General features: G+C 60.5%; 43 protein-coding genes and 1 pseudogene. 27 read left to right on the plus strand and 17 right to left on the minus strand.

Annotated elements, in window-relative coordinates:
- Positions 1-734: 734 nt before the first annotated feature.
- The 3 genes from ACX80P_RS15220 to ACX80P_RS15230 form a co-directional block, all read right to left on the minus strand.
- Complete coding sequence (locus ACX80P_RS15220) at positions 735-2,096, minus strand: winged helix-turn-helix domain-containing protein (protein WP_459278958.1); 1,362 nt, start codon at positions 2,094-2,096, stop codon at positions 735-737.
- A 692-nt stretch (positions 2,097-2,788) separates the two neighbouring features.
- Positions 2,789-3,016 (minus strand): hypothetical protein, encoded by a 228-nt coding sequence (locus tag ACX80P_RS15225; RefSeq protein WP_400485030.1) that lies wholly within the window; start codon positions 3,014-3,016, stop codon positions 2,789-2,791.
- Between the two features lie 56 nt (positions 3,017-3,072).
- Positions 3,073-3,399: an ArsR/SmtB family transcription factor gene (locus ACX80P_RS15230; protein WP_459278959.1), complete on the minus strand. Its 327-nt coding sequence runs from the start codon at positions 3,397-3,399 to the stop codon at positions 3,073-3,075.
- A 570-nt stretch (positions 3,400-3,969) separates the two neighbouring features.
- On the opposite strand from ACX80P_RS15230, the gene ACX80P_RS15235 reads away from it, so the two are divergent.
- The 12 genes from ACX80P_RS15235 (at position 3,970) to ACX80P_RS15290 (ending at position 17,204) form a co-directional block, all read left to right on the plus strand.
- Positions 3,970-5,058 carry a M23 family metallopeptidase gene (locus tag ACX80P_RS15235; RefSeq protein ID WP_459278960.1) on the plus strand — a complete coding sequence of 363 codons (1,089 nt, stop codon included), beginning with the start codon at positions 3,970-3,972 and terminating at the stop codon, positions 5,056-5,058.
- The gene (locus ACX80P_RS15240) at positions 5,058-5,630 is read left to right on the plus strand and encodes a hypothetical protein (protein ID WP_459278961.1); all 573 of its coding nucleotides are present in this window, start codon (positions 5,058-5,060) and stop codon (positions 5,628-5,630) included. Before ACX80P_RS15235 ends, ACX80P_RS15240 begins: the two co-directional genes overlap by 1 nt.
- A gap of 57 nt (positions 5,631-5,687) precedes the next feature.
- A complete protein-coding gene (locus tag ACX80P_RS15245; RefSeq protein ID WP_459278962.1) occupies positions 5,688-7,181 on the plus strand; it encodes an AAA family ATPase in 1,494 nt (497 codons plus the stop codon).
- Between the two features lie 85 nt (positions 7,182-7,266).
- The gene (locus ACX80P_RS15250; protein WP_459278999.1) at positions 7,267-7,815 is read left to right on the plus strand and encodes a DUF6668 family protein; all 549 of its coding nucleotides are present in this window, start codon (positions 7,267-7,269) and stop codon (positions 7,813-7,815) included.
- A gap of 10 nt (positions 7,816-7,825) precedes the next feature.
- Positions 7,826-8,134, plus strand: coding sequence for a hypothetical protein (locus tag ACX80P_RS15255; RefSeq protein ID WP_459278963.1), 309 nt, complete (start codon positions 7,826-7,828; stop codon positions 8,132-8,134).
- Positions 8,131-8,850: a DUF8175 domain-containg protein gene (locus ACX80P_RS15260; protein ID WP_459278964.1), complete on the plus strand. Its 720-nt coding sequence runs from the start codon at positions 8,131-8,133 to the stop codon at positions 8,848-8,850. The genes ACX80P_RS15255 and ACX80P_RS15260 overlap by 4 nt, the downstream gene beginning before the upstream one ends.
- A 1-nt stretch (position 8,851) precedes the next feature.
- Positions 8,852-10,219, plus strand: coding sequence for a TrbL/VirB6 family protein (locus ACX80P_RS15265; protein ID WP_459278965.1), 1,368 nt, complete (start codon positions 8,852-8,854; stop codon positions 10,217-10,219).
- A 3-nt stretch (positions 10,220-10,222) separates the two neighbouring features.
- Entirely contained in the window at positions 10,223-11,728 is a 1,506-nt protein-coding gene (locus ACX80P_RS15270; RefSeq protein ID WP_459278966.1) for an SCO6880 family protein, read from the plus strand.
- Positions 11,729-11,880: 152 nt separating this feature from the next.
- Positions 11,881-13,392 (plus strand): putative type IV secretion/conjugal transfer ATPase, encoded by a 1,512-nt coding sequence (locus tag ACX80P_RS15275; protein ID WP_459278967.1) that lies wholly within the window; start codon positions 11,881-11,883, stop codon positions 13,390-13,392.
- Complete coding sequence (locus ACX80P_RS15280; RefSeq protein ID WP_459278968.1) at positions 13,379-15,319, plus strand: type IV secretory system conjugative DNA transfer family protein; 1,941 nt, start codon at positions 13,379-13,381, stop codon at positions 15,317-15,319. The genes ACX80P_RS15275 and ACX80P_RS15280 overlap by 14 nt, the downstream gene beginning before the upstream one ends.
- Positions 15,316-16,215, plus strand: coding sequence for a DUF4913 domain-containing protein (locus ACX80P_RS15285; RefSeq protein ID WP_459278969.1), 900 nt, complete (start codon positions 15,316-15,318; stop codon positions 16,213-16,215). Before ACX80P_RS15280 ends, ACX80P_RS15285 begins: the two co-directional genes overlap by 4 nt.
- 2 nt (positions 16,216-16,217) lie before the next feature.
- Positions 16,218-17,204 carry a hypothetical protein gene (locus ACX80P_RS15290; RefSeq protein WP_459278970.1) on the plus strand — a complete coding sequence of 329 codons (987 nt, stop codon included), beginning with the start codon at positions 16,218-16,220 and terminating at the stop codon, positions 17,202-17,204.
- A gap of 82 nt (positions 17,205-17,286) precedes the next feature.
- Here the strand turns inward: ACX80P_RS15290 and ACX80P_RS15295 are convergent, their stop codons facing one another.
- Genes ACX80P_RS15295 through ACX80P_RS15305 form a run of 3 tightly spaced genes read right to left on the minus strand, consistent with a single transcriptional unit; the run spans position 17,287 to position 20,336 of the window.
- Complete coding sequence (locus ACX80P_RS15295; protein ID WP_459278971.1) at positions 17,287-18,237, minus strand: hypothetical protein; 951 nt, start codon at positions 18,235-18,237, stop codon at positions 17,287-17,289.
- Between the two features lie 9 nt (positions 18,238-18,246).
- Entirely contained in the window at positions 18,247-19,947 is a 1,701-nt protein-coding gene (locus ACX80P_RS15300) for a relaxase/mobilization nuclease domain-containing protein (RefSeq protein ID WP_459278972.1), read from the minus strand.
- A complete protein-coding gene (locus ACX80P_RS15305) occupies positions 19,944-20,336 on the minus strand; it encodes a plasmid mobilization protein (RefSeq protein ID WP_459278973.1) in 393 nt (130 codons plus the stop codon). The genes ACX80P_RS15300 and ACX80P_RS15305 overlap by 4 nt, the downstream gene beginning before the upstream one ends.
- Positions 20,337-20,742: 406 nt before the next feature.
- Between ACX80P_RS15305 and ACX80P_RS15310 the strand changes: the two genes are divergently transcribed.
- Positions 20,743-21,099 (plus strand): hypothetical protein, encoded by a 357-nt coding sequence (locus ACX80P_RS15310; protein ID WP_459278974.1) that lies wholly within the window; start codon positions 20,743-20,745, stop codon positions 21,097-21,099.
- 87 nt (positions 21,100-21,186) lie between these two features.
- Here the strand turns inward: ACX80P_RS15310 and ACX80P_RS15315 are convergent, their stop codons facing one another.
- The 3 genes from ACX80P_RS15315 to ACX80P_RS15325 all read right to left on the minus strand — a co-directional run bounded on the left by ACX80P_RS15315 (position 21,187) and on the right by ACX80P_RS15325 (position 27,415).
- Positions 21,187-26,070: a helicase-like domain-containing protein gene (locus tag ACX80P_RS15315; protein WP_459278975.1), complete on the minus strand. Its 4,884-nt coding sequence runs from the start codon at positions 26,068-26,070 to the stop codon at positions 21,187-21,189.
- A gap of 194 nt (positions 26,071-26,264) precedes the next feature.
- A complete protein-coding gene (locus tag ACX80P_RS15320; protein ID WP_459278976.1) occupies positions 26,265-26,726 on the minus strand; it encodes a TnpV protein in 462 nt (153 codons plus the stop codon).
- Positions 26,726-27,415, minus strand: a complete 690-nt coding sequence (locus tag ACX80P_RS15325; RefSeq protein WP_459278977.1) for a recombinase family protein — start codon at positions 27,413-27,415, stop codon at positions 26,726-26,728. The genes ACX80P_RS15320 and ACX80P_RS15325 overlap by 1 nt, the downstream gene beginning before the upstream one ends.
- A gap of 588 nt (positions 27,416-28,003) precedes the next feature.
- Here ACX80P_RS15325 and ACX80P_RS15330 point away from each other — a divergent pair.
- Complete coding sequence (locus tag ACX80P_RS15330) at positions 28,004-28,999, plus strand: PIN domain-containing protein (protein ID WP_459278978.1); 996 nt, start codon at positions 28,004-28,006, stop codon at positions 28,997-28,999.
- A gap of 398 nt (positions 29,000-29,397) precedes the next feature.
- Here the strand turns inward: ACX80P_RS15330 and ACX80P_RS15335 are convergent.
- Positions 29,398-29,946 (minus strand): annotated as a pseudogene (locus ACX80P_RS15335) (recombinase family protein); the annotation flags it as partial.
- A 562-nt stretch (positions 29,947-30,508) separates the two neighbouring features.
- Between ACX80P_RS15335 and ACX80P_RS15340 the strand changes: the two are divergent.
- The 4 genes from ACX80P_RS15340 (at position 30,509) to ACX80P_RS15355 (ending at position 34,983) form a co-directional block, all read left to right on the plus strand.
- Positions 30,509-30,934 (plus strand): hypothetical protein, encoded by a 426-nt coding sequence (locus ACX80P_RS15340; protein ID WP_459278979.1) that lies wholly within the window; start codon positions 30,509-30,511, stop codon positions 30,932-30,934.
- A gap of 240 nt (positions 30,935-31,174) precedes the next feature.
- Positions 31,175-32,392, plus strand: coding sequence for an MFS transporter (locus ACX80P_RS15345; RefSeq protein WP_459278980.1), 1,218 nt, complete (start codon positions 31,175-31,177; stop codon positions 32,390-32,392).
- A 454-nt stretch (positions 32,393-32,846) separates the two neighbouring features.
- Entirely contained in the window at positions 32,847-33,965 is a 1,119-nt protein-coding gene (srmL, locus tag ACX80P_RS15350; RefSeq protein WP_459278981.1) for a PheS-related mystery ligase SrmL, read from the plus strand.
- 7 nt (positions 33,966-33,972) lie between these two features.
- Positions 33,973-34,983: an IS481 family transposase gene (locus tag ACX80P_RS15355; RefSeq protein ID WP_459278982.1), complete on the plus strand. Its 1,011-nt coding sequence runs from the start codon at positions 33,973-33,975 to the stop codon at positions 34,981-34,983.
- A gap of 49 nt (positions 34,984-35,032) precedes the next feature.
- Here ACX80P_RS15355 and ACX80P_RS15360 read toward each other — a convergent pair whose 3' ends face one another.
- A complete protein-coding gene (locus ACX80P_RS15360) occupies positions 35,033-35,800 on the minus strand; it encodes an Ea47 family protein (RefSeq protein ID WP_459278983.1) in 768 nt (255 codons plus the stop codon).
- 66 nt (positions 35,801-35,866) lie between these two features.
- On the minus strand, positions 35,867-36,736 hold the full coding sequence (locus ACX80P_RS15365) for a hypothetical protein (protein ID WP_459278984.1): 870 nt from the start codon (positions 36,734-36,736) through the stop codon (positions 35,867-35,869).
- A gap of 145 nt (positions 36,737-36,881) precedes the next feature.
- On the opposite strand from ACX80P_RS15365, the gene ACX80P_RS15370 reads away from it, so the two are divergent.
- The 3 genes from ACX80P_RS15370 to ACX80P_RS15380 all read left to right on the plus strand — a co-directional run bounded on the left by ACX80P_RS15370 (position 36,882) and on the right by ACX80P_RS15380 (position 40,318).
- The gene (locus tag ACX80P_RS15370) at positions 36,882-37,421 is read left to right on the plus strand and encodes a GNAT family N-acetyltransferase (protein WP_459278985.1); all 540 of its coding nucleotides are present in this window, start codon (positions 36,882-36,884) and stop codon (positions 37,419-37,421) included.
- Positions 37,422-37,641: 220 nt separating this feature from the next.
- A complete protein-coding gene (locus ACX80P_RS15375; protein WP_459278986.1) occupies positions 37,642-39,405 on the plus strand; it encodes an AIPR family protein in 1,764 nt (587 codons plus the stop codon).
- Positions 39,406-39,454: 49 nt separating this feature from the next.
- A complete protein-coding gene (locus ACX80P_RS15380; protein WP_459278987.1) occupies positions 39,455-40,318 on the plus strand; it encodes a hypothetical protein in 864 nt (287 codons plus the stop codon).
- A gap of 647 nt (positions 40,319-40,965) precedes the next feature.
- Here ACX80P_RS15380 and ACX80P_RS15385 read toward each other — a convergent pair.
- Positions 40,966-41,241, minus strand: coding sequence for a hypothetical protein (locus ACX80P_RS15385; protein ID WP_459278988.1), 276 nt, complete (start codon positions 41,239-41,241; stop codon positions 40,966-40,968).
- A gap of 109 nt (positions 41,242-41,350) precedes the next feature.
- Between ACX80P_RS15385 and ACX80P_RS15390 the strand changes: the two genes are divergently transcribed.
- From ACX80P_RS15390 to ACX80P_RS15400, 3 genes are all read left to right on the plus strand, one after another.
- Entirely contained in the window at positions 41,351-41,590 is a 240-nt protein-coding gene (locus ACX80P_RS15390) for a hypothetical protein (RefSeq protein ID WP_459278989.1), read from the plus strand.
- Positions 41,591-41,799: 209 nt separating this feature from the next.
- On the plus strand, positions 41,800-43,929 hold the full coding sequence (locus ACX80P_RS15395; protein ID WP_459278990.1) for a site-specific DNA-methyltransferase: 2,130 nt from the start codon (positions 41,800-41,802) through the stop codon (positions 43,927-43,929).
- A gap of 3 nt (positions 43,930-43,932) precedes the next feature.
- On the plus strand, positions 43,933-46,539 hold the full coding sequence (locus ACX80P_RS15400) for a DEAD/DEAH box helicase (protein ID WP_459278991.1): 2,607 nt from the start codon (positions 43,933-43,935) through the stop codon (positions 46,537-46,539).
- Between the two features lie 61 nt (positions 46,540-46,600).
- On the opposite strand, the gene ACX80P_RS15405 is transcribed toward ACX80P_RS15400, so the two are convergent.
- Positions 46,601-46,915, minus strand: coding sequence for a hypothetical protein (locus ACX80P_RS15405; protein ID WP_459278992.1), 315 nt, complete (start codon positions 46,913-46,915; stop codon positions 46,601-46,603).
- A 1,505-nt stretch (positions 46,916-48,420) separates the two neighbouring features.
- Here ACX80P_RS15405 and ACX80P_RS15410 point away from each other — a divergent pair.
- Together ACX80P_RS15410 and ACX80P_RS15415 are read left to right on the plus strand one after the other, a co-directional pair.
- Positions 48,421-48,771, plus strand: coding sequence for a histone-like nucleoid-structuring protein Lsr2 (locus ACX80P_RS15410; protein ID WP_459278993.1), 351 nt, complete (start codon positions 48,421-48,423; stop codon positions 48,769-48,771).
- Positions 48,772-48,802: 31 nt separating this feature from the next.
- Positions 48,803-49,285, plus strand: coding sequence for an Lsr2 family DNA-binding protein (locus ACX80P_RS15415; protein ID WP_459278994.1), 483 nt, complete (start codon positions 48,803-48,805; stop codon positions 49,283-49,285).
- Between the two features lie 498 nt (positions 49,286-49,783).
- Here ACX80P_RS15415 and ACX80P_RS15420 read toward each other — a convergent pair whose 3' ends face one another.
- The 3 genes from ACX80P_RS15420 to ACX80P_RS15430 form a co-directional block, all read right to left on the minus strand.
- Positions 49,784-50,161 (minus strand): ParB family protein, encoded by a 378-nt coding sequence (locus ACX80P_RS15420; protein WP_459278995.1) that lies wholly within the window; start codon positions 50,159-50,161, stop codon positions 49,784-49,786.
- A gap of 4 nt (positions 50,162-50,165) precedes the next feature.
- Positions 50,166-50,954: a ParA family protein gene (locus tag ACX80P_RS15425; RefSeq protein ID WP_459278996.1), complete on the minus strand. Its 789-nt coding sequence runs from the start codon at positions 50,952-50,954 to the stop codon at positions 50,166-50,168.
- Positions 50,955-51,110: 156 nt separating this feature from the next.
- Positions 51,111-51,734, minus strand: a complete 624-nt coding sequence (locus ACX80P_RS15430) for a DUF6349 family protein (protein ID WP_459278997.1) — start codon at positions 51,732-51,734, stop codon at positions 51,111-51,113.
- A gap of 331 nt (positions 51,735-52,065) precedes the next feature.
- On the opposite strand from ACX80P_RS15430, the gene ACX80P_RS15435 reads away from it, so the two are divergent.
- Entirely contained in the window at positions 52,066-52,218 is a 153-nt protein-coding gene (locus ACX80P_RS15435; RefSeq protein WP_459278998.1) for a hypothetical protein, read from the plus strand.
- Positions 52,219-52,304 lie beyond the last annotated feature (86 nt).

Here is a 52,304-nt window from a genome sequence, read left to right on the forward strand (position 1 = left end):
GGAGGCCCGCCCCGCACTGACCGCTTAACCCCGCGAGGGATCACGCAGCGCTACACCACTCCCAGGGGCTTGACCCGCTGAACCAGCTCCTGAACCGACGGCACCCGTTCCGGTACCGCGTCCTGGGTGGCATGGAATCCCGCCAAGTGCTGATCGGTTCGTCGCTCCGCTGCAACTAGCGGAACCCGTCGATGTCGTGACCGAGCCGGCAAAGGCACGCCCGATCTGGGTCGAACTTGAATACTCCGATGGAAGCCGGCAGACCGCCAAGGGATTTGCGATGGCGTGGACCTCATCCGCGGTGTACGCCCAGTGGGTGGAGTTCTCACGAGCTCGTGAGGCATGGATAAGACCCCATCAATGCACGCGCCGTGAACTTTCCGCTGAGAACCGTCGGGGCCGGTAGTCGCGACTCAGAGTCATCGCCGGTAGGCACCTTGTTCGGTTGATCGCGGCATTCGGTACTCCATGTCCCCCCATTCACGTACAACGCCGGCTATTTTCATCCCTAATGCTTCTAATAGTAGTAATTTCCCCTCCCACCAGATCGAGGCTGTGCACGGCCACTGCTCGCTCAAGGTGAGTGACCCGCGTCGGTGACGTGGTGGGTGTGTACAGGCGGTCAGGCTGGTTCCTGCTGTCCACGCGTGTGCGGCCAAGCAGCGTAGCGGGGAGGGCTTGGGCCGTGCCCACGTGGGCAGGAGGGCGCTCGGGGCCGTGCGGTCGTTGACTGGTCAGGCTGCTGTTCTGCTGGCGTTCCACAGGGCTAGGTGGTGCTCGTGGTCGTCGTCGGCTGGCGGGAGCCAGTACTCGTCGACGTCGGGGTTGTGCAGCTCGTGTTCGGTGAGCTGCGGGACGTGGTGACGGTCGAGCCAGGCGTGCCACGCGGCGCGTTCCTTGCGGTAGCGGCTGATTTGGGCGCCGTAGTCCGCTGTGGCTCCGAGGCGCTCTGCGAGCTGGCGGAGGTTGGTGGTGGCGATGATCTGCCAGGCGCCGTGGTGCCGGCGGATCATGCCGAGGTTTTCCATCGTGGCCAGATGGTCGCTGAGGGTGTTGCGGCTGACTCCTGTGGCGCGGGAGAGCTCGATGGTGGTGGGGGAGTGGCGTGCGCGTTCGATGCCTTCGTAGGCGAGGGCTGCAACGTCTCCGAGGGCACGGAACACTGGCCGGATGCCGTAGATCCTGCCTTTCCGCCAGGGCAGGACGCGTGCGTGCTGCTCAAGGTCGGCGGGGAGGTCGATGGCGTAGGTGTCGGCGTTCCGTCCGCGGCCCCGGTCGATGCGGGTCAGGATGCCGCGTGATTCGCGTTCGAGTGTTGCGAGGAGTCGAGCGACGGTGACGTGGTCTTTGCCCACTGCGACGGCGAGGGAGCGGCAGCCGACGGCGAGGATGTTGGTTTCGTTGGTCCTCATGAATCCTAGGACGGCACGCATGAGGAGCTTCAACGAGATCCCGATACGACCTAGCTGGTCGAAGTGTGAATCGAGGATGGCGTAGGTGATGACTTCCAGATCGTTCACGAGCTGGTGGATCGTTGGCCCGCTTGGTGTTGAAGGTTTGTGGGGGGAGGGGGGCGTGAGTTTTGTTGGGCTTGTGTTGCAGATAGGTGCATACCTTCTGCGTGTGCGTTCTGCAGGGGTTTTGGCTGTGATGCGGGAGTAGGCTTTGGCCCACTCCACGGGCAGCAGGCGGCTGACTCGGTGCGTGTCTCCGTAGAGCGCTGTGAGGCCGGCAAACTGGTCGGCCATGCCGGCGCGGACTTGGTCGACGGTCCAGCCGCAGCCTGCGAAGTGGTTGAGAACCGCCATACGGGCCTCGGAGTCGCTGGGGTAGGTGCTGGTGTCGTAGACGCCGGTGATGGCCACGGAACGCAGCGCAGAGCGTTCTCCTGCCCTCTTGGGGCTGGTGCTGCGCCCGGTAGCGTCGGATGCGCGTAGGGTGGCGATCGCGTCGGCCGCGGTGCGTTGCTGGCGGCGCTTGTCCTGCTCGAGGCGGTGCAACTCGGGTGCGAGGGCTTGCCTGAGCGCGATCAGCGCCGTGACGGGGTTACGGCGCTGAAGGATGCCGTATGCCTCGGTGAGAGGAGTGATGAGCATTTGGTGCCCGCCGAGCTTGTGAGCGGACCCTGGGACGCGAATACAGCCGTCGGTCACGTTCTGGTGTGGTGTCGGGTCAAGGCTTGGTGCGTGCAGTTGCAGCGCTTCTACGATTTGGCGTGCTTCGGCCGCAGTGAGGGGTTCCTGCAAAGGGACGTATAGGTGTCGGCCGCCGCTTGGGGATCGGTCTTCCACGAAGGCGAGACCTGCAGTGCGGAGCAACTGACCGAGGCGGGCGGCGTCAGCGTCGACCGCGGCCCGCCGGGCAGTCCGGGACGTATCAAGGTCAAGGCATAGGGTCCGCACGGACCCGTCGACGTCGTGAATCATCACGGCCGCCGGCGCTGACGGAAGACTCGCGGTGATGTGATGCGGCGTAGCAGAGCGCTGATACCGGACAGAGCCGTTGATACGTCGGCCGAGCCTGTACACGGGTTGCCCAGCAATTAGGGGAGCCAGAGACCACGCAGCATTTGCGTGGTGTGCGGAATCGTTGCGGCGCGGCGCGCGCGAAACGACTGGAGGAGCTTCCAGCACGTGTAGTAGAATCCTTGTCGTAGTAGTAACGCAGTAGCAACAGGCACAGCGAAAGCAGTGACTGGGGAGCTTCTCACCGATTCACCTTGGCCGGACGAGACGGTGTGAAGCTCGAAAACTTGATAAGAAGGTCCGCCTAGGCGGGCCTTCTTCTTTTAACTGGCCCGCTGCATGGGCAAGGCCTCCTGGTCTGAGGGAGTGAGTTCGTCGACTTGCTTGAGAAACTCGTGGATGTTCTCAGCAACCAGCGAGTTGACTGGTACTTTTCGCTCTTTCGCAAGCCTCACTAGCTTCCTGGCGTCCTCCGTGTTGACGCGAACGGTAAAAAGCTGGCGGTCCCCTTTGCTGGGACGACCGCGCTTCTTTGGCTCAGAAGGACTCATGGCTTCAACCTAATTTTTAGGCATCTTTTAAGTGGGATGCTGTCGGCGTGTCGCCGCTATTTCCCTTTCAGGTACTTCGCGGCTTCATCAACGGCTGTGTCGAGCCCTCGATGGTTCAGCTTGTAGATCACTCGTTGTCCTTGCCGGTCTGCGTTGACACCGTCCGAGTCCACCAAGCCGCCCTGTTCGAGGCGTCGAAGGTGCCAGTGAACCGTTTTGTACCCGGCGTCGAGCGCGCGCCCAATGTCACCACTGGTGCCTCCTTCAGGATTCTGAGCGAGGTATCGCAGGATGCCGGCGCGTAGCGGGTTCAGGCCAAGCACATCGATCACCGATACCGCTTCGGGATCGGTGGAACTGGCGGGTTGTACATAGCGGGGCATCCTCCCATTTTGGCCTACGCACCTTCACCTGCTTCTACTGTCCGATTTATTCGGATAGTGTTGGCGACTGACGTACTTATTTAGTCAGTCTAGACCGTACCAACAGTTCGCCTGCAAGCAAGGGCACTGATGGTCGTCACCGCGTGGTACAGGTGGATGGTGCCAGTTGGGGGCACTGGGTCCGCTGGGGGCCCAAGGAAAGGCAACAATGACGCAGGTCTCGCAAGGCTCAAAGCACAGGTGGCGCATTCATACAGCCGCCAGTGCGGGTATGCCCGCACCCAGAAAGGCCTCGCTCCGCTCGGGCAGTGAAAGCACTGTTTCGGTCTGCTGCCCTTCGGATCATGACGGACCGCGAGTCACTGTCAACCGGGCGCTACGCGCCGGAGCCCTCCGGAAAAACTTTGCCCGGCCTGCTGCGCAGGAAACCCCCGCCCAAACTTGTTTCCTCCACGCCCCGGTGAACCCGGTGGACAGTACCTCTCAATCGGTCCGTCAGAGCACTGCGTGCCAGCAGGCCAAAACAACGATGAGGGGAGCGGTTGGAGTGACTCAGCGGGGTGCTGTCCTGTGAATAAGGGGGCCGGGATCGTTGCACTGATCATCGGCGTTTTCGTGATGCCGATCGTTCTAGTGCTGGGTCTTGTCGTGTTTCTGGGTGACACTCCTGCTACTGCGGCCGGTCCGTGTGAGGCACCTGGTGTGAATCCGGACGTCGAAGCTGCGGGAGAAGTTGCTGGCTTCAAAGGCGTGCAGCTACAAAATGCAGCGGAAATCATGGGTGCCGCAACTGACCTGAACCTCCCGGTGGCCGCTCAGATCATCGGCGTACAAACGGCGATCGGTGAGTCCACCCTCGAGGTGAAAACCTACGGCGACGCGGCGGGCCCTGATTCCCGTGGACTGTTCCAGCAGCGCGACAACGGTGCGTGGGGCTCACTGGAAGACCGGATGAACCCACGTGTCAGCGCCACCAACTTCTTCAAGGCACTGCAGGACGTCAAGGGGTGGGAGGACCTCGAACCGAGCATCGCTATCCACCGGGTGCAGCGCAATGACAACCCAAACCACTACACGCAGTTCCGCGCAGCCGCGACGGAAGTAGTCGAGGCTCTCGCCGGCGGTGACATTGCCGGCGTCGACCCAAACGGCTCATGTCCCACGGGGAGCAACGTTGTCATTGGGGAATTGGCCGGTGAATGGGTTAACCCGCTGCCAGGGTCGACCGTTACCAGCGGCTACGGGCCCCGACAAGCGCCGGCCGGGACTGCAGGCGGCGCTCTCGCTGACTTCCACTATGGACTCGACCTGTCCACCACCACTGCATCTGTGGGCGGCGCTGTTGTCGCGGCAACGGATATGAAGATCACCATTGCCCGCGAGAGCGACGGTCAGTTCGGCACTCGTGTGAACGGCGCGACCCTCGACGGGAAGCTCACTCTTGGCTACTACCACCTGGCCGCGGGGACGTTGAAGGTCAAGGTCGGAGACACGGTGGCCGCTGGCACGGTGCTGGCCAACGAGGGAGGCACCGGCAACGTGTCTGGCACGCACCTGCACCTGGAGTTTTTCACAGGCACCCCGAACGAGCCTTCCATCCCAACCAATCCGACCGTCGATCCCGAACCGATCCTCCGCAGCAAGGGAGTAGTTCTCTGATGATTAGCCGAGCCAAGCGCACAAGCTTCCACACTCGAACGGCACGTATTACCGCGGCTGCCGGTTTAGGACTGACCGCTGTGTTACTTGCCGGGTGCGCCGTGTTCGCACCAACAGCGAGCACCGAAGACACCACGCAGGCATCCACCGCGCCAGAGCCCACGGCATCGGCGGAGGAGACGCATCACGCCGATGATGGCCACGGCCATGACGAGTTCTATGAGGGCATCCCTGATGTGAGTTGGGCCCCGGAGACAGACGAGGAAGTCGAGGGTATCGCTACCAAGGTGATGGGACTCTTCGCCCGACCCGACATGCCAGAACGTGAGTGGTACACGGACCTGTTCCCTTACCTTGCCGAGGATTACGCGGTCGACGCCCAATACATCGACCCCGCACGGATCAGGGTTTCATCCGTGGACTCCGAGCCGACGCTGGTCAGAGAGCAAGGCAACCCACTGACAGTCACAGCGGAATTCGCCACAGACGCCGGTCCCTGGGTCGTGCAGCTGCATCGCATCGGGCAGGAGGATCCATGGCTCGTCACCGCCATTGCGCCCAAGGACACCTGATTCACGCACAAGACGCTCTCCGCCCAACCACCCGCGACCGTAGAAAAGAGAACTGAGATGACCATCGATAAGAAACTGATTCGGGCGTTTCCACCCATCAGCGCCCGCGTGAATGAGGACAACACCGGAGTCTTCATGATCGGCACGAACGAAGAACTGGTGTCAGGCTCCACGCCGGACGACGTTCGCCGCCTCCTCATCAGCATGGCCCAAGACCAGGCGCAGCTCGCCGGCCGACCCATCCGAGTCACCACGCACGACGGCGAAGGCCTCGAAGTGCTCATCGTCTCACCCGAAGGGGAAGTGGAGCTTGAATCATCCGAGGTCGTGACCACCCCAGTAACCGTTCCGGCAGCGGCCGAAGCGGAACTCGTGACTAGTAGCGTCGAGGGTCCGTCTCGTTCGGTAGAACCTCATGGCGTGGGTGACGCACCCTGTCCTGTCGCTTCACCTGCGTCTCTGTCAGTGCCTGTTTTTGATGCACCGCAGACCCCTAAGCCCTCGTCAGATTTGGTGCCGGCCGAGGAAGCGAGCATCGGTGCTCCTGCCCCCACCGACGCTGTGATGACACGGCCGGAGCCACGGGTGCTCGGAAGGGAAAGCGCTGTTGAAGAACCGGCTCCGACCAGTCGTCGTGCGCTTCGGGAAGCGGGAAGCTTCCTGTCGACGAACATCACTGCAGAGCCCGCCACACAGGGATTCCGTGGACTGCTCAATAGCTTCGGCTTCTCGTTGGCTCCTTCCGATTTCGAGCTGAACGAGCGGGAAGACATCCGCCAGGTGTCCAAGCACTTTGCGGGCACCCGCACGGTAGCCGTCGTCAACCAGAAGGGCGGCGCGAATAAGACCCCGACCGTCGCCATGCTGGCCGCTGCCTTCGGACGTCAAGGCGCGAGCGTCCTCGCCTGGGACAACAACCCCTCCACCGGGTCATTGGCATGGCGCACACAGGAAGGCGACCACGTGCGCAGCGCTCTGGACGTCATCGCAAACGCTGAGGCGCTCCTGTCGCCAGCCGCACAGTCCGCGGATATCAACGCGTTCGTGCACCACCAGAGCATGGATAAGTACGACGTGCTGCGCTCCGATCAGGACATTCAGGGCACGCATGTCGTGACCGCCGAAGAAGTAAACCTCCTGCACAGGGTTGCTGCCAAGTACTACCGACTGATCCTTATGGACTCCGGCAACAACCACCGCACACCTGATTGGACTCGGACCATCGACCACGCGGAGCAGGTCGTGGTCGCAACCACGACAGAGGAAGACCGCGTCGAAGGGGCCTTGCTGACACTGAAGGGTTTGGACCTAAGAGACGAGCGGTCAGCGGCTCTCGCCAAGAATTCCGTCGTCATCGTGTCGGAAAGACTGCCCAAGGAAGCGATGCTGGCGCAGGAAATGGCCGAGAAATTCCGCCCCTATGTGCGGGAGGTCGTGACCGTTCCGTTCGATCGGGCTCTTACCAAGCGTGAACTGCGATTCGGCGCGCTGCAACCGGCTACACAGCGCGCCTGGATCCGAGCGGCAGCTGCCGTCGCGAGGGGGCTGTGAGTCGATGATGGCCACCAGTCAGGAATCGCGGTGGATTCAAGCCGTCAGCGGCTCGGCAGAACCTACCGACGTCGTACCCACAGTCATGACACGGGAACCCCACGGGCCCACCCGTCCGCAAAAAGGCGTCCGTCTCCGCTCAGGATCGGACGTCCTAGATCGTCTCAACGTCGACGGCGCACCGCCCGCACTATGGGTCCTTGGAACACACGGTGGGGCAGGGGAGTCCACCATCAGCTCATTGCTTCACGGTTCGGTGCCTGCCTCGCACGCATGGCCGGTGCGGAACGAATCGGCAGTGACCGCCGAGGCTGACCGAGTGCTACTCGTGTGCCGCTCCAACGCGAAGGGGCTGCGCTCCGCTCAGGCCGCTGCCATCGAGTGGTCTACCGGCGACCTGCCGCTAGCACTAGCGGGCCTGGTCATTACAGCCGATGCCCCCACGAAACTCCCAAAAGACCTCTCACGGTTGACCACCATCGTCTCCGGCGCAGTTCCTCATACCTGGCACATGCCATGGGTCGAAGAATGGCGTCGAGGTCTCACTCCCGACGTCGCGGACCTCCCTCAAAGGGTCCGTGCTGTCCTATCCGACATCCAACTGCACACCGCAGCGCAAACCCCAACACAGTAAGGAACACAACATGTCTATTCTCACCAGCATCCACCTCACCGCCGGCGCGATCGTCGCTGTCGTCCCAAACCCCACCCCGACTGCCCCTCCGGGGTCTCAGGGGCTTCTGACCATCCTGGGATGGGTGTCCTGGATCGTTTTCGGCCTCGCAGTTGCCGGCGTTCTCCTCGTCGCCGGCAAAATGGCCGTCGATCACAACCAGGGACGCGGCGGTAACGCCGCCTCAGGCCTGATCTGGGTGCTGGGCGGGTGCATCCTCGCCGCTGTCGCCTCAGGCCTCGTCGGAGCCATCGTGACCGCCTCGGGCGGTTCAGCATGAGCGAACGAAAGGACAGCGCCGCACAGCCCGAAAATCCCTTCACCCGTCCATGGTTCCTCGCATCAGCGGCCATGGTCGTAATCATCGTCATCCTGGCCTTGGTGTACGCGTTCCTGCCGCCTGTGGGCGCTACTCCTCCCTCGAGCGCGCCTACATCTGCCGCCTCATCGCCGGCGACACCCACGACCGATAGTGATGACACCGGAGACAGCGTGTGCGGTCTCCCTGAGGGCGATCAGACCATCCCCGGACCGGACCTCGAGACACAGTGGGAGCTCGTAGGCAAGACGGCCGCCCCTGCCGAGCCCGAGAGCTTCGGACCCGGTGAAGTGAACTCCGAGGGAGTCCGAACCTGCTTCGCTCACAACCCAACCGGAGCCCTCTATGCAACAGCAAATGTGTTGGTAACGGGTGCTAACGGCCGCCAAGCTGACACATACCAATACCTAGCTGCAGCCGGTCCCGAACGGGATTCCCGGCTCTCTTCTGCAGCGCCTGAACAGGTTACTGACCTCCAGGTAGCGGGATTTCAGTACATCTCCTACTCAGAGGACAACGCAGTGGTCACACTCGGGGTGGAATTCCCTGATCAGACCTACTTCACCTTCACAACCACCATGATCTGGGAGGACGGTGACTGGAAAGCAGTACTGCCACCAGCAGCGGGGCAGCAGGTTTCCGACCTCTCCTCGCTGATTCCCTGGGCAGGTGTCTGACATGGAAGGCGAAGAGCCATGCGACATTTTCCACCCAAAGAACTGCATCGGAAACGCGGTCCAGGATTTCACCGGGAGTGCATTGCAGCAGGCTGCTGATGGAACTGCCGAGGCGTTCGGGAAAATGGTCGCCTGGCTGAGCACGTTCTGGGTGCAGGTGGATACGCCTCCGTTGCTTGCGTCCAATGGGGCTGCGTCGGCTGAGGTTGAGTTCCTGCAGAGCGGGCTGTGGTTTTGGACTATGAGCTTGGCCGTTTTGGCGGTTCTGGTAGGTGCCGGCCGGATGATTTGGGAACAGCGTGGCGAGCCGATGCGGCAGGTTGCTATGGGCTTGGTTCGCTTCATCCTCGTGTCCGCGGCTGGGGTGACAGCGATTCAGCTCTTGATCACGGCCTCGGACGAGTTGGCGAAGTGGTTGATCGATAACGCGACGTCGGGGACGGGCTTTGGCGAGAACCTGCTGGCGATGATCAGCCTGAACGAGCAGATAGGTGTGATCCTCATCATCGTGATGGGCTTCATCGCTATCGGTGTCTCGTTCGCCCAGATGGTGCTCATGGTCTTCCGCTCGGGCCTCCTCGTTGTCCTGGCGGGCATCTTCCCGACTGCTGCGGCTTTCACGAACACGGAGATGGGCCGGCAATGGTTCCAGCGGTGTGTGGGCTGGATCATCGCGTTCATCTTGTACAAGCCTGCGGCAGCGCTGATCTATGCAACGGCGTTCAAGCTCACCGGCTCTAACGCGCTCGGCGTGGAAGACGACGGCACGGGCGGCGTGAAGATCGTGACCGGCTTGGGCCTGATGTTCGTATCCGTCATCGCGTTGCCGGCGCTGATGCGCTTTGTAACACCAATGGTTGGAGCCGTTGCTGGTGGCGGCGGCAGTGGTGCCGCGATGGGCGCTATGGCCGGGTCGTTGGCAACCGGAGCGATCAGTAAGGGAATGGCGTCTAGTGGCAGCCGTTCCGGCGGACACAAGTCCTCGAACACCTCATCACAGACGTCCCAAAACTCGTCCAACACCTCTAACTCTTCTAGCCAGTCGCAGAAGGGTCCCGGAGGTTCGTCGGATACCAGCTCGAAGTCCTCTGGTGGTGGCGGATCCGCGCAGCCGAAGAGCACTACCGCATCCGGTAGCGGGGGAGGCAGTGGCGCTCAGGCCGCGTCAACCGCGGGGGGAGCGGGTGCTACCACCGGCGGTGCAGCTGCGAGTGGTACTGCCGCAGCCGGTAGTGGTGCTGCAGCGGCGGCGGGTCCGGTCGGGATTGCTGCAGCGGCGGCCGCGACGGTCGCGAAGAAGGGCTCAGATGCTGCCAAGGGCGCGGCTGAATCATCGACGGGCGAGGGTCCGTCAGGAAGTAAGGGGTAGGTCATGAGTGAGCCAACGATGTATTCGGAGCCGACATACGGAAACTGGCGGAAGCCTCGTACGGGCGGTATCGGAAAGCTCGGCGCCCTGGAGACGGGCCTGTTGATCGGTGGCCTGCTGGTCACGATCATCCTTTTTCGCCTCATCGGCCCGATAGGCGGCGCTGTGGCGTTGGCGGTATTGGGCGGCACGTTCATGTTCCTGACCATCCGTGACAAGCACGGCCGGTCCGCTGGTCAGCGCCTGCTTGCACGCCGCCTGTTTAAGAAGGCTTCCCGGGCACGCCGGAATATTTACCGGTCGGGTCCGGTCGGACACGTTCCGGACGGTAAGTGCCGGCTTCCTGGCCTGCTGGCTACGTCGGAGCTCCACGAGTTCGAAGATAGCTTTCGGCGTCCCTTTGCTTTGCTCCACATGCCGACCGCGAACCACGTGAGTGTCGTCATTGAGGTCGAACCAACCGGCCTCGCCCTCAACGATCGAGAGAACATCGATGACTATGTAGCGAACTGGGGTGCCTGGTTGTCGGGTCTGTCTAAAACCTCGGACATCGTGGCCGCGTCCGTCACAGTCGAAACGGCTCCTGATTACGGGGTGCGGTTGCGGCACGAGATTGACGCGAATATGTCAGAGTCAGCGTCGCCTGCCGCGCGGCAGATGATGGAAGAGGTTAAGGAGACCTTCCCTCAGCAGTCCGCGGTGACACGGGCGTACATCGCTCTGACGTTCACGACGTGGCGTCCCGGGTCGGACCGTAACCGCAAGATCGAAGACATCGGGCTTGACCTTGGAACCCGTTTGGGTAAGTTCACCGAACACCTTGAGGTGTGCGGGGCCGGCGATGCTCACCCTGTTGATGCGCAGACTCTCTGCGAGGTTGTGATGAGCGCGTACGATCCGGTCCTCGCGGAACACTTTGATGCGGCTCGCAGCCAGGGCGTGACTCCGCAGGTGTCGTGGGACAACGTGGGCCCAGTCGCCGCTGAGGCCGGTTGGGAGTGGTACCGGCACGCGTCGGGCTTCTCCAAGTCGTGGGTGATGTCGGTGGCACCTCGCGGTGTGGTGTTCTCCAACGTTTTCGAGCACCTACTGACCCCGAGTGCGGATGTTGACCGTAAGCGCGTCACGATGCTGTACCGGCCTATCCCGGCAGGTACAGCGATGGACGTTGCAGAGCGGGACGTGAACGCCGCGTCGGTGAGGTCCGGTTCAACCAAGCGCCCGAGCTTCCGGGCGGCAGCGGAACTAGCATCAGCAGTCCAGACGGCGCAGGAAGTGGCGAAGGATGCATCCCTGATCAACTTCGGCATCGTCATCACGGCCACCGTGATGCGGTCTATCGACGCCCGCGCGGCGTCGTACGAGATTGAGGATCTGGCCGGTACCGCGCAACTGACCGTCCGTCCCGCCTACGGGTCGCAGGACGTCGCTTTCACCGCTGGCCTTCCGTTGGGCTTGGTCCTTCCCGACTACGTTGCCGTTCCCGCCCGCGTTCGAGAGGCCATCTAATGAAACTTCCCAGCCTGTTCACCAGGTCAGGATCGTCGGATACGACACCTGCCCTCGATGTCCGTACTGCCGGGTCAACAGCCGTTGATCCAACACGGTTGCGGAAAGCTGGCCGTCGAGCTTACGTCGCGCCCAGTAAGCGTGGTTACTCGATGGCCGGAGGCGGGCACGCCTCCTACATTGATCTGCCCGCCGAGTACCGAGGATCGTCCCGGCAGATCTGCGGCCTGTTCCCCTTTTCCTCTGGTGCGGGCTCACCGCTGGCGGGCGTTCCGCTGGGATCGAACTTGCTGACAGGCAACATTGTCGGCCTCGACCACTTCACCGCGTACCAGCGCGGCCTGATCCCCAACCCGAGCGTGTACTTCATGTCCAACCCGTCGTTGGGCAAATCAACTCTCGTCGGGAAGATCGTGATCGGCCTCGACGCTTTCGGCGTCTTGTCTATGACGCTGGGGGATGTGAAGGGCGAGCACGTGTTGCGGACCCGGATGATGGGCGGGCAGGTTATCCGTCTTGGCAACGACCGCGGCTACCTGAACCCACTCGATTCGGGGATCGCTACACGGGCAGCGGAGCGGCTCACCGGTGACCTGCGCAAAGAGGTTCTGGCGGAGGCGCATTACCACCGCAAGTCTTTGTTGACCGCTTTGCTGACGGTCGGGCGGGGAACCACGATCACCGAGGAAGAGACCATCGTCCTGGATAAGGCGCTGCGGATCCTCTTCGACAAGTTCGACGGTGTGCCGCTGGTCAAGGACCTCTCGCAGGTGATCGCGGACCGCCCGGAAGCTATCCGGAACGCGGTGCTCGACCGCGGCGATGACGGCCGGTATGCGGACTCCACTGACTCGCTGCGGAAGTCCCTGAACGGCATTGCTGACGGGAGCACGATCGGGGGGATGTTCTCCAAACACACCACGGCCCGCCTCGACATCAACCGCTCCTCCGTCTTTGACCTCTCGGCCATCGATGACACCCTGCCTGAGCAACAGGCGGCCGCGATGCTCGCTTCGTGGTCAACAGGCTTCGCCGCGGTGAAGGTGTCACAGGTTCTCGCGGATGCCGGCCTGGAACCACGGCGCAACTACAACATCGTTTTGGATGAGCTGTGGCGGGCGCTGCGCATCGGCCGGGGCATTGTCGATCGGGCGGACTCACTGACACGCCTGAACCGGCATCAAGGGGTGGGGCAGATGATGATTTCTCACACCCTGAAAGACTTCGATGCCGTTGCGGACGCGGCGGACCGGAAGAAGGCACAGGGCTTCGCTGAACGGTGCGCAATGATCGTCATGGGCGGCCTGAACCGCTCCGAGATGGCGGCCGTGCAGGACCTGCGCAACATGACGCGCGCCGAACGCCAACGCATCATCTCGTGGTCGGATGTGAAGAACACAACCTCTCGAGGCGGCGAGCAAGCGCCCTTCGGTCGTGGGAAGTTCCTCATCAAACTGGGTCAGGGCCCGGGCATCCCCGTGGAAACCCGGTTGACCTCAATCGAGGACAGGGTGGCCGACACCAACAAACGATGGGATCGGTTGCGCAAAGAAGGCCTCACTCCTGAGGAAATCGAGAACCAGCTCGGCATCACCGACGAGGACGTTAACGGCGATGGCGCCAATGATGGCCAGAACGAGGAGACTCGCGATGAAGCAGCGTAAACCCAACGCCCTCACCCCCGGGCAGGTCCTCGGCTTCGTTGCCATCGGGCTCGTCGTCCTCGCGATCGGTGTTCTCGACGCCGGTATCTACGGCGGGTCTCTGATCACCAAGGACGGGCAGGAACTGCCGGCCAACCCGTTCGCGGCACCCTTCGGACTGATCGGTGGTGGTATCGCCTGGTCCAGTGCATCAACGGTCATCAGCGCGTCTGTAGCTGCTCTGATCCTGCTGGTGGCTGTCCTGATTCTGGTGGGCGTTGTGAAGGGCCGGAAGGGCCTTTCACGCGTGGATCACAAGGCATCGCTGATGGGACGTGGCAAGGACATTTCGGACCTTACTGAGCGGACGGCCACGAGCGCCGCGAAGCGCTTTGGCGTCACGGGGAGCATCGGTGTGTTCCTCGGTGTCGCGTTGGCGGGCAAGCAACGTTTGTTCGCTGACTTCGAGTCAGTGGTCATGCAGATTTGGGGGCCTCGACAGGGTAAGTCCTCCACGCAGGTGATCCCCAGCGTTCTGGACGCACCGGGAGCGGTGGTCACAACCTCGAACAAACCGGACGTGATCGACGCGACCCGTCTCGCACGTTCCTTGAAAGGCAAGGTCTGGGCTTTCGATCCCCAGAACATCAGCGGAGACCCGGCGTCATGGTGGTGGAACCCGTTGTCCTACGTCACGGACGACGAGAAGGCGTTGAAGCTCGCGGAGACGTTCATGGTCGCCGGTCGCGGACCAGGTGTGAAAGGAGACGCGTACTTCGACAACGAGGGCAAGGACATGCTGACCGCGTTGTTCCTCGCTGCCGCAGTGGGAGACAAGCCAATCAGCATCGTCTACGACTGGATCAATCAGGGCAAGCCGTCCGAGCCATCCCGGCTGCTGCGCGAGACGAACGGCGGAAAGTACACCGCGTACGCCGCCGGCTTGGAAGCGCAGTTCAACTACGAGCCAGCCCAACGCGACGGTGTGGTCGGTACCGCCAAATCCATGGTGCAGACCCTGAAGTTTGTCGGGACCCTGCAATGGGTCAACCCCATCTCCGCAGCGGATACCCGCCCCCAGTTCAGCCCGCAGCAGTTCGTGCGAGACGCACGAGACACCCTCTACGTGCTGTCAAAGGAAGGCGGCGGCTCCGCGGCCGCCCTGACTACGGCGCTGACGATCGCGGTCGCTGAGGCGGCCGAGAACTACGCCATGACCTGCCCGGGCCGACGCATGCCGGTCCCGCTGATCATGCCCCTCGATGAGATCGCGAACGTGTGCCCCTGGAAGGACCTGCCGGACAAGTACAGCCACTACGGGTCCAAGGGCCTGATCCCGATCGCGTTCCTGCAGTCCTACTCGCAAGGTGAGGAACTGTGGGGCGAGAAGTCGATGAAAAAGATCTGGTCCGCAGCGTCGGTCAAGGTCGTCGGCTCCGGCATCGATGAGGAAGGATTCCTGCGCTCGTTCTCCTCACTGATCGGTGACTACACGTACGACACCATGTCGCAGAGCTCCTCCAAGACCGGGAACTCGCGCTCAATCAACCCTGATGGCGGCAAGGAGGCCATCATGACCGTGGCCGACCTGTCGTCCCTGCCTCGTGGCAGGGTCATCGTCAAGCGTTCCGGTGCGCCGGCCACACTGGCGCGCACGCTGACCTGGCAAAGCACCGCGCACGCTGACGCCGTGTGGCTGTCCCTAAACCTGTACGACCCTTCCCCTGCCAGTGCCGACAATGCAGCAACCATTGTTGGTAGGAAGGACGCGGCCGAGAACCCTCTCGTCGCGGCATACAAAGCAGTCCAGGGACCGGCAACCAGTGACAGCTCGACCCGTCCCCCCAATGCGCCGGCTGTGGCTGTTGGCCCTGCCGCTGATACGTCTGACACAACGGCAGCTGCCCCTGCAGCAGCCTCTCGATGGATCAAGGCGGCCGAGAAATGACCGAGCCGGATAACAACGAGAACGAACCCATCACCATCTCGTGGGCTGAAGGGGAAGGCGGGCCCGACCATCCCGATGCTTGGGATCAAGAGCCAACCCCAGAGGTACTAGTCGACGCTGTCACAGGCATGCCAGCAACCCCGGACACACAAACGGGCACAGAAGCGCGCACAGAGCCGGCCACGACTCCAGGCGTGCCGTTCCAGTTCGCACTGACAGCCACAGAGGTCTCCGCCCTGGTATCCGAGCGAGTGCGCAAGCTTTCACCCATCGGGTTCAAGGCGTTGGTATCGGCCGGCGAGGCACCCCAGCCGTCAACCATCGACGGCAAGACCCCTTTGTGGTTCCTCGATGAAGTCGAGTTGTGGATTCAGGATCGGTACGTCGATGCAGTCGAGTCCGCTCCTGCGGACGATTCGGATCGATTCGCGAGTTTCCTGAGCGAGGACGACGCCGAGCCGGCAGCAGAGAAGGAATCGGATGGGCCGGCGGAGGAACCGGAGCTGGTGTACGGCTCCGTCGCCCAGTGGGTGCAGGAGTTCCTAATTCCGGTGTATCGCCGTGTGCTCTCAGCCAACGGCAGCAACTCGACCTGGTGCCCGAGCTGGTGGATGCATGCCGAGGCGGTGATTCGCCTCGAGGCGCTCTGGCGAGCCTGGGAGCACTTACGGCTCGACGGGAAGACGGGTATGTCGGTGTTCATGAAGGACCACCTCGACCACCACATGGCGGTTCTGACGGACACCAAGGGTCCGTTCGATGGCTGCACCCTCGACCGTGGCCACGACGCTGAAGCACTGAAACCATTCCCGATCGTGGCACCGCCAGTGGAACTGTTCCCGGACGTGCGTGAAGAAACCGATTCAAGCCAGGCATCACCCAACGAAGGAGAGTAATCATGGAATCTGACGGTGTGAATGAAATCTTCGATGACGGTCTTCGCCAGGCATTGACGATTGCCGCGCAACTGGCCGAGCGTATCGCTCGCGCGCGACAGCAGTCGCTGATGGAACAGCGGGCGGTGAGCGAAAAGGCCGGCGCGGATGCCGCGGCCCGTTACGCAGCGGAACAAGCCGCAGCGCGCGTAGCTCTGTCCCCTGTTCTCGAGGATCGGTGGTGGAATTCGGCGTCTCCTGAGCAAATCGGAGCGGCGTACGAAACCGCTTTGGTATGGCGGGATCAGGACCCCGACATTGAAAACACGTCCCGATACATCGAGGACCGCTTGGGTGCGCAGGGCATTCGCCCGGGCGATACGAGGTCCGGGCAGCAGCTCACCGAGTTGCTGCAGGCCAAGCAGTGGGCGTCCACGGATGCACCGACGATGTACGGCGCGTACAACCACGACATGATCCGGTCGCAGTCAGCGCGGGATCGAGAACGGATGAATAACGCTCTTGTAGCGTCCTACCTTGGCCGCCCTGATGCTCTCGCGGGCACCACGATGGACCAACGCACCATGGACCGCGCGAACGGCCTCCAGAACGACAGTGATGAGTTGCGTGCTGCCGGATATCGCGAGGATGCAGGGGCCCTTGCCGCCCGCATTGACGGTGACGCAACGGCAGGCCGGTCGGATGAGCTGATGAACGCTGCAGGTAACCGTGTGACCGTTCCTGATGATGCTGCATCCCTTGCCCTAGAAGCGCAGAACGAGGAGAGTCGGGCCGGGCATGAATGGGACAGCGCCGAGCGTCGTTCGGAGTTCGCGTTGTCTCTGCACGGGAAGGCCGATGCCACTGCCATCGATGCCCGGATGTTGGCGGACATCAGCCAGGGCACTCACCCGCAGGCCGCGGTCAAGGGTGGTGGCCCCAATGCTCCGGCGGCACGGAAGGCGCCGGCTCTGGTTAGCACGCGCGCTGTCAGCAAGGGCGGACGCTAGAACCATTCAGTCTGTACCGCTAGAGAAGCCCCGGACACCTGATGGTGTTCGGGGCTTCTCTGTACCGACCGTCAGTACAGGTCTACAAATACTTCTCCGTGTACGCGTCCATGAGCAACGCGATGCTGTTGCGTTCCGATTGCCGGCTTTCGAGAGGAACGAAGAAGTCCATCGCCTCGTCCATGCTCCTAATGTGATCACCGAGCAGGATCACTATGTCGGGAAGTCCTGGCGAACGACGAAAGATCGCCGCTTCCTGATTCTCACTAATCCATACAGCGTGCCACGTGCCCTGGTTGCGCTTGCGTTCTCCGGTGTCGTCACCGTCTCTGCGCCAGTGGTATCCGAAATCTGCGCCACCAGGGACCTCGGGAGCGCCTTCCCAACGCAGCTTGCGGCGGTTGTCCTGCTCCAGATAATCGTGCATCTCAAACACCTGAAAGTTGCGGTTGGAAATATCCCGCTGGGCGGCCTCCTGATCTGCCAGTCGCTTCTCCCCAGCCTCCGCTGTTGTCGCGTACATGTGATCCAGCCACTGGCCGACCGCCTCATGCTCGGTCCGCAGGACATCCAACTTCTGCTCGAGGTCGATCACCTCTGCTCTCAGCTCGTCCGCGTACGCGTGTGCTTCCTGGGCCATCCGTTTCTCCGGAAGAAAGGGTTGAGTGATCAAGCTGGAAATCTTGCCGAAGATCCCGGCACTCTGACGGTCCTCCTGATGATTCCTGAGCGCGTCCTCATAGTCGGCGTCTGCCTCGGCGGCGCGCGCTTCCGCTTCCGGCAACCCCTCCTGCCGCCACCCTCCCCGTTGTTGTTCACGCTCCATTCGCTCTAAAAGACTCTGCTCATACATGGGATAGGCCTCGTGTTCTGGAAGGCTATGGTCCGGTGCTGCCAGACCATCGATGCCAGTGAATGCCCGCAGGCGTTGCAGCTCTGCCCGCACACCTTCCGCGCGTCCCTCGCTGCGTGCTTGCCTGACGTCGTACTCGGATGGCATCTGTCCCCTTAGATGTTGTGCCGTGATGTCCATGCGTGCGCTTTAGCGGTCGCGGTGGTGTGCCTTGTCTGTGTGCTGGTCCTTACCAGTACCAGACGCCGCTGACGGTGGTTGTGGCTCGGTCTTCGATATTGGCTGGCCTTCACGCGTCGGCGGCCGGCTGACAGCCGCCAGTCGTTTAATTTCCTCAAGCTTCCGCTGCTCCTCCGACAACAGGGGAGGCACGCTCTCTACCTTTTCAAGTAGTGGCTTCTCGGTTGCAGCTTGCACCCACCGGGGCGCTGCCACCGGGCGCTCCGCAACAGCCATCGCGGCGACACCGGGTGCCACCCGCGCACTGTGAATCGGTGCTGTGCGCTCCAAGGCGGTCTTGACGGACCCGAGTCGATCCTGCGCTACGGCGCGAATGCGTTCGGCCTCGTGCAGCTGCCCGGAGGCTTTGTACATGCCGTGCATAGCGTGCATGGTGTTGCGCAGTTGCCGCAGCAGAATTGCTTCTCCTGCCCGCGTGGATGGCCCGACCTGGGCCTGCATCATCAGCATGCCTGCACCCTTAGCTGACGGTAGAGGAGCTTTCTCGGCGCGCGCCGGGAACCTGGTCAGCTGTGCTGTTCTCGCCAGAACCTTGGATGCGTCCGCTAGCGGGCCCGGTGTCGCCTCGGTGCGTACACTCCAAGCCGCAAATGCACCGGATGTTTCGCGGGCGACCTGCGCCCATAGGGTTGGGTCATCGGAGGACACGGTGCGTAGCCGCTCGTACAGGTGCCCGACTTCGCTGGTGTACGTCTTCCACTGCTCAACGGTTGGTGTTTGCGTCTCTCGGCCAGCGGCGACGACACGTTTACCGCGGTGCGCGGCCTGCCATTCGGCGGTGGCCACGTCGGCCTGTTCCGGGGTGTCGTTCCAGTCCACGCGAAGCTTCGGCAGGGTCAGATCGCGTGCGAGGCGACCGCCACCGAACCAGATGGGAGATGCTCCTGCAACGGTGGGTTTAACCGCGACACTGAAACCCTCGACAGCCTTCGTACTGTCTTTGGTGAACCGTGGCCTGACGAGGACTCCTGTGCCTCGTAGCCGGCGCACGAATTCCGCTTCGGACTCCGAGGCGACAGCCGCCGCCCGGACCTTCCGTTGCAATGTCTCGCGCGGCAGTTCGGGTAGCCCTTGGGCGCGGGCTATTTCGCGTTCCTTCGGGTGGAAGCCACGTTCCGCCCGCACACCATCGATGCGAGCCAACCCGTACTTCGATTCCAGTGCCCGGGCGGTTCTCTGAGCACGCGGCTGGTCGTTGTGGGTGGACCAGCGGGTGCCGTCCTCGCGGATCATGCTGACAGCCAAATGCATATGATCGTTGCCAGCCTTGCTCAGCCCATGACGGATGGCGACCCACCGGCACGGTGGTTTTCCATCCGACCCGCTGAATCCCATCTCTTCCATAAAATCGTGGGCGATCTTGGACCACAACTCGTCGTCCTGCACTCCCTCGTCAGCGCGGAGGCTGACGGACATGTGGAACACATACGGCTTGTCATTGTCCGCACCGAAGACGGCTTTCGGGATGTCCAGCTCGTGCCCGAGCATCCGTGAGTTCTCGGCGTCAAGCACAGTGCCAGGACTGACACTGACAACCGAGTCCGATGCGGCCACCAGGTGAATATCGGTGTGCTCGTTCGACCTTCCCGGGCCGGCTAGGTACTGGACCAGCCCGAACATCCTCGATCCCTTGGTGATATTCGGGATCACGGGCGGGTCACCTGTACAACCGCCTCATCGATGCGCAGCATCAGGCGGCGCGCGGCGGCCACTGCGGCCTCGGCGTCATCGGGAAAATCCCCGGTCGCATTTGCGTGCCGGGCGATCTGGTTGATGTTGTTCGACACCGCGCCCAACAAGGTACGGATGCCGAGCAGTTCGACCGCGAGGTTCCTCCGGTCCGCCGGCCTTTCCCCTCCTTCGGAAAGGGCGGACTCGACCAGCAAACGTGGAACAGACACGTGCTGCTCGGCCGCCTTCACGATCAGCGCCGCTTTCTCCTGCGCAGTGACCTTCACATCGACTCTCGTCGGCCGGCCGCCGGCAACATTCTCACGCCGTTCCTTACCGAGACGGGAAGCCCTTACCTGCTCAACCACCGGACACACCCCCATCTCTAGAAAGCCAGCGCAGCGACCCCAAAACTTTGGGGACCCACACTCCAGTGTGCCGCAGGAGACGCTACGCGTCGAGGGCTGGAAGCCATTTAGACCCGTCTAAAGGTATAGCTTGCTCCGTTTGGGGCTCCGCCTGCTCCTTCGCGTGGTTCCGGAGGGCTCGGGGTGTTGACGTTGCTAAGGGCGCTCCGCGCCTGTCATGTTTTTGACCGGCTGCGCCGTTCCGTTTCGGCTGGTCATCGTACTGTCCGCCCTTCTCTTGGCAAGGCTCCGAGGACGGCTTTCGCGGCATATCCTCGCTCCGCTCCGGCATTCCACGGTCCGACCTCTCCACCTTGCCAATTCACTTCGCGTCCAAGTGGTCAAAGGCGTGGCGAAAGGAACGGTGATGAAGCAAGAGCTGGACTACCGGCTGTCAGGCAGAGCCGTTAAAGTTCAGCACATGACCATCAATGTTGAAGACATCGAGAACCAGGCACGTCAGCTCCTCAATTCTCGCGTTACTTCTGTGCGTGAACTCGTGAAAGCACGACAGCGTGTGACCGAGTTGCAAACCCAGCTCGCAGAAGCCGAACGTGAGGACAAGAAGGCGTACGTGCGTGCGACCAAAGACGGATGGAGCGAGGACGAACTGAAGAAGCTCGGCCTCGACAACGGTGCAGCCGCCAAGCGGCGCGCACGGCGGACTACGCCACCTGAACCAGCAGGCAGCTCCCCAGAACCGGCAGACTCCCCCAGCAACTAGAACACCCTGTCGTTGACGGACAAGGGGGTGGCTCACCGCACCGGCGAGCCACCCCTTTCATTCTTTGTGGAGAATCGATGTGGAAGGTCAGTTACCGATACCGTTCTTCCGATCCTTCTCAACGCCTGGGCGGTGATTAGATGGTGATGCTTTCGCCGCTCCGCCAGCAGTTCCGCCGGGCGTCGGCGGAGTCGGGAAGCTCGAACGTGTAGCTCGTTTCAAGGCTTCCAAGTCAGGGGCCAACGTCGTCTGTGCCGGATCTTCTCCACGCATCTCCCGGCCGATTCTCTCAACATCCCACTTGGCTGCCTCCAGCGCCTTACCGTGTTTGAACGGTTCCCGCAGCGCAGTGGCAGCATCACGGTACTCCTGGCGCGCTTCCTCGATCCTGTTCTGCAGAGCCGTTACCTCCTCGGGCAGTCTGCGCACCTGGTTCTCCAAGCGCTGGATCACTCCCACGGTAGGGAACAAAGCATCGGTGCGTTTGAGCTCCACTGCCACCCCGGGCGCGCCCTCGACCTGCAGCTCCACCTTGGACGCCCCGATGTCGAGCATGTTCGCCTGCTTCTGCACATACCGGATGTCGTGGCCGGCGACATTCGCGATGATGCCAAGGTCTTTGGAACCTTGGATCGGAGGCCGCCCTGCGGCGTTGGCGCTTGTCCATTGCCGCAGCGCTTCCACGGCGTCCGGGCGCTTGTCCACGGACTTCCCGTTGATGGTCATACGGAACGCATCCCCTGTCGTGTCCAGAGTTGTACGATCAGCGGCCGCGCGCAGTGCCGGGAGCATCGCCACCATCGCCTCCCCCCTCGTTTGGGCACTGCTCTTACGGTGTGTAAGTGCTGCCCGGTTACGGTTCCACCCTGTTTCGAGACGGCTCAGCCGAGACAGTTCCTGATCCGCTTTGGACTTCTCCAGAATCAACGGATTGCCACTGGAAATGGCTTTGACCTCCGCGAAGGACAGGGTGTTGTCACCGACGTCCTCAATCTCCCGGACGTCGAGTTTCCCGCGCATGATCTGGTCGATGAACTTGCTCTTGCGCTCCAGCGTCTGCCACATGAAAGTGTCGAACGATCCCTTGGTCACCACCTGCGAGATGGCAACCTCGGCGTTCTGATTCCCCCGGCGAACGATACGACCGTGACGTTGAGACACGTCAGCCGGCCGCCAAGGCGCGTCGAGGTCCACCAGGTGCACAGTCCGGTCTTGGATGTTCGTACCCACACCCATCTTCTGCGTCGAACCAACCAACACCGCGACATCCCCGGAACGGCATGCCGCAAACAACCGGCCCTTCTCCGCATCGTTCTTTGCCTCGTGCATGAACCGGATTTTCTCTGCCGGCATGCCGCGCATCACCAGATCCTCGCGTAGCTGCTCGTACACGTTCCACTTATCCGAAGGTGTGCCAAGATCGCAGAACACGATCTGAAGTGCGCCGGGTGTCGGGTGGGGCTCCCCTGTCGCGGGATCGTTGTAGATGCGTTCCTTGGTTTCCTCATACACCCTTGCCAGCAGGTCCGCGGTCGCGCTGATCTTCGTCTCGCCCACCAGGGCGTCCATCTCCGGGTCAACCAAGCGCATATCTAGGGCAGCTTTCCTGCCGTCGGTGGAGACCTTGAGCATGTTGTCCTCGGTCGCGTCGACCAAGCGGTTTCGGATTTGCTCGGCCCGATCACCGATGTCCGCGATGTACGCCTCGAGCTCAAGTGACGGCTCGACCGCGATCATTCGGGGCAGGCGTTTGCCGTCTTCTCTTTCCTCGATCAGTGGCACCGGCAGCTGCAGGTCTTCTGCGGTCTTCACATCCGCGAAGGTATGGAACATTTTCAGCAGCTCGGGCACGTTCTGGAACTTCGAGAACCGGGTCTGCATCTTGAAGTCGTTCCCACCGACGACGGTCATCTCCATCTCGGTGACGACCTGGCCGAAGGTCGCCGCCCACGTGTCGAAGTCATGGATGCCGGCCTGCTCCAACAGGTCCGGGCGCAGGTAGCGCTGCATCACATACATCTCGGTCACACTGTTGGCGATCGGTGTCGCCGTAGCACCGGTGATTACCCGGTCCCCGTGGGTGTCCCTTAGATACTCGACCTTCGCGTGCAGGTCCGAGGCACGCTTCGAGCCGGCGATGGCCGCGCCCTTGATATTCGTGGCGGTAGCGAGGTTCTTGAAGTCGTGGAGTTCGTCCACGAGAAGGTAATCAATGCCGGTCTGCTCGAAGGTGAGACCAGGGTCCACTGGACGCTCCAGGAGCCGCTTGGTCCGCTCCTCATGTGCTTGGAGACCGCTTTCGAGTCTCTTGATGCTCATCGGGCGTTCTCCGCGTTGCTCCGCGCGTTCTTTGGCCGCGAACAGGTCTTGGCGCATACGCTCGACCTCCCGCGTCTCGTAGGCAGCTTGGGACTCGACAGACAAGGGGATTCGTTCGAACGCGGTACGGGTCATGATGATCGCATCCCAGTCATTCGCGGCCGCCCGGGCGATGAAGTCCCGGCGCTTATCCCCGGTCAGGTCAGTGGCGGACGCAGCGAGAATCTGCGCCTGCGGATAGATCTGCAGCCACTCCCTGGCAAACTGATCCAACATATGGTTCGGCACCACAACGGCCGGCTTGCGTGCCATGCCGAGCCGGCGCAGCTCCATGGAACCCATCACCATCTCGAAGGTCTTACCGGCGCCAACCTCGTGGAACAGGCCCACGGACGGCTCGGAAATCATGCGGGCCACAGCGGCCCGCTGGTGCGGCAGCGGAGTGAAATTTTTCACCAGACCAGGCAGGGTCATCCGTTCGCCCTCGACGGTGTAATCGCGCAGCACCAAGGAGTTGAAGCGTCGGTTGTATTCATCGGTCAGGGCCACAGTGCGCGCAGGGTCCTCCCACACCCACTCCCCGAACCGGTCCTGCATCAGCTGGGCCTTCTCCTGCGCGGCCGTCGTCTCGACCGGGTTGACGACCCGACGCTCACTGTTGGGATCCGGGTCCGGGTCGGTGACCTGAACAAGTTTCTGCTCCAACATATCCTTGAAGATTTCACCGGCCGACATACGGGCGGTACCCCAGTCGTTGCGGGCCCGGAAGTTCTGCCGGTTCGCCTGCACATCCCAGTTCGCGCCGCTGATCCGGTCCACACGGGCCTGCGGGTCACGCAGAATGTCCTGCAGAAACTGCTCGTGGATCTCCGGGGCAATCCACACCGAGCCCACCCTCGCCTCAATCTCATGTGCGCCCAACGGCAGGGGCAGAACCGACTGCAGGTCAGCGATGTTCCGCTCGAACCCCGGGTCCTCCTCTGCGGCTTCTCGTGCTGCATCGAGTTTTTCCCGGATGTTTCCGCTCAAATATTCGGCCCGGGTCTCCAGCATGCCGGGCTCCCCCGGTACGTCATACACCAGGTCACCAAGGGCCTCCCGTGCTGCGGCCTGATCGACCCCCAGCAAGGACGCGACCTGGGACAGGTCTACCTCCCCTACCGTGTCGAGGGTGACCGCGAGGGCCTCCGCGGGGGTGTCGACGCCGCGGACGGGCTGGCGCGGCTGGACCTGCCGCTCCCGCTGCAGCGCGGCAGCGGTAGCCGTCTGAGTGGATTCATCGAAGTTCTCCAAAGCCTTCACGAGAGGCCCGAAGGGGTCCCCTCGAAGCAGGGCAACGGCCTTGGGCGTAATTCGGGCCATGATGTCTTCGCCGGCCTCATCTGTTTTGCCGGTCCTACGCTCGTTGAAGCGGTTGATCGGGCCGTAGGCATCCACATAGGCCCGGTAGGTGTCGCGCAACCGCTCCCGCTCCGCCATCAGCTCAGGGGTGTCCTCGACATTTCCCGCCTCGAGTGTGAGCACCGAACGTCCCGCATCGCGCAGGCTCAGCAGAGAACGCAGCTCGCCCGCTTGGGTTGCTGGAACACTCAACGGCGCAACCAGACCGTCCAGGCCCACCTGGGTGAAAGTACCATCGGCCTCGGCGGTGATGTGCCCGACCTGAAGGTCACTGCCCGCCGGAACAATCGCGGCCACCTCGATGACCTGACCTTCCTGACGCTCGGCCGCTCCCCTGCCGCCGTCGACGGCGGCGTGGGCGATGTCCTGCAGCTGGTCGTGCAGCTGCTCCGGCACCCAACGCAGGTCCTCGTTCCGGACAGTCAGGGTGGCCGACCCGTACATACCGTTACCAACCACCGGCTCCCCGAGGACCCGCTGCGGATTCTCGATGAAGTAGGCGTTCATCCGGGCCGGAGCCTGCTCAGGGTCATCCCCTGCGGCAAGGGCCCGCGATTCCAACCACCGGTCATCTAGCGATTCCTCACCCGGAAGCCGCTTGCGGAAGATCAGGACGTCGGTGAGGGCATCGGTACCGGCGGCGCGGCGATGCGCCCCTGTCGGGAGGCGGACAGCACCCAGCAGGTCAGCTGTCTCGAAAATTTCCCGGCGTGCGGCCGGGTTCTGGGTATCAAGGGTGAATGCTGAGGAGATGACACCGACCACGCCACCGGGCCGGGTCAGGGCCAGGGACTTGAGAATGAAGTGGTTGTGCATCGAGTGGTTGCCCGCGTTATGGCGCGGATCGTGCAGCCTGGTCTTGGCGAACGGGACGTTACCCACCGCGGCATCGAAGTAGCCGGCCGGAAGGCGGGTGTCGGCAAAGGATTCAGTACGGATATCGGCATCCGGGTACAAGGCCTGCGAGATGCCGGCGGTGATGGGGTCCAGCTCAACCCCGGTCACAGTCGCAGTCTTCGGTGCGAGGCCGATGAAGGTGCCGGCACCGGAGCCTGGCTCCAGGACGCGGCCGCCGGCGAATCCGAGCGTGTTCAGGGTCCGCCAGATTTCCGTGGCCAGGGCCGGGTCGGTGTAGTGGGCGTTGATGACCGTGCGGTTCGCGGCCCGGTACTCACTTTCGCTCAAAAGCTCGCGCAACTCAGCCCGGTCAGCTGCGAACTCGGGGCGAGTCTCATCGAAGACTTCCGCCACGCCCGTGGCACCCCAGCTCCCCCACCGTGCCAGCACACTACGCTCAGCGGCGGTAGCTGCCCGGTCCTGCTCCTGGAGCTCGCGCAACCCACGCAGGGCGGCGACGTTCGCCTGGAAACGCGCTCGAGCACCCGAAGGGGCTAGATCGTCCTGCCGGACAGGGATGAAGCGGGTTTCTCTTTCACCTGACGGAGTTAGGAGGTCTGGTTGTAATGATCCCTCTCCGCGTCCCGGTAGGCGTCCAGCAGTTCCCTCTGCAGGCGAAGGGTCTCCTGGTTCGCCTCCCAGAGTTCCCTGCTCCGGCGGTCCACTTCGTCCTCCTCCGCCTCGTCGCCCTCGGTCTCCATCTCGTCCGGCGTCAGCATCTCGGCCCGGACTATCTCCTCGGCCTGATTCTGTGAGGCTGTCAGTCGTCCGTACTTCTGCAGGAACGAGTCGGTCATCGAGTCCGGTCCCGCTATCTCCCGGGTCAGTTCCTCGACCCTCTGCGCTGCTTCCTCGCCCAGCTTCCGGAACCACTCGTCCGGGTCCGGAATCAGCGAGTACTGGGTCGGGGCCGTCATCTTCCACGTATCCTGCGCGAACTTGCCGTACTTGTTCATCACGAACCTCCTCTGGTTGTGGGAAAAGAAATGCGTCGAGACTTGCCTGACCATCAATTTGGTTGCGCTTGCGCGATCGCGCCATCGGATGTCCCCCTGGAACCGGTAGAAATACTCATCCCACCGTACCCAGCACCACCCAAGCCATCAGATCGCAGCGCACGGGTAATCGTCGATTTACCCACTCCCAACCGTTCGGCGATCCACACCAGCGATCTCCCCTCTTCTCGGAGCCTTCTAGCCTCCGCAACGTCGTGCGGCTTCAGCTTCAGCGGTCGACCGCCCTTACCCGCCGCCACAGCGAGACCGACCTTCGTGCGCTCACGGATCAACTCGCGCTCCATCTCCGCCACGGACGCGATGGTGTTCAACATCACCTGACCCGTTGGGGTGGTCGTGTCGATGCCTTCGCCCAAGGACCGAAACAGCACTCCTCGCTCATTCAACGAATCCAGGAGTTCCACAAGGCCACGTACCGTTCTGCCAAGCCTGTCGAGCTTCGTCACCACAAGCGTGTTTCCCGGCTGCAGTGCCCGAAGACACTGATCGAGTTGTGGTCGGGACATCGTTGCGCCGGACTTCCCGATGTCTGTGTAGACGTCATAACAGCCGACGTCGACCAACAGCCGGCGCTGCGCCTCGACATTCTGATCCTTGGTCGACACCCGGGCGTACCCCAGCGAAACCCCTACTGGGACAAGCCGCGGCTCCTCGACGCCATTGAGCTGTTCAGCTCTCTCCAATTCCGACTCCTACCAACCGGGACCCTCCGCAGGAACCTGGAGGGTCGAAACCCGTTTCGACCTCTGCGCCGAGCATACACGTTTCGGACTTGGTTTTTGGGGCTATTTTCATGCCACTTTGGCGGTGTCATAAAGATGGCTTCTCAATTGTCGGGGCTGATCAACCTGGCGTTGAAGGGTTGGTGCGCCTCCTGACCAGATGTGCACGGCACAAGCTCCCCACGCTTCGCTGCTTGTCCCGCACACACCTGGACAGCAGGAACCCGTTGGCCCGCCTGCACACACCCACCACCTCACCGACATGGGAGGGCTCACCTCGGGTGAACGGTGGATGTGCACAGCCTTGTACCAGCGTGGTTACGAACAGCATGGGCTGGTCTCACCTAGGGCTAATAGAACTAATAGTGGCAATAGGGACACAACAGTCGAGGTCAGTTGTGGCCGCGGTGTCGGTCCTGTGGGCGAGTGGAGCCCGAAGGGTGGAGCTCAAAGTCGTCCACCTGCAGGTGAGCCACTACCTCGTCCTTCTACGCGACAGCTGTCCCGGAAATGGATCCTCCTACGGTGCAGCTGCCATAGGCTGACCTTGTGCTGCACCTCCTCTTCGATACCTCTACATGTCTCGACCTTGCGCAGCGTCGAGACGGGCAGCGCTGGATTGTCGCGCTGCGGGTGCTCATTCATCAGGGAGAGGTGAAACTGCTGGTCCCACCCGTGGTCATTGAGGAATTTGACCGCAACGAAGCCCGCGTGCAGGCGGCCATGACGTCCAGCATTGCGGCTCGGTTCAAACAAATTCGCCATGACCTCATGACCTACGGCAGCGACGATGATGGTCACGCCGTGGAGGTCATCGAAAATCTCGGCCGGCACCTCCCGCTCGTCGGCGCGATGACGACCCGGAACTTCCGCGAAATCCGTGAGCTCCTCGTTGCCGGTCAGATAGTCGAGCAATCGGAGGTCGAGACCAACCGCGTTATCGAGCGTGGGTTGAGAAAGGCCGCACCATTCCACAGCGGGAAGAACAGTATCGCCGACGCCGTCATATTCGAGCTTTACCAGACCGCCGCACAGGGAGCGGATCTCACGATGCACCCGCACGCCTTTATCACCACCAACCACACCGACTTTTCTGGGACGAATGGCGATAGACGGGAGCCACATGACGACATAGCGGATGCATTCGACGGAACCGGTAGTCGATACGCCCTCGGTGTGGACGGCCTCGACATAGTCCTGCGCGACCACTTTGGTGAGGAAATCGAGGAGCTCTTCGAGGAAAGTGACTTCCAAGAGGAGCCTCGGCGGCTGGACGAGATTCTCGCCGCAGAGACGGAGATGTTTGACCGTATCTGGTACCACCGGTCCTTACAGCACGATTACCGCGCCGAACGGGAAGGGGACGCAGAGGAGCTCGAGCGCCACCAGGCCATCGCTGGCCCCGGCCGCGCGCGCGTTGAGGCTACCTATACAAAGCCCGGGCAGCTCGGGCCGTACACGGACTTCGAGATTGGGATGCTGAACGGGAAGATGAGCGCGCTACGGTGGGTGCTGGGTAGCGAGTGGGACTTCCTCGACACCTGACCCGCCGTCTGTAAGCCGGTCGTTCACCGTTTGTGTTTGAAGCTTGAGGATCGTGTCGTTTCTCGAAGTTCTCTGCACTGCAAGCCGCGGGATTCCGGCTTCCGTGCAGGCGAGTGAGCATCTGGTTCTCGTACTCGCCTGCACCAACCGGTGAGTCGCAACGGTAAATGACCGCCTGGACGACCCGTCTGCCTAAGGGAGCACCTACCTGCACTGTGACCTAGAGGAAGTCAGGCTCATCCAGGTGAAGGGTTCAGGGGCGTAGCCGGTGCAGAGAGCAGGCTGTCGTAGGGGGCGACTGTAGGAGTCGCCCTGGTATCGGCGGGCAGACTCTCAACAAGGGCACGCAGTGTGCTTTCCCCGTCAGGATCAGTCTCGGGCTTCTGGCCGGATCCGGCGCGGAGGTAGGCGTACACGGTTTCGCGGCTGATGCCGTACTCACGGGCCAGTACCGCTTTGGGTACACCGGCGGCTGCCTTCTCACACAGTTCGATAGCCCGCTCCGGGCTCAGGGATCTGGAACGTCCCTTGTAGGTGCCACGCACCTTCGCCAGTGCTATTCCTTCTCGCTGGCGTTCTCGGATCAGGGAGCGTTCGAACTCAGCGAATGCGCCCATGACGTTCAGCAGCAGGGTCGCCATCGCATTGTCGTCCCCTGTGAACGTGAGCTTCTCGTGCACGAACTCGATCCGGACGCCTTTGGTGGTCAGTCGTCGCACGATGCCGCGTAGGTCCTCGAGGTTGCGGGCGAGCCGGTCCATCGAGTGAACAACCACGGTGTCGCCGTCACGGACGAAATCGAGCAGGTCCTCCAGGGCCGGCCGATTCTGGTCCTTACCCGACGCATGATCGGTGTACTTCCGATCGACGGCTACGCCATCGAGCTGACGGAGCGTCGTCTGGTCCAGACTGCTCACCCTGATGTAGCCAACTCGCTGCCCGGTCACCCAAATACCCCTCATCTGTCAGCTTTGACTCTAAGACCTGCGACAACTACTGTCCACAAACGAAAAAAATGATCCTATTCTGACAGTTTACGCCAAAGCATCTGACGTCCGGTATGGGTGTACCCAAACGCAACACCTGTTGGGCGGACCGCCTCTATGCCGAGAGTGTCAGAGACAGTTGGAAACTCGTGACCAAAATTGTGTGCCCGCCCCGGTCCCATTCACCCGCCTAACTACTACGATCAGCAGACGATCATCAGTTTCGTTTGGGGGAACAATGGAAGCGACAGCCAAAAAGTGCGTCCAGTGGGGCATCATCCTCATTGTGACCGGCGGATTCATGTTGGTACTCCTTCCGCAGCTGATGGGTGCACTTGCAGAATCAGTGGGACCGACGGCCTCTATCGGGGTCGGACTCGTGGACCTTGTTCTGACACTGGTTCGATGGGCACTGATACCGATGGGCACGACCCTCGTCGGCGCAGCTATCGTCATCAGAACGTTGGCCCCGGCGCTCGAGCGATCAAGGGAAGCTGAAGCCACGGACGCGCAGATCTAAACCATGTCGATCATGCGACGATCACCAGTCCTAGTGCTCACCGGGTTACTGGCCGGCCTCCTAATCACCGGATGCACCGCCGGAGACCTCGAAACGGAGAATCAGCCCCAACCCGCACCCACTGGCCCTGTCCCTTCGGCGGTTGCAGAACCTGTATCGGGCACCTACACGGGCACGCAGACCATCGAGCTCGGCGAACCGCCCGAGGACGCCACACACATCGGCGCCGAATTGAAGTGCCTGAGCGCCGGCACTCTGACTCTGACTGATGGCTTCGAGGTGATCTGCCAGGCCTCGCCAGGCACCACCACGGCCAGGTCCTCCTACGAGCTCCAACCAGGGCAGCACTCCGTGACCATTACCGCGACCAAGCCCGACACCCAGTACGAGGCAAAGTTCGTCTACGAAAACGGCCCATCCATCCGCTAACCCCTCACCCAAGAAGAAATGACTTAGTGCAGAGAAAGCGGTCAAGAAGCTCCGCGTGTATCGTCGATGTTGCTCTCGGTGTATCCCAACGCGACACCCACGTGTCCTGACCGAAACCCTCCGCGCCGGGTTCTGGCCCAATCGGTTCCGGACGAGCTTTCAGCCACCTGGAACGGCTAGTTATGGGGTCGCTGCAGTAGTGCTGTGGAGGGTTGGTCTCGTACGGCTAGGATCGAGCGCATGCAGGGGGACATTGCACGGGGCCGCACCCGTCTCGGATCAGCACTGGTCGCAGCAGGTCTCACAAACGGGCCAGCTGAGTTGCTCGATTTCCTGATTCCGCTCTGGGCCGGAATAGCCCTCGGCGCCAGTCCCGCACAGGTGGGCTTCCTCGTTGCACTGGAGATGATCGTCTCCGTCATAGCCCGCCCGATCGCCGGGCACCTTGCAGATTCCCGGAAACGCGAACGCATTGCCGGTCTCGGGGCCCTCCTGTATGCCTTGTCCTGCTGCGGATACGCAGTAGCCGGCTCCTTGCCTCTGGCGTACACGGCAGCAACTGTCGGTGGTATCGGCGGAGCACTCCTGTGGGTTTCGCTGCGAGCCATGGTCGGTGAGCATCTCCCACAGGATTCCGGTGTGTTCGCCCGGCTGATGTCCTTCCAGGAAACCGGGGTATGGATCGCTTTTGTTGCCGGCCTGATGTTGCTGGGGCAGTTCGATTCGTTTCCGGTGACCTTCTTCGCCGGCGCGGCGGCATGCGCGATAGGCGCCGTGCTTCTTTTCCTCAGCCCAGCACCCGCACCGTTGCGGTCAGCGGATAGACAGGCATCCACCACGCCCCAGGGGTCACGTGTCCTGATCGGTTCGCTGCGCCCGATGCTCATTGCGACGCTGATGACCGCGCTGGCCGAGACCATGATCGGGATCTTGCTGCTCCTGCATCTTCAGCGCGCGTTCGAGCTGGGTGTTATCGAAATCGCCTACATCTTCCTCCCAGGAGCGATCGCCATGGGAGTCCTTCCACCAGTGCTGCACAAGGTCGTCCTGCGCATCGGTCGGCGCGCCGGGATGATCGTCGGGTCCATCCTGAGCGGCGTCTTTGCCATCTCCCTGGCATACGCTTCCGGGCCCCTGATCATCGCCGCTCTATGGATTCTCTGCGGGGTGGCATGGGCGTTGGTGATGCCGATCGAACAAGCCGTGATCACCGAGAAGTACCCGCACCAGATCGGGGCAGCGATGGGGATCTACACAGCTGCCACGCTCATCGGCGCAGCTATCGGGGCCTCGTCCGCGGGAATGCTCTACGATGCCGCATCCTGGCAGCTCACCTGCTTCATCGCAGGAGGAGTGATCCTCTCCGGAGCCATCGTAGGTCCCTGGGCACTACGCAAACTCGGAGTAATGGATAAACCGCTCCACTCAGACTTCACCCCCACAACCAGCCACCAATAATGCCCACCAGCTTCGCGCCCCACAGCGGGATCGGCTTCCGTGCGGGCGGCGCTGCGCAGGGTGTACCCAAACGCAACACTTCGCGCACCAGTCTGATGTACGGATAGGGCGCCTGTGCGTGCATCTTCATCCTGCGGGGGTAAACGTGCGCTGCCCGGCCTAGCACAGGCCTGCACTGCTACTCCACTTCACGCTCGAGCGGTGAGGGACGGCTTACGGGCGTGCCGCACACACTTAGTTGTTGCTGGCCAGGAGGTTGTTGACGTTCGTCGCCAGAAAGGGGATGCACGGGTACTCTCGAACCATGCACAGGCAGCAGCGATTTTGGGACCCCCGGCCGGGTTATGGCCGCGGGGTTATCGACGCGCTCCTGTAGCGCAGCAGATCTCCGCAGGTACGGCCGGGGGAAGTTTTACTCCTTCAACCACCTGCCACCCTTTTTGGAGATCTCCACATGTCGAACGCCGACTATCTGACTTCTGACCAGCTCTGCCACGCGCTGAACATACGCGACCTCACTGATCCCGCGCAGGGCACACACGCCGTACAGGCTCTTCTCGACTCTGTCGTGAGTGCACTGCAACCTGAGCGAGGTCACACCGTCCGCTACGTGCGCAACTCTCCGGTCGTTCCCGTGCGTGAAAACTACGACCGCCTCGGTTACGATCCCGACGACGTCACCCGCGCCCGTCGGTACACCCGTTACATCAGCCCCACCGCGATGCTCAGAAGTCACACCAGCGCCAGCCTCCCGACTGCTCTCGAAGATTACGTAGGGCGAGAAGAGGTCGATGAGCTGATCGTGGCCCCGGGCCTCGTCTACCGGCGTGACGCGGTTGATCGTAGCCACGTGGGTGAGCCACACCAGGTAGACCTCTGGCGCATCCGCAGCACTTCGGATACTGCCGACAAGGACATGCTGATGATGATCGCCCGCGTGGTCGAGGCAGTGCTCCCGGGCGCCGAGTGGAAGACAACCAATGTCACGCACCCCTACACCGTTGGCGGCCGGCAGATAGACGTCCTCCACGAGGGCGAATGGCTCGAGCTTGCCGAATGCGGCCGCATCCATCCAGAGGTGCTTCGCGGTTCAGGACTCGACCCGGAACGGTGGTCCGGCCTCGCTCTTGGCATGGGGTTGGAGCGGGCCCTGATGTTACGCAAGAGGATCCCTGACATTCGCTATCTAAGGGCCGAAGACCCGCGCATTGCCGCTCAAATGCTGACTCTGGAGCCGTGGCAGCACGTCTCGCTGCTGCCCGCTTCCCGGCGCGACATATCGGTGGTCCTGGCAGAGGAAGAAGACGAGGAAACGCTCGGCGACCGTATTCGCATCGCCCTCGGCGACGATGCGAAGGTCATCGAGTCCCTTGACGTACTCAGCCGCACCACGCACGAGGAACTACCCGAGGCGGCGCGTGTTCGGCTCGGCACACAGTACGGCCAGGTCAACATTTTGTTGCGGATCGTACTCCGCCCCATTGACCGCACACTCACCTCGGATCAGGCCAACGCGATACGCAACGCCATATACCGGGCCGTCCATGAAGGACCGGTGCTGGAACTGATCTGAGATCGTCATGACTTCACGTTTGCACGCTAACGCGCCGCTCTCACCCGAAGGGCGCCGCCGATTGATCGAACGCTGCCGGACCCGACCGATCGCGCACGTGGCCGAAGAAATGGGGATTTCTCGCGCGACCGCCTCAAAGTGGGTTAACAGGTACAAGCGGTTCGGGGAACTCGGCCTGCTGGATCGCTCGTCTTCTCCTATCCGGCAACCTTCAGCGACGCCTGGCCAGCTCGTGGAACAGATCGAATCGATGCGGCGTGAGTACAAATGGTCAGCATCCCGCATCGCCTTCGAGCTCAACCAAAGCGGGACGCCGGTCAGTAGGCGCACCATCACCCGGCTACTTGCTCAGCTGGGCCTGAATATACGGAGATTCATCGATCCGAACGGGGAGACGAACCGCGAACCGCAACGCATTACCGCCAAACGCCCGGGCCACATGGTGCATCTCGACGTCAAGAAGGTCGGACGTATTCCCGACGGTGGTGGGTGGCGCGTACACGGCAGAGACAGCGCGGAAGCCAAAGCCGCGGCCCGCACGAAGACTCGCGGAGCGAAAACCGGATACATTTTCCTGCACTCGGCCATCGACGGATACTCCCGACTCGCCTACACCGAGGCACTATCCGACGAGAAGGCAGTCACAGCCGTCGCGTTCCTCGGCCGCGCGAAAGCCTGGTTCGCAGCCCACGGCATCACCCGGATCGAGCGAATCGTCACCGACAATGGCTCCTGCTACCGGGCCGCAGCTTTCCGCGATGCGGTCGGTTCCAGCCGCCACCAGCGCATCGCCCCCTACACGCCTCAACACAACGGAAAGGTCGAGCGATACAACCGGATCCTCGCCGAAGAATTCCTCTACACACGCACCTGGAACTCGGAAGTCGAACGCGCTGCCGCAGTCAAAATCTGGAATCTGCACTACAACTACCACCGGCCACACGGCGCGCACGATGGGCAACCACCTGCATCTGCGACCACATCACGCGTTAGCAACGTCATGGCCTCCTACACTTAGTCGGCAAGGAGTTCCGTGCTTGAGGTGCACGAACTTACAACTCGTGAAATCAGGATGTGTTCCCATACCACCCCCATTTGGAAGGCAGGGATGGGTCTATATCACTTTCGAGAAGGACCATGACATCAGCAAGACCGTCCTTGCTAAGAAGATATTCATCGTCAAGGTTTCCGGCCTCGATTGAGTACAGACGATGGGCTGCAGCTAGCATTTCGTGGGAGCGAATAGACCCACGCCTGGTCATAGTCAAAACGTCCTCAGTCTTGCTGATCTCAGCTACGTTGTACTGGCGCCATACACCGTATTCCTCGCCCCAAGCAGAGTGTTCCTCATCAAGAAACATCTTGCCCAGATCGGTACCGATAAACCACCTCAACAGACGCTCACTAGGGGCGTCATGCGGGAGCTGTTGGGCTACGGAAAGTTTGTGTCGGCGCCACCTATACATCCCAATATGCACCAAGCTTCCATCGAAGATTGCCTGTTGGTGAAGGGTAACGTTACGTGCTCTTGCAAGAGATTTTAAGCAAGGATCGTTCTTGAATGAATCTCGTACCTGATTCCATCGCTGTACGTCGCCGCGTTGCTCAATCTCCTTTTGCAGAATTTGCTGAATCGAACTCACTGACGCTAGGAACGCGTTGAGATTGTATCTGAACGCGCGAGGATCGTGGTACTCCGCTTCTAGGCGACGGTGCGCAGCGAACGTTTCCATCAAGCGGTCTTCTGAATGAGGCAGAGGGCATTCGATATTGTCTTGAACGAGCTGGCAGGAGACCATACCGAATGATATCCAGATCGAGCGGCTGGAGCGCATCTGGGTTCATGGGTTAGCGCTTGACGGATAGCGAGATCTGGAGCGCCGGCAGCTCCAGGTCGGCAGCTACCTCGCTGTGAACAGCCTCTTGGTCACAACATGCAGCTCAGACGATGGACCGGTGAAGCTTGAGCCTGTGTGGTTGGGGTTGCGTGAATGCTTGTTACGAATTACTCGTGCTTTATCGAAGACCTCGCAGGCATTATTAAGGGACACCGCCATGGCTAGCTGATTGGAAGTGAGCTGACCGCTGAGAGTCTTCGAAATTCCGTCGTCATCATGGGCTTCAAAAAGGGTAAGAAACTGTTTAGCCCACGGGCGCCCATGGGCCGCAGCAGAGCACATCTGCCAAGTCAAACGAGAAGCCGGCAGAGCGAAGACTTCGGCCGCAATCTCTATTATTTCGCTCACATGGAGCGGCTTCTTGACCACAGCCGTGGTCAGATTATTTCGATCCATTACCTTCTTAAGTAGAACTAAGCGTTCCTCGTCAAAATCGGCGTTTTTATCAATCAACCTTGTGGCGCGCCTTTGATCCCATAAATTCTGGTACTCCAGATGCAGTGCCCTTCGCGTAACGAATCGTGGATCAGCATCTTGGAGGATCCAAAGAGCAGTTGAGGCTGCTTCAATGGAACCTCGAATCAGGGTGTACGGCGCGAAGGTATGTTGAGCTTCGGCATCAGCCAACAGGGTTTTTAGCGCATGCAGGTGATCCACTGCGGTGTGGAGCAGGTATCCGATTAGGTGCGAGACTTGGTGGGGCTCAGTCAGTGCGTCCGCATCGTGTAGGACTGATCCGAAACCAGCGTCCCAAGCTTCCTGCCCAGATCGGTGCCACTGCTCGATTCGTTTGAAATCGAATTTCATGCCCGCCCATGCCAATTCGGATTCACGCTGGGTCAGCTGCTGAAAGTATGTCTCTCGATCACTCATCCATGTTCTCCCCAGCCGCTGTCACTCTTCCGCATACCAACCAAATCTACAGGGACCCTGACAGCCTGCCCGTAAGCATCGATCCTCCTATAACCCATTCGCTGTTGAGGATTCGAGGCCACTGGTGGGCCGATAGGTTGGAGGCATGAACCAGTCCGCGCTGCGTCTGCGGCCTCTGCAGCACGCGGACGCAACTGTCCTGACCGCATGGGGCAGGGATACTCGGTTCTGTCAGCACACCGGGTGGACTGTAGCCTCACCGGTCGCCCTGCATGATTTCTGGGTACGACAAGTTGAGAACCCGCCGGACGATCTGATCCGGTTGGCAGTGGAGGAGCCCACGACTGACGAGCTGGTTGGGTACGTGGATCTTCACGGGTCGGACCCGGGAGTGAAGGAGCTCGGGTTCGTGATCGGTCCCTCGCGCCGCTGGGGGCAGGGGTTGGGGCGACGCGCCACCGAAGCCGGCCTAGCGTATGGGTTCGATGGCCTGGGGCTGGAACACATCTGGGCGGAAGCGCTAGCCGACAACACTGCATCGGTCCGGATCCTGCGCTCCCTCGGAATGCAGGAGACGGGATCGGGCGGGCCCGGGGTGTTCCTGGGCGAGGACAGCTCCTACCTCCAATTCCGTATCGACCGACCCGAGTGGGCGCATGAGTGGCATGCCAAGCTAACGGGATGACAACGTCCGGCGTGGGCGTTCGTCAGCTGAAGGTGCGCTGGAAGGCCCCACGCTTACAGCTCGAGCACGGGTGATGAAGCACAGTCCCACTGAACCGACATCGCGGTCCGCACGTTCCATAAACCCTTCGGGAGAAGTTTGCTGCGTGGCAGGGGGACGCACCTCCACAGCGAGCCATCGCAGTACCCCGATCCAAGCCGGAAAGCGCTAACGTACATTCATGCCACTTACTGCTGATCAAGTCATTGCGAAAGACAACTTCGCTGCGTACAAGGCCTCCCACTACCCGAAAATGTCCGACGATGACGCGTTTGAGCGGTTTGCAGTAGGAGAGGTCGCCTTGCGGCAGTACGGCCTCAACCCCTCGCAAATCAAGAGCGGAATGGTCGGCGCGAAACACGATGGAGGCATCGATAGCCTTCATGTTTTTCTTAACGGACAAGAATTAGTCGCGTCCGACTCCATACGCCTAGGAAGGAGCAGGAAGGCTCTTGAAGGCTTGCAACCGGGGCTGATGATGGATGTCATTGTTGTGCAGGCTAAGCATGAGTTGAACTGGGACACCAATGTTTTCCCGAAAATTGAGAGCACACTCAAGGAAATCCTTCAGTCGAATCTCACGGCTAGTAATCTTCGGGGCATTCCGCTTAATGACGACGTCGTCGAAAAGGCTCTCGCACTGCAGAAGCTTCGCGAGAGGCTCTCTATGCTCGCCCCTGTCATGCGATTCACCGTCCGCTATGTTACTTTGGCGTCCAAAGTTAACCTAAGCGACTACGAGGAGACGAAGCGAAGGCAACTTGAGGAGTGGCTTTTGACGAAACTGCCCTCAGGCAGTACGGCCGTCGTCGAGTATGTCTCCGATGCAGACGTGGTGACTCAGCTCCGGGTTAGCAACGACTTCACCGCCAAGCTCATTTTCATGAAAGCTCCAGTCCGTGTCGGCCCCGCACTTGTTGGTCTCGTGAAGATTGAGGACTACCTACGGTTTTTGCAGAGGGACGGCGGAACTGTTATACGCGACGAACTGTTCGCCGTGAACGTTCGCGATTATGCAGGCGACAGCATCAGCGTGAATAATGCCATCGCAAAGACCCTTTCGACCAACAGCCCGACCGAGTTTTGGTGGCTGAACAACGGAATCACAATCATTGCTGATAAGGCATCTGATCCCGTGGAACTTGAATGGGTGACAACCAACCCTCTCATCGTCAACGGCCTTCAGACGTCGCACGTCATACATGCCCAGGCACTCGCCAAGACCGTGACAAAAGAGCGCCTCGCGCAGCCCGTTCTCGTTCGCCTCATCACGGAGTCTGATCCGGACGTTCGCGAGGCAATCATTGCAGGCACCAACAATCAGACCGCGATCGCCAGCACCCAACTGCACGCCAATGAGGAAAAGCAGAGACGAATCGAAGAGTACCTTCGGACGGCGAACTGGCACTATGAACGGCGCCGTTACCAGTACCGCGGCTCATCGGTGGCTCCGGCCAGAATTCGAACCGTCACTGACGTTGCGCAGGCCACCATGGCATTCAGGCTACTTGAACCTGACACGGCTCGCGCCCGCCCCGGAACCCTACTCGGGACGAAAGCGGGATGGAACAGGGTTTTTGACCCGGATGGATCAGAGGAAATATACCTCAAGGCCGTGAAGGTGGCAGATGCAGTTGACACCTACCTGGCATCTACAGCGGCGAAAGCAATCGCTGACGATGCGACCAACTCGCGCCACTACCTCGTGGCTGCATATGCGCTCCGGTCAAGTGGGGTCAAATTACTGTCTGACTTCGATAAAATTCCAGTCACCTCTCTCAAAACCTCACCGAGCCAGACACAGCTAGTGGAGCTTCAAAAGCTTCTTTACGCAGAAGTGGCTAAACTTGATGACGGCAAGATCGCCCGTGATCAGATCTTTAAAGGTGCCAAGCTGAAGGTTGCATTCTTCACTGAAATCCTAAAGTTGAACGCGAAGAAGTAACGTTGCACGTTCTCAACTCCTGGAATCGAGAAGTGGTGACTGCACAAAAATGATACCGCGACGGTTAGATCACCTTGTATCCCTTAGCAATGACGAACGTTTTCCAATTTTAGGGGAGGGTCTTGAGAAACTAGGTGAGCGTGTTACTCACCTAGCCGCCTCTATCAGAAATCTGCAGGATGCTGATGATGTTGTCGCTGCAGCTGCGTTGGATGTGATTTGCACCGAGGAAGCAGCTAAGGTGCTTATCCTGCTCGATCTTGCAAGGTGCATGCACCCGCAAAAGCCTTTCACGAGGGGGTGCAAGTACTTTTACAGTCACCTAGCTCGAGGAATATACGCTCATGTCCATGAGGGTAATCCGGCTGATTTCGCCGAAATCGAGCGCTACGTGGCTGCGCTTCGTCCAAGCCACTACCTGGATGGGCCGAATGACGCAGATTGGATTTTTAGAAATGACATATTGCGCGGTCGTGAGTCCGCACTATACGTTGATTTTGAGGAATCCCAGCCTGGCGAATTCGAGTGGAGCGGGGCAGACCAAGAGTCACTATATGTCACCGGGCGTCTTACGAGTCTAGTTCTCGCACTGAGAGTTTCTGGGGTTCTGAGCGAGGCCGGTGCACGAGCAGCTGCCAAAACGTGGAGGAACGCACGTTTCGATGGGTCAACGCGATGGGAGTTTGCAAGGGATCGGGCGCTGCACGTTCTTGCCGAAGTTGCTCCTCAAGAGCATGAAGAAATTCCAATGGAGCTGAGGGAGGCCTGGCACACCGTGATGAACAAATGGACCTTCCCAGTTATCCAGCTAGATTTGACTTTGGACGAAGTATCCATTGACGAGATGAGTGTGCAGCAGGCGCGTCACTACAACAAAATGATGATGGACGAATACGGGGCTTACGACTACTGACAAGAGGAGTGGAAGGTGCAAACCGAGGCAAGGTGCCGGACAGGAAACGGCGCCGCTGTAATCAGTCACGGTAGGCCTGGGCAGGAGGATGCGGTTGGACAGATCCATCAACGGATGACCACTGACGTATCATCCGCACTTGCCCGGCTGCCTGCTTTCCTCTTGCTACCAGAAAGCAGGCGTACTCGGGTGCCAGCGCAGCTTGCTCTGAGAGCTTGCTGGTGACGCGGCATGCAGTCGCGCACCTTCCGCGCTTGTAGCGCGTGGGATGCAAGTTAAGGCCACTGGGTAACTTTTGTGCTTGTTACGAGGTCGACGAGCGTACCGACCGTGTCGGTGATTGTGGCGATCCCCTGCTTAGTGGCCGCTTTTGAGCATTTTTTGCAGCCGCTTAGGAGGAACCAGGCACTGGACACCCTCGCGGACTGCTGGCCACATAATGTGGTTTCGCTACTGGATTTCAGGGACAAGTGAGTTGCGGTGCCACCGGCTGTGTCGACCACCATGACGTCTCGAGCGCGTGTCCAGACCGGTCCGTACGCCTCATTGACGAGGACGTTGGGCACGCTATTACGAATGGTGACCTATTCGGGTCCGAACATGAAGTCATCCTATGCGGGAGCGCAATTTTCCTCTGCTCTAGCCGTTCAAGCATTGGCGAAGTTTGCTCCAAGGTAACGAATGACAACGATGTCGCCGTCGAACTCCCAGAGGATCATGTGGTCTGGGTAACCCGCAGCAGTTTGCACAAGGACCTTATAGAGGCCTCTTGGTCGCAAGTACGTTCGCGTGAGGTATGCCTTATGAGGCTCCGTCTCCAGGTCGACAAAGACTTCATCGACCGCTCTAGCGAGGTGCCAATCGTCGCTTCTCAGCCGCTGAAACTCATCATCCGGGTCGGGATCCAACTCTAGTACGGCCATGTACCCACTGTACCACTTACCCAGATTAGGCACTTGGGAAAGTGGGTTTCTTGCCATAGACTGGAGACTCGCAAAGAGGTCGAAGGTTCGACCACGAGGAGCCACTACCATGAGCGCACAACTGATTGAGCTGGATGATCGATTCCGTGGAAGCCTAGGGAAAGTTGCTAAGCACCACCGGTATCTAGTGGAGGAGGAGCCCGATGGCGTCCTTATCTTTAGACCCGCCGTCATCCTCACCGAAGACGAACTTGCCCTGGAACGAAACCCAGAGCTGATTGCTCGAATTGAAGAAGCTAGGAAGAACCCGCAAGCCCGCAGGCCCAGACCTGCTCGCTTAGCAGATTGAGGGAAAGACCCTGCGAAGGCAGGGTCTTTCTCCTCCAATCAGGCTCGATCACCGGCGCGTGATGAGTCAAGTGCGGTTCATCGCTGTCCAACCGGTATGTTGGCAACGGCAGTAGTCAGCGGACTAGTCGTGTGCGATCCGACAGATCCACCGTTCTGCCCGGCCCCAGCATCGGGGTTGATGCCCCCGTTTCATGGAGCCGTTCCCCTATGTCCAAGTTGACCGATCTGCTGCGCCAAGTTGAGCGCAAGGATCCGCAGCTCGCTGCTGACCTCGACCGAGAGTACAAAGCACTATCCTCCCGTCGTGCTTTCGGTCTGAACTTTGAGCGGCACCACCCTGAGAGCACAGAGATTCCAGGACGCGTGGTGCGTAAGGGCGATAAGGTCCGGATTCTGCCACCCCGTCGGAGCCTCGAATCTGGGAGTAAGGCCCTGTGGGTGGTTCAGGCTATCGAGCGCGTAGACGGCCGGCGAGTGGCTCGTCTTATGGAGTACGGCGTCGAGGCCCCAAATATTCGAAGCGCTGACACTGATGATCTTGTCGTTGTGTCTGTCTTCCGGGACTACATCTATCCCGGCCTTGTGCCGACGGGGACGGTAGAACGAGGCGGAGACAAACCGCATCACACTGTCATTAAGGGGGAGAACTTCCATGCCCTCCAGGCGCTGAGCTATACCCATAAGGGGAAGATCGACGCCATCTACATCGATCCTCCGTACAACACGGGAGCCAAGGACTGGAAGTACAACAATGACTATGTGGAGGGCGAAGACATCTACCGCCACAGTAAGTGGCTTGCCTTCATGGAGCGCCGTCTTCAGGTGGCCAAGGAACTGTTGAATCCCGAGGACTCCATTCTCATCGTGACGATTGATGAAAAGGAGTACCTGCGGTTGGGGCTGTTGCTGGAGCAGGCCCTGCCAGAGGCGCGGATTCAGATGACGACCATTGTCATTAATCCGAATGGTGTCGCACGTGGTGCGGAGCTAGCTCGCGTCGAAGAGTATGCCTACTTTTGCTTTTTCGGTGCCGCAACACCATCGCGGCTAGAAGACACCATGCTTGATCAAGGCGTGAAGGTGGTAAAAGAAGGAGTTCGTTGGGAGTGGCTCATGCGAGGTGGGTCGAACTCGCGACGAGTGGACCGGCCGAATCTTTTTTACCCGATCTATGTTGATCGAGCCCAACAAGTCATCCGCGAAGTGGGAGAGCCTATCCCTCTTACCAGCGACCGGTTATCCGTTCCTGATCGGCCAGGTCTCGCGACTCTTTGGCCTGTTCGCAGCAACGGCATCGAAGCCAACTGGCGGACTTCTCCTGAGTATTTACGCACCCTCCTCAGTTCTGGCATGGCCAAACTGGGTGCTTATGACGCGAAGAACGATCGGTGGTCCGTCCTGTATCTTGGCAAGGCCCAAATACGGCGTATTGAAGCTGGCGAGATCAAAGTCGTTGGCCAGGCCGCTACCGGTGCACTGCAGCTCGAACAAGCAGCTGACAGTACCTTGATGACCCCGAAAACGGTGTGGAACCGATCGCGGCACTCCGCCGGAGAGCACGGGTCACGGATGCTACGGGCGCTCCTGCCCGATCGCTCTTTTCCCTTCCCTAAGTCCCTGTATGCCGTCGAGGACTGCCTGAGGGTCGCGGTCAGGGACAAACCGAATGCAGTTGTTCTCGACTTCTTTGCAGGTTCTGGGACAACAGCCCATGCGGTCATGCGTCTGAACCATCAGGACGGAGGCAATCGCCAATGCATCTCGGTGACCAACAACGAGGTTGGCGCCGATGAGCAAAAAGGACTCCGAAAACAAGGACTCCGACCCGGCGACCCGGAGTGGGAGCAGTGGGGCATCTGCGATCACATCACCATGCCTCGCCTCGATGCGGTAATTACGGGCAAAACTCCCCAGGGCGAGCCAGTCAAGGGTGACTACAAGTTCACCGACGAGTTCCCCATGTTTGAGGGGATGCAAGAAAACGCGCGGTTCTTCGCACTGACGTACGAGACGCGCACTGAGGTGGCTCACAACAAAGCGTTCCGCCAGATTGCCCCCTTGCTATGGTTGCGCGCCGGCGCCACAGGGACGTGTATCGATACCGAACCTTCTACCGGGTGGGTGGTAGCGGAGGCTTACGGCGTGTTGACCGATCTAGACGTCACCACCGCATTTGTCGAGGCGGTGGCGGACATCCCCAGCGTCAAAATCGCGTATGTGGTGACCGATGATGAGCGACGGTTCCAATCTGTAACTCGACGTCTTCCAGAAGGCGTTGAAGCGGTTCGGCTCTACGAGTCGTACCTGCGAAACTTTCAGATCCGGAATGGAGGCTAAGTCATGCGGTTCACTTTGAAGGACTACCAGGACAAAGCTGTCGCCGAATTACTGAGCGCCCTCCGGGATGCCCGAATGTACTACGAAGGCTCAGGGCGGCCTCAAGCTGTGACGCTGACGGCCACCATGGGCGCCGGTAAGACAGTCATCGCATCGGCGCTGTTGGAAGCGCTTTTCACGAGTAATGAAGATCTGAACTTTGAAGCCGACCCAAAAGCCACGGTGTTGTGGTTCTCGTCCGACCCTGCCTTGAACGAACAGTCTCGGTTCCGGCTGCTCGAGGCTACGGACATGATTCCCTACAGTGACCTGGTTGTCGTACCGACCACGTTCAACCAGCGCACTTTTGACCCCGGGAAGGTCTACTTCCTTAACCACCAGAAGTTCTCTCGTACATCCCTACTCGTCAGAGGATTCGAAGACCGCCAAGGTGAGATCGCCCTAGAAAATATGCCTGAAGGACGCGAGTACACCATCTGGGACACGATCCGAAACACAATCGAGGACCCGGACCGCACCCTCTACATGTTCGTGGACGAAGCCCATCAGGGCATGGGCCAATCCAAATCTGCAGCAACGGCCCACGAGTCGATCGTGCAACGCATCATCAACGGCCAGCAGCACACAACGCCGAGGATTCCGCCCGTACCGATCATCCTTGGCATCACCGCTACTCCTCAGCGCCTCCACCAGACGTTGGAGACATGGGAGGAGCGCCTTGTAATCGACCGGGTGAGAGTTAGTCCGGTCGATGTACAGAGTTCCGGGTTGCTTAAAGACACCTACGTCCTCGACTCGCCGGCGGAGACGGGAGCATTCGATAAGGTTTTGCTACGCCGCGCCGTAGATCGCTTGCGCGAAATGACTGCAGCATGGGCCGACTACGCCCAGATTGAGCAGGAGAGCGCCGTCGTAAAGCCACTCATGATCCTGCAACTGCCAAATACACCCAACTCTGACGAAGTTGGTGCGGCACTAGACACCATTTTTCAACAGTGGCCTGACTTAGCAGGAACTAACGTCGCCCATGTGTTAGGAGAACACACCACCCAACGGTTCGGCTTGCACGAAATCCCTTACCTCAGCCCTGAGGAGGTTCAGGACAATGACTGGTGTCGCGTGTTGATCGCTAAGGATGCGATTAGCACGGGCTGGGACTGTCCTCGCGCCGAGGTCATGGTTTCCTTCCGACCAGCCTCGGATCGGACTCATATCACTCAGCTATTAGGCCGAATGGCACGCACTCCCCTGGCTCGTCGTATCCCCGGAAATGATCTGCTGTCGAGCGTCTACTGCTTCCTGCCCTACTTCGCTCCCAGTACCACCCGTGATGTTGCTGACGCACTTACCTACGGGGACGACAACATGCCCGTGGTCCCCGGACGGCGAGCCCTAATCGACCCCACCGAAGTCACATCCAACCACATCAGCCAGGACGTATGGGACGTATTTACCTCCCTGCCCTCCATAGCCCTACCCAAGACGGTTACAAATCCGGTCAAGAGGTTGACCTTACTGGCGCATGAACTAGCCGCGGACCACATCCTGCCCGCAGCGGGCGCCCAAGCCCATGAACTGATGCATCATGCCCTGGACGGGGCCGCAGCCACACATCGCACTGCAGTCGAGCAAGCGCTGGTTGAAGTGAAACGAGTCGAAGTCAGTGAGTTGTTTGTGGACAGGGCCTCAGGTGCTCGATCGACAGGTGCTTACACAGCCGAAGCTGACGAGGCAGTTATCGAGGAAGCGTTCCGCCGCTCCAGCCGCGTTTTCGGCAAAGCTGTATCGATGAGTTATGCCTCCTACCTTGCTGAGCAGGACGTCTCGGCACACGATGACAGCGATGAGGTGGAGGCCTTGATTGAAGCTCAGGCACGAATAGCCGCAATGTCTCGAGTACCTGCAGTGGTGGAGAGCTTCAACCGGCGAGCTGAAGAGTTAGCCGATGGTTGGTTTACGACCTACCGCGTGCCTATCTCAGGGCTGTCGTCGACTCGGCAGGAGGAGTACCGCAAGATCAAGCAACAGGCGCGTACCTCACAGTCTGTTTCTCTAGCAAAGCCGGAACGCTGGTTGGTTCCCTCGTATGAGCAGATTGGCAGTGACGAGGCCACACGCAAAGAACTGCCGCGCTACCCCAAACACCTACTGATGCCGGCAACTGGCGACTACCCCGAAGACTTTAAAAGCTCGTGGGAAACAGACGTACTGCACCTCGAACTGGCACGCGAGAGCCTTATTTGTTGGTACCGAAATCCCGGCGTCTCCAAGCCTGAGTCGCTGGCCGCCGTCTACACCGATAGCGACAGCCAAGCTCTGGTCCGACCAGACTTCATCGTCTTTGACCGCACCGGGGATGGGCAAGTAGTCGCCTCGATCGTTGATCCTCACGGGCACCACTACGGGGACGCCTTACCCAAACTGCGTGGGCTCTCCAACTACGCCGAGCAGCACGGGAATCACTATGCCAGGATCGATTCGATCGCCAAGATTAATGGACAACTACGCGTCCTCGATTTGAAGGACGCGAACGTTCGAACAGCTATCGCCCAAGCGACATCCATCGAGATGCTCTACAACGGTCAGCAAGCCTTCAACTACCAGGGGTGAGACGACAAGCGGTCCGGTGCCGGAGGCGTCTCTTTGCTAGCCAGTGGGCTTCAGCGCGTGTTTACAACTTGTCGATCCAGGTGTCTTCCTGACGGGTGTCCCACGTTGAACCACCGACAGTGCGGGCGACATCCGTCCGTGCTCTAAGGACAGTCAAGACTCGCCGCGCCTCCACAGCTGATAAGTCACGCAGCTTGTTCACTGGACGTACCGTGGCCGATTCAATGAGTCGTTGCCGGTCATCCATCGAAGCTACTTCCAGACGCTCAAATTCTGCTCGGATCTGGGTGATCTGGGTATCCGTGATCGGGTATTCACGCTCTGGTTTAGGCAGGTCCGCTTCCTCAACTGCGACCTCAAACAACGAATCACTCATGACGCCCAGTCTAGGTCTCTAGCCAGGAAACGGTTCTTTGGCGACACCATGGGAGGACAGCCATTCAGGCCGATCTAGTTGTTCCTGTGCTCGCGTCGTCGCTGAGCTCGACGCACCATGTCCTCAAAATCCTCCGTCGGTGCTGATGCCGTCGAAAAACCAGGCAACAGCAACCACTTCTCACTGGGGATGAGGTGAAGATACGAATCGCTGATCCTGCGGCACGATGGACAGGCGAAGTAGGTGCGGGCCCGACTCTTGTATTGCTCCGCCTGTGTGCGACCTAGAACCGCTAACGGAAAAGGCTTGTGAAGCTGGGCATGCCACCGCTCTACCACTCCTCTAATCTCCGGCCGGTCCTCAGGCCGCCCCGGTTTAGGGGAGTATGCGCGGATAAACCTGTCGGGGTCCTGCACTGACCAAACGTAGTAGGCATCGCCGCATCGGTGACAGCGCACACCGACTACCCATAAGGCCTGCCTATTGTCTCTCGGGAAACGCACCTTCGGATGGACGGACCCGGGATTGAATGCCGAGCGCACGAAGGTGGCCGCGCGTTGTTGCTTCTTCCTTTCCTCCTTGGATACCTGCTGAATCCTTACAGACTCTCTCTCTTGAGACTGTTGCTGAGCCGTCGCACGTTGCTCGTGTTGGTACCGCGGATCACCATGGGTCCATGGGCGGTCATTCTCGAGATAGAACAGTATGCGCGACCGCAGCGTTGTGCGCCTGCCGGTGGAACCAGTACTCAACTCCGTAAGGAGCTCGTCAAGGTCTTCTGGTAGCGGAGAAGATTTTCTGAAGCCTGTGCTGATCAGTGGAAGCCTCGGGTATGCAGCTGGTTGATGGGGGGTAATCCATACTGGCAGCGCGCCAGCGTCGAACCGCACCTGACTGCGCTGCTCAAAATCAGGGTCTCCTTGCTGCGTCAGCTGCACCTCAAACACGATTCGGCGTCCGCTGTCGGACACTGCTAGAACGTCTGCCACCCATTCCCGACTTGGCCCGGGATACTCAACCAGTGCTCGCCATCCTGGCTGTGAATCGATCAGACGTGCAATTGCTTCCTTCATCATGCGGTGTTGAGGAGTTTCGTTAAGGTGAGGTTCGTTGCATTCTAATGTGGTGTGGTGCGCGAAGAACCTGCGTCCCCGTGAGCTAGTTTTAGCTGTTGCTCGAATACCGCAGCCAGGGAAAACCAAGGACGCGTAGTCATCACTCGCGCGTAACCCAGACCACTGCTGGCCGGTGAGTTCCAACGCATTGACGCGTTGTCCCCGTAGAAGTGCAACAAAGGGCATTTCGCCTTCCCCCTTTCAGCTTGTGGAAATTCTTACATGACCCTCCGACGTTTGTACCCATTCTGGGCGCGGGAATGACTGAAGGATCCTTATGGCATGCGGTGCTGCTCAGCTGAAGCAACAGAAGAGCGGCCTGCGCACGTGGCCCGCGATAGAGTTGATGGCTGGGGTTCATCATGTCGGACAAAAATTTGGGAGTGGCAAATGGCACAGCGTGTACAGATTGACCTGATCGACGACCTCAACGGCGAAGTAGCGCAGGAGACCGTGCGCTTCGGTGTTGACGGCACAGAGTACGAGATTGATCTGACGACGGAGAATGCCGAGAAGCTGCGGTCCGCGCTGTCGCAGTACGTTGATGTTGCCCGTAAGTCGTCCACTGGGCGCAAGGGGCAGAGCGACCGAAGTGGACAGCGTGGGACCTCTACGAGCCGGGCGAAGCGTGACGAGGTACAGAGAATTCGCCGGTGGGCGCAGGACAACGGGCATAACCCCAGCTCGCGGGGCCGGATTTCACAATCGATCGTGGATGCCTACAACGAGGCCAACAAGTAGCTCTCCCAGCCTGGACGGGACGTAGCCGATCATGAGTCGAGCACTCGACACCCTCTTCGCTGACTTGCCGTCACGGCTTAGTGTCGATCAGCTCACCGACGTTCTTGGGCTGTCCGACAAAACGGTGACGTACCGGTGGCTGCGCGATGGAAGAATGCCTGCCATCCGTCTCGGCGGCACGTGGATTATCTTCCGCGATGACATCAAGGAGCACCTTGAGAAGAACTACAACACCAACCCTGGGTTTGACGGTACCCCTCCCCCACTCACGGACGAGAAACAAAACTCCCCGACGGTGCCCGAGGACGACGGTTCTGACGACGCCTCTGATCAGGAGCGGGGACCTGCATCAGAGGCTATGAGTGAGGACGACCGGCCGGCGGGAAGTGCTGGTAGTCGGCGTGAGGAGCTCCAGCGCATCCGTGAATGGGCGAAGAACAACGGTTACGAGCTCAGTTCCCGCGGCCGGATCTCGCACTCGATTGTCAACGCCTTCAACGAGGCACAAAAGTAGAGCCTGGCTCGGTTCCGGTTCCGGTTCCGGTTCCGGTTCCGGTTCCGGTTCCGGTCGCAGCCGTGGCGAACTGGAGGCCAGGCGGGCAGCTCACCCCGAGCGAGCGGTGGCCGTGCACAGCTTCGATCTAGCGGGAGGGGATATTGCTACTATTAGGGGCATTCGAACTATTCCGTAGAAGCGAGCTTGTCGGTGACGGCTCGTACTGTCCGTGAATAGTTCAGAATAAGCACTACGCCGACTCCTACGCTCGACAGTTAGATACTCCGATCGAGGAGTTCGTCATGCGCGAGGAGCTGGTTATGCTCACCGCGGCAGAACTCGACGTCCACGGTGTCGAACTGGACACCGGCTTTGGCAGTCCCAACAGATCCTTCGTCTTCGTGCATTGCCAGCAGTCTTCTGGCTGGATGTACAGCGGGAGCGTCATTGATCCGTCCCCCTTAGACACAATAGGTTTATTAGTACTAATAGTACTAACTACGCACAAGGGTTTCCTCAGTCCAAAGGGCGTCCGAGGCGACCACTTTTAGGTGCAGCTCCTTTGTACGGACGACCGTTGTTGTACTTCTTTTCGAGCCGTTCGAGTTCGGCTTCCATCACAGCGGCATGGAAATCCGAGAAGCTGCGATGGTCCTCCAGATGGGCCGTCGCTTGGAACGCTCCCCTGACTCTCGCTGCCAGCTCGGCGTCCTGGTAGTAGGCGACCTTCGTCTTCTTGCTCGATGGACTGGGTGCAGGCGACTGAACTCGAGGAGCTGATGTCGTCGTTGACGGAGCCTGTTCGGCCGGAACGCTTGGTTCCGGTTGCGTTGCTGCGGTCACCGGAGACGTGCCGGCCAGCGTGGACTTACGGGGTGCTGCGCGGTTAGCCATGGTGTTACTTCCTCTCCATTAGTACGTCGAGATAGCTGTCATACAAAGCGGCGAGTTCCAGCCCGTCAGCTCCTAGTTCGTCGAGTCCTTGTGCTGCTTCGGCTGAATCGGCGATGATCGCACGTTTAGGCATTGGCGGTTGCAGGAGTGGAAGGCCCCGGGCTGTAGTGGCTTCTTGGATCTGCTCTGCCCAGTGGGCTCCCCCGATGGTGCGCGACTCGTGCTGGTTGACGAGGATGCCTGCGATGCGGAGCTGGGGGTTATAGTGCGCCTGTACAGCGGCGATGGTGTCGAGGAGCTTGGCGAGCCCATTGGCGCTCCAGAGCTTCGACTGGGTAACGACCACGACTCCGGTAGCTGCGGTGAGGCTGTTAATCGTGAGAGTGTCCAAGCTCGGCGCACAGTCGATGAGGACGAGGTCGTAGTCGTCACGCACTTTATGCAGGGCGTCTTTCAACCTGGCTTCCCGCCCCGCCCCGGCCACGACAAGTTCGTCGCGGACCACTCCGAGCGTCTCCCCTGCTGTAGGGACGACGGACAACCCATCCCAGATACCGTCGATGACGACGTCGTTAATTGTGTCTGACGCTCTCGCGCTGAGGACGTCAGCCAGGCCCGCGGCATCGTCTCCTACCTCCTCTGTCAGAACGCTCGTGATGTTGCCTTGTGGGTCAGCATCGACCACGAGGACCCGGAGGCCCTTGGTGACCGCGCTGCGGGCGAGATGGAAGGTTGTCGTGCTCTTGCCCACTCCCCCTTTCTGGTTACACAGGGCGAAAATTTGCGCGACCATAGTTCTCCTTCGGCAGGGGCATTAGTGATAATAGAACTAATATACACAACAGTACTGCTGGCGTCATCAGAGGTATTAGGGATCGAGCATTTGAGGCCCTCAGTAAAGTCCCCACCACCTGATCCGAGGCGGTGGGGACAATACTACTATTAGTACTTATTGGGATAGGGTTCCTGCGTCGTAGCCTCCGAAGGGGGAGCGGCCGGGGACGTGGCGGGTTCCCATGGGCTGGCGGAGTGTTCTGACGGGAGCTCCCTCGATCTGCCACTCGGTGGGGTAGTCGTCGGGAATTTTCCATGGGCCGTCTTGGCCTTTGCGGGTGATGGTGGGGAGGTTCCGCCATCCGTTCCAGCAGTGGTCGAGGTGTTCCTCGACGGCGGCGTTCTCCCTGGCGTGGATGCCGGTGACGTGGCCGCATCCTTCGCAGTGCATCCGATAGAGCAGGTCACCGACGCAGGAGCATGTGGCGGGGTAGTAGTGATCGCAGCGGGTGTCGGCACTCATCAGGACGGTGGGGTGGCCGCCGGCGACGGTGCGGTTGTTCCCGAAGTCGTATCCGCTGCAGTGCCACAGGTGGGACTTGCCCCAGATTCCGAGGCTCCCGTGTTCGATCCTCCAGCGTTCGCAGGCTTTGTGGTGCTCTTCGGGTGTGTAGGGGTCGACGGTGAAGCTGAAAGGGGCGGTGATGGGCTCTGCGAGGGTCAGGAGGTCGAACATGTCGAGCTGGTTGTTGATCTGAGGGGTGATCCGGCTGGGATGTGAGCGGGTCGTGGTGGTCATGGTGTGGTTCCTCTCCATCGCTTTTTGCTGCTGGCGGGCTTGTCTCGCTGCACTCCGCGAAGGGCTGTCGACCCGTAGGGCCAGGGGCCCAGAAGTTTTTCCAGGAAATAAGCGCAGCGCCTGGGAAAAGTTGTGGGTGCGTGGCGGCGTAGCCGTAGACAGGTCGGAGGGAGTGCGTACGCTCTTCGGGCAGCTGCAAAAAGGTGTTGATCGTGGAGCTGAGCATCAGCGAAGTGCTGCTAGTACCGCGTAGTGGGACTGGTCGGGGAAGTACTGGGGCCGGTCGGTGTCTCGGCTGCTGGCTGTCGGTGCATCTGGGTAGAGTCGGCGCGTGCTACTCACGGGAACGATCCGCCGCGGCGATGACATCAACACGATCGACCACATCGGCGCTGAGGACGCCGATTACGCGGCCGCGCGAGCAACGTTGGTTGACCGCCTTCCCGACGGGTACAAAATCATTGCGATTTGGACGGACAAGTGACCGCTGAACAGTTGTGCCCCGCATAGTGGTGTAGCGCGGTTGCCCGGGTCGTCATGGTGATGGACATGGACGCGGCCACCGCGTGA

The sequence above is a fragment of the Arthrobacter arabinosi genome (assembly GCF_054511115.1).

Bases quoted from the DNA above. Each gene is read 5' to 3' on its own strand.
- ACX80P_RS15410 (WP_459278993.1), top strand. From the start codon at position 48,421: ATGGCACAGCGTGTACAGATTGACCTGATCGACGACCTCAACGGCGAA.
- ACX80P_RS15230 (WP_459278959.1), bottom strand. From the start codon at position 3,399: ATGCCCCGCTATGTACAACCCGCCAGTTCCACCGATCCCGAAGCGGTA.
- ACX80P_RS15285 (WP_459278969.1), top strand. From the start codon at position 15,316: ATGACCGAGCCGGATAACAACGAGAACGAACCCATCACCATCTCGTGG.
- ACX80P_RS15385 (WP_459278988.1), bottom strand. From the start codon at position 41,241: ATGGCCGTACTAGAGTTGGATCCCGACCCGGATGATGAGTTTCAGCGG.
- ACX80P_RS15260 (WP_459278964.1), top strand. From the start codon at position 8,131: ATGAGCGAACGAAAGGACAGCGCCGCACAGCCCGAAAATCCCTTCACC.
- ACX80P_RS15295 (WP_459278971.1), bottom strand. From the start codon at position 18,237: ATGGACATCACGGCACAACATCTAAGGGGACAGATGCCATCCGAGTAC.
- ACX80P_RS15255 (WP_459278963.1), top strand. From the start codon at position 7,826: ATGTCTATTCTCACCAGCATCCACCTCACCGCCGGCGCGATCGTCGCT.
- ACX80P_RS15375 (WP_459278986.1), top strand. From the start codon at position 37,642: ATGCCACTTACTGCTGATCAAGTCATTGCGAAAGACAACTTCGCTGCG.
- ACX80P_RS15280 (WP_459278968.1), top strand. From the start codon at position 13,379: ATGAAGCAGCGTAAACCCAACGCCCTCACCCCCGGGCAGGTCCTCGGC.
- ACX80P_RS15275 (WP_459278967.1), top strand. From the start codon at position 11,881: ATGGCCGGAGGCGGGCACGCCTCCTACATTGATCTGCCCGCCGAGTAC.
- ACX80P_RS15365 (WP_459278984.1), bottom strand. From the start codon at position 36,736: ATGAGTGATCGAGAGACATACTTTCAGCAGCTGACCCAGCGTGAATCC.
- ACX80P_RS15420 (WP_459278995.1), bottom strand. From the start codon at position 50,161: ATGGCTAACCGCGCAGCACCCCGTAAGTCCACGCTGGCCGGCACGTCT.
- ACX80P_RS15240 (WP_459278961.1), top strand. From the start codon at position 5,058: ATGATTAGCCGAGCCAAGCGCACAAGCTTCCACACTCGAACGGCACGT.
- srmL (WP_459278981.1), top strand. From the start codon at position 32,847: ATGTCGAACGCCGACTATCTGACTTCTGACCAGCTCTGCCACGCGCTG.
- ACX80P_RS15390 (WP_459278989.1), top strand. From the start codon at position 41,351: ATGAGCGCACAACTGATTGAGCTGGATGATCGATTCCGTGGAAGCCTA.
- ACX80P_RS15245 (WP_459278962.1), top strand. From the start codon at position 5,688: ATGACCATCGATAAGAAACTGATTCGGGCGTTTCCACCCATCAGCGCC.
- ACX80P_RS15250 (WP_459278999.1), top strand. From the start codon at position 7,267: ATGACACGGGAACCCCACGGGCCCACCCGTCCGCAAAAAGGCGTCCGT.
- ACX80P_RS15345 (WP_459278980.1), top strand. From the start codon at position 31,175: ATGCAGGGGGACATTGCACGGGGCCGCACCCGTCTCGGATCAGCACTG.
- ACX80P_RS15320 (WP_459278976.1), bottom strand. From the start codon at position 26,726: ATGGTCAGGCAAGTCTCGACGCATTTCTTTTCCCACAACCAGAGGAGG.
- ACX80P_RS15370 (WP_459278985.1), top strand. From the start codon at position 36,882: ATGAACCAGTCCGCGCTGCGTCTGCGGCCTCTGCAGCACGCGGACGCA.
- ACX80P_RS15400 (WP_459278991.1), top strand. From the start codon at position 43,933: ATGCGGTTCACTTTGAAGGACTACCAGGACAAAGCTGTCGCCGAATTA.
- ACX80P_RS15310 (WP_459278974.1), top strand. From the start codon at position 20,743: ATGAAGCAAGAGCTGGACTACCGGCTGTCAGGCAGAGCCGTTAAAGTT.
- ACX80P_RS15425 (WP_459278996.1), bottom strand. From the start codon at position 50,954: ATGGTCGCGCAAATTTTCGCCCTGTGTAACCAGAAAGGGGGAGTGGGC.
- ACX80P_RS15340 (WP_459278979.1), top strand. From the start codon at position 30,509: ATGTCGATCATGCGACGATCACCAGTCCTAGTGCTCACCGGGTTACTG.
- ACX80P_RS15395 (WP_459278990.1), top strand. From the start codon at position 41,800: ATGTCCAAGTTGACCGATCTGCTGCGCCAAGTTGAGCGCAAGGATCCG.
- ACX80P_RS15265 (WP_459278965.1), top strand. From the start codon at position 8,852: ATGGAAGGCGAAGAGCCATGCGACATTTTCCACCCAAAGAACTGCATC.
- ACX80P_RS15220 (WP_459278958.1), bottom strand. From the start codon at position 2,096: ATGCTCATCACTCCTCTCACCGAGGCATACGGCATCCTTCAGCGCCGT.
- ACX80P_RS15380 (WP_459278987.1), top strand. From the start codon at position 39,455: ATGATACCGCGACGGTTAGATCACCTTGTATCCCTTAGCAATGACGAA.
- ACX80P_RS15290 (WP_459278970.1), top strand. From the start codon at position 16,218: ATGGAATCTGACGGTGTGAATGAAATCTTCGATGACGGTCTTCGCCAG.
- ACX80P_RS15270 (WP_459278966.1), top strand. From the start codon at position 10,223: ATGAGTGAGCCAACGATGTATTCGGAGCCGACATACGGAAACTGGCGG.
- ACX80P_RS15225 (WP_400485030.1), bottom strand. From the start codon at position 3,016: ATGAGTCCTTCTGAGCCAAAGAAGCGCGGTCGTCCCAGCAAAGGGGAC.
- ACX80P_RS15355 (WP_459278982.1), top strand. From the start codon at position 33,973: ATGACTTCACGTTTGCACGCTAACGCGCCGCTCTCACCCGAAGGGCGC.
- ACX80P_RS15405 (WP_459278992.1), bottom strand. From the start codon at position 46,915: ATGAGTGATTCGTTGTTTGAGGTCGCAGTTGAGGAAGCGGACCTGCCT.
- ACX80P_RS15360 (WP_459278983.1), bottom strand. From the start codon at position 35,800: ATGCGCTCCAGCCGCTCGATCTGGATATCATTCGGTATGGTCTCCTGC.
- ACX80P_RS15415 (WP_459278994.1), top strand. From the start codon at position 48,803: ATGAGTCGAGCACTCGACACCCTCTTCGCTGACTTGCCGTCACGGCTT.
- ACX80P_RS15430 (WP_459278997.1), bottom strand. From the start codon at position 51,734: ATGACCACCACGACCCGCTCACATCCCAGCCGGATCACCCCTCAGATC.